We start from the raw sequence: 56,154 nt of genomic DNA, 5'->3' as shown, positions 1-56,154 counted from the left end.
GTCACGGCGAGTCCGTCTTTTACGCCCTGAATGAGGTGTTTGGCGTCCGTGAATTTTGCGGTCGCAGCCTCAAGCTCCGTGAGTGTTGCCGCCCAAGTAGCGTGGGCCTCAATAAATTCCGCAGACTCCGCGACAACATCCAACGGTGCTTCAATTTTTTGCTGCAACAGCGCCTTCCCGGTCTGCAACAGCGCGTTCACTTCCGCGCTAATCCGCGCTCCGGCCTCCGGCGAATGACACTCATTGTCGCAATAGCCCTTCCAGAACGCTGCGTCGGTGTCCGCGTCCTTGAATGCTTGTTCGCATTTGAGCGCCGAGGTCGCTGACAGGGCGGCGTTTAACGCTTTGACCATCTCTTCGATCGCCATCTTGTGGCCGGCATAGGCTTCGCTAAAATATCCCCTGTATGCGTCGATCAGCTCGTTTTCTGACAATGTCCCTGCGCAGAACGGGCAGCTCTCCCCGGTCGCGTGCTTCAGCCCTTCGGCGAGCCAGGCCTCCCCGTCGTCGTTGAACCCATGCGCGGCAATCTGCCTCTTGACTCGGCCCGCCGCGTCGGTGGCGATACCGTCGACGCCCTTCGCAAGCAGCGCGGTAAACCCGTCGGGCAGCGCTGGCAGTTCCGGCAAGTGCAAGAATTTGCGGGAAGTGATCGCGTCCGAGTCGTTAATCGCCCTCAGCGTCCGTCTGGCGTCCTCGATTTTTGCTCAATCGCGGGATCGGCGGCAAGCTTGATAAAGTCCTCCAGCTTCATGCCTTTCGGCACATGCTGATCAAGCACCTTCTTTCGTTCGCGATTTCGGTCTGTTTCGCGGTGACGTCGACGTCGAGCCGTCCACCTCCTCTGCGAACGCCACGCCATGCGGCCCGACATCGATGCGGTAGAAATTGCGGCGGTGCTCGACCTCTACTTGGTCGCCCCCATTCACGTTTTCATCGACGAACTGCTGATCGAAAATGTGAATGTCCGGCGATGATCCGGTCCAGACGCCGTTTGAAAAACGCGCAGGTCCTGTGTCTAGTAACAGTCCCACTGTGGGATCGGTGGCCGCCTGGACCGTCTTGCGGCGCATGATCAGCTTCGGGTCGTTGCGCTGCAGCGACCGCAGGATTGCGCAAAGGGTCGTTTTGCCGCGGCCGTTGCCCCCGTAGATCAGCGCGAAACGCTCGTAATGCCCTCCGCCGATGCGGGCCGCCTTGAAGCGGCAGACGTTCTTGATTTCCGTTAATTTCCTTAAAAACACGCCTTCACCTTGCGCCCGGAGTAGAGAAGTTGAAATCCTTGTATTCCCCGGCAGAGAAAATACTGAGTCGAAAGCCGGTGCGTCAGCCGTGTTTGGCAATCCTGTGAAAGCAATCTGTTGCGGCCGCGACTTGGCTCTAGCTCAGGCTCAGGCTTCGCGTGCAAAGCCTCGCTTTCCGTCACCCAGTCGAAACGCTTGCGCGACGCGGACGCTTTCCCGAGCTACCGGTCTGCTCGGGTGGTCGGGCTGTACCTGGATCCACTGACACGCAATGAGGGCGGTCGCAGTAAACCGGAGTGAGACGTCGGGTGATTTGTATCCCTTCACGTCGCCAGCACATGGATGCAGCCGCAAATCTTCTAACTGGCGTGAACCGACTCAGATCTTTGACGGTATCCTTCGCCGCCCGGGTTGATCCATGGATCGCAAAAGCCGACAACCTCTGTAGCCTCAAACGGAAAAGGCTCATGAGGATAGCCAGAAAAAAGCAAAAGAGCTTGTCTTTCCAAGCTATGCGGGATCAAGCTCTTTCGGAATCGCCAAAGGCTGTTCATAAAGGACATACTTGGAGGAACTATGCGAGATCCGGTTTATCTAGATGGCTTCGCCACCATGCCGTTGGCGCCGGAGGCTCAGCAGGCGATGATAGAGGTTTGGCGACAGCCGGCGAATGCCGGTTCGCCACATCGTTTGGGCGATAGGGCCGCCAGACTTATCGATGACGCGCGTGCGTCGGTTGCAGCACTACTAGGTGCAAGTTCGCCGGAGATAGTCTTCACTTCCGGCGCGACCGAAGCAAACAACCTCGCCATTCTCGGGGTTTCGCGGTGGGCCCTGTCGGGTAAAAGTAAACGCCGCCGCATCATCGTTTCATCGGTCGAACACAAGGCAGTCCTGGCGCCGGCCGAGAGTCTAAGCGAGTGTGGATTCGATGTCATTCTTGCCCCGGTCGACGGTAACGGCGTGCTCGATTGCGACGCCCTCCAAGCCTTGGCGACCGACGAAACGCTGTTGATCTCTGTAATGCTGGCCAACAACGAGACTGGCGCGTTGCAACCCATCGAGCGCGTATCACAGATTGCCCACGCTGTCGGAGCACTTGTTCACTGCGATGCCGCGCAGGCAGTCGGGAAAATCAGTGTCGACGTTCTCGATCTCGACGTCGACTACCTCAGCCTCTCAGCCCATAAGCTCTATGGACCGGGCGGTGTCGGTGCACTCTACGTCGCAGCCTCCGCCCCACGTCCACATCCACTTGTCTTCGGGGGCGGTCAGCAGAACGCGCTTCGCCCCGGTACCGAGCCCGTCGCCATCATCGCTGGATTTGGAGCCGCCGCCGAGCTGGCGCGCTCTCGCTTGTCCTCGGACGCTGCTCACGCCGCCGACCTTATGTCTGGCTTCGAGAACCGCCTGTGGAATGCAGGGTTGGACGTCGTTCGAACCACCGGCAATCGGCCGGTTTTGCCGGGATCGATGAGTGTTCACCTTTCCGGTGTTGACGCTGATGAGCTTGTTTTGTCCGTATCATCAGATGTTTCAATATCAACCGGATCAGCCTGCAATTCGGGACAAGTACTTCCGTCACATGTCTTACTATCTATGGGTTTAACACAAAGTATTTCAAGAGAAATATTTCGAATAATGCTCAATCGTTACAATAAATCAGCCGACATTATATATGCGGCGGATAAAATTGTCGATGCCGCCCGCCGCCTCAAAGATCGGACTGGACGGCTTCGCCAGTGATGATATAACTCTCGCTATGAGAGAATCTCTTTTTGATGGTGATACCCGCGGGCAATTCGCAGGGCATGAAACGTTTCCACTGAGATTGCTGTGGCTTAAAAAAGCCTATGATGCGGTCGAAGGAGGTGCGTCGTTGGGAACATTTCAGGAACAATCGGCTATCGCACGTTTTGGTGTCGGTCGCAATATGGCTGTGTCCATGCGCTATTGGGCCATGGCCTCGGGCATGATAGAAGAGGCCGACAAGCAATTGCAGCCGACCGAACTCGGGGCGCTTGTTCTTTCCGACAGCGGTCTTGATCCCTACATTGAGCGGGCGGCTACCGTGTGGCTTGTGCATTGGGCGGTTGCCAGCAATTCTCGTTTTACAACAACCGCTTACTACGCCTTCAATGGCCTTGCGGCGATCGAATTCGATCCATCGACGCTGATCGATGAACTCATGTCCGTTGTCGAGGCAAGGGGTTGGCGCGCGACCCGCGGGACGCTAAAGCGCGACGTTGAGGTTTTTCTGCGAAGCTATGTTCGACGCGAAGACAACGCCGAAGACGCCGCGGAATCGCTGTTGTCTGAACTTGGACTGGTCCGCGAGGCGAGGCTCGGCGGATGGCATGAGTTTGTGCGAGGCCCCAAACCCAGTTTGCCCGATGGCGTTTTTGCCTATGCATTGGCGGATTTCTGGCGGCGGTCAGGCGCACCGACAGCGATGACAGCCGAGCAGGTGTGTTACACGCCAGGGTCTCCCGGAAGGGTCTTCAAGCTTGACGAGGACAGCGTGGTGACGCGGTTGATGGGTCTTGAGGCGGCCACCGGCGGGGCCTGGATTTGGACGGATACGGCAGGACTCCGTCAGATTCAGCGCGTCGGTGACATCGACCCGATCGAATGCATCCGCAATTCCTACCCTCGTTCCGTAACGATCGCAGCATGACCAATCTCGCGAAAACAGTACAGATCAATCGGCGGTTTGCACGCTCGGCGCGTCTCGATGCCGATTTGAACGGCACGCCGCCGCTTGTCGGCTATGTCCTGCAGGCCAGTGTGGAAAAAGCGCTGACCACGCTCGCGATGAGCCAGATCGATGCCAAGCAAGGGGCGTTCACCTGGACCGGTCCCTACGGCGGTGGAAAATCGAGCGCCGCCTTGCTCGTGGCAAACCTCGTTGCCGGCGTCGAAGAAAACCGTAAGATCGCCCGCAAGATTGCCGGCAAAACCCTTACCTCACTCTACGCGCGCGCCTTCCCGGAGGATGCGGGCAGCTGGAAGATTGTTGCCGTAACGGGCGCCAGGGTGCAGCTTCGACAGGCGATTGCCGATGCCGCTGCTGTTGCCTTCGGCTGGACTGCAGATCAACGAGCCGCAGCCGGATCCTCTGATGGCGGGCTCATTCAGTCGCTCGCAGTTGTTTCGGAACAACATGGGGGCGTTCTGCTTGTCTTGGACGAGCTCGGCAAGCTTCTTGAGCACGAAGCATCGAGTGGCGGAGATGTCCATCTCCTCCAGGATCTGGCCGAACACAGTAGTCGCAGCAACGGCAAATTGGTCGTCATCGGGGTCCTGCACCAGGCCTTTGACCAATATGCAGCACGTGCCACGCGAGAATCTCGCCAGGAGTGGCTCAAGGTTCAAGGCCGTTACCAAGACCTTCCATTTCTCGCCGGCGCCGATGAGACGGTGGCACTCCTTGGCAGAGCGATTTCATGTGACAGCCGTCCTGCGACGGCGACAAGCGCCGCACTCGACGTGGCCAAAGCCGTCGGCAGGCGGAGGCCCGTGGATGAACATGTGCTCGCGACGGCGCTCGGCGCGACTTGGCCTCTTAATCCTGTGACATCGCTGCTGCTGGGACCGGTGTCCCGGCAACGGTTCGCGCAGAACGAACGAAGTGTATTCGGGTTCTTGAGTTCGGCAGAGCCGTCAGGGTTTCAGGAGCATCTCAATCGCCAAGGGGAAACTGGAACCTACGATCCGTCCAAGCTCTGGGACTATCTCGTATCGAATTTTGGAATGGCGCTCGCCAGCGGTGCGGATGGGAGTCGCTTCAGTCTCGCATTCGAGGCGATTGAACGGGTCGGCGCCAAGGGTACTGCACTCCATATCGCGCTCACCAAGGCAGCAGCCATCGTCGAATTCTTTCGCAATGGATCGGGTCTGGCCGTTGCGGACGATATTCTCATTGCTTCGGTGCCTGGTCATCCTTCTGATGACATTCAGGCGGCGATCTCCGACCTGCTCGATTGGGCCGTCCTGATCAGGCAGCCCCGCCTGAACGGATATGCGCTGTTTGCCGGGAGCGATTTCGACCTGGAAGAGGCAATCAACGGCGCCACTGCACCGCTGACAGCCGATCAACTTGCAGGTCTGGCCCAGCGTGTCGGCCTCGGCTATGCCGCGGCCAAAAGGCATTACTTCCGAACCGGAGCGCTGCGCTCGTTCGAAATCAGCCTGCAGCTGATTGCCGTCGATGACAATCCGTCGGCCGTTGCGGCGCGCATTCATGCGTCAGGGGAGCCCCGATCGAGCGGACGTCTTATCTTGTTGCTTGGTGATGGCAATTTGAATGCTGGCGAGATCGAAAAGCGGGCGCGTGCGGTCGCCAAAGAATTGGGTCGAAGCGCGGTTATCGCGGTAGGCGGTATCGGTGACGGTTTTTCCTTGCGCTCGAATGCGGCCGAACTCTTTGCTGTCGAAAAGGTCTTCCGTGAGCACCCGCAACTCGAGGGTGATCGAATTGCCCGCCGCGAGATCGCGGCCCGGCGCTCAGCCGCCGTCGATGCCGTTCACCGCGCCTTGTCCGCCGCTTTGAATGTCGCACGTTGGCATCTCGCACCCAATCCGGACGCCATTTTGCGCGAACCCGTCGCGATCGTCGCTTCGGCTCTGGCCGACCAAGCATTTGCGAGCGCGCCGATCCTCAAGAGTGAATTGCTGCAGCGCGACCGGCTTTCCTCCAACGCGATGGCGGCCCTACGCGAGCTTTGCTACGCGATGGTGCGTCGTGGCGATCAGGAAAATCTCGGTTTTACCGGCTATCCAGCGGAGATGGGGCTTTATCTCACCGTGTTGCAGCCGTTTGCAATTCATGGCGAGACCGCTCCTGGAACATTCGGTTTCCAGAAGCCGGCTGACGACGGCCAAGGCAAGACGCTTCGTGAGGCTTGGGCTGTCCTTGACGATGCTGCGGATACGACCGTCGAAAACGTCTATGCGACCTGGGCGAGGCCGCCCTTCGGAATAAAGCAGGGCGTCATGCCCGCGATCGTTCTTGCCAATCTGATTTCGAACAGAGACAGGCTCGCCGTTTATCTCGACGGCGTCTTCCAGACCGATCTTGACGATGTCTTCGTGGATCGTCTGCTCCAGAAACCGAGCGAAGTTCGCCTCAAACGGATCGACCGTTCAATCCGGCAGGCAGCATTTTTGAGCGACCTCGCCAAGCGTTTTGACCTTGATGGAACTGCCGCGCTCCCCGTGGCCCAGGCGATCTTCCGGCGCTACTCAAAGCTTTCGAACTATGCCAAGCGCACCGATACTATCAGCGCGCCGGCGCAGGCACAGCGTTCGGTCATCATGAAATCGACCGATCCTGAAGCGCTGCTGTTTGATGCATTGCCTGAGGCATTGGGGAACGATCTGTCTGCGGGCGTCGTCTATGATTGCCTTGCCGAAGCCGAAGCGAGCTATGGAAAGCTGCAAGAAACCCTGCTCGACGCTCTCGCTCGTGCGCTTGCGGTTGACAGAACGTTTTCCGGATTGCTGGACAGAGCTGCCTCGATCCGTGGTCTCACGAACGATCTCGCGTTCGAAGCCTTCGCCATGCGGGCGGCTTCGTTTGAGCAGGGTCCGCAGGATATCGATGGCCTTGCAAGCTTGCTGATCCATAAACCAGCTCACAGCTGGTCGGATCGTGATCGCGAGCAGGCGCTCCTGCAATTGGCGCGCTACGGCCGGCAGTTCCGCGAACTGGAAGCGCTAGCGGTGGTGCGTGACCGCCGATCGAGCACCGAGGCATTGGCGTTGGTCGTTGGTGTCGATCCGAAGACGCCGCCCTTGATAAGAAGTTTCGTCCTCACGGAAGCGGAAAAGCGCCAGGCGACTGCGCTCGCGGACGAATTGCTGAAATCCCTTCAGGGGGCGGACCACCACGGCCGCATTCGCTTTGCGGCGCTTGCGCGTGCGGTTGCGAGTTTGGCTGCCGATACGGATGCGGAGACGCTGTCATGATGCAGGAACGTCATATCTTGGGAATTTCGGGCGGCAGAGACAGTGCGGCCCTGGCCGTCTATATGCGCCAGAACCATCCTGATCTGCCGCTGGAATATTTCTTCACAGATACAGGTAAGGAACTTCCAGAGGTCTACACGTTCCTCGATCGGTTGGAAGGCTTTTTGGGAAAGCCTATCTTGCGCCTAAATCCCGATCGCGATTTCGATTTCTGGATGGAGGAATATGGAAATTTCCTTCCCTCTCCCCGGACGCGCTGGTGCACCCGGCAGCTCAAACTGCGGCCCTTGGAGCAATGGATCAAGCCGGAGCTCGAAGCCGGCGTTGTCATCCACTCCTATGTCGCGATCCGCGCAGATGAGCCGACACGCGAGGGCTATCAGGCGACCCATCCCAACATGCGGGTTCACCTTCCGCTGCGCGATGCTGGTATCGACCGCGCCGAAGTCATTGCCATGTTGGAACAGGCCGATGTCGGGGAACCGGACTATTACCGTTGGCGATCGCGTTCGGGCTGCACTTTTTGCTTCTTCCAGCAGAAAATCGAGTGGGTGCGGCTGGCTGAAAACCACCCAGATCGCTTTTCAGAAGCTGAGCAATACGAAAAGACGGCGATTGATGGCGGTTCGCCCTTCACATGGAGCCAAGGTGAAAGCCTCGGGGAACTGATCCGCCCGGAACGCGTAGAACAGATCAAAGCGGACTATGAACGCCGGCGGGAACGCCTGCGCAAAAATCGGCCCCGCAATCCACTCGCTGACCCTTGTGAGACCGTGGATGACATTTATGGCATCGACGAAGCAGCCGGTGGATGCGTGATCTGCCACAAGTGATCGGCGCGCCCCAAACGCAGTCCTGAACACCTGGGAATAGTGCGCTTCACGCTCCGTGCCTCCAATGGAGGCGGTGATCGACACTCATTTTCGAACAGCCCCCGGCTTGGGGCGGGTGATGAAAGACTGCGGCGCGATCTCGTATAAGTCTCCCATGAAAGTCGTCAGCCATTCGCGCACGATCCGCCAGCCGATTGCGGCCGACAACTCGGAGCCGGGCGACAGGGTCTCAATAAGCTCTATCGCAGCCGCATCCGACAAGTCGCCTTCGGTAGCCTTGAGGAGGGTTGCGACGGCGGGCATGTCTGCAAATCGCTTTCCCACCTCCCGCTCGAACTCAGCCTTGCTCAATCCTGGCGGAATACTGAGCGCAGTCAGATCTTGGTCTGCAGCCTCAAGATTATCCCTGGTCAGCCGCTCGCGATCCTGTTTCCTGTAAGCGAGGAAGAGATTGGCCGGCGCCGCAAAGCGCGGCAGCCAGAGCATTGCCATTGCGTCGACGACATCAAGCGATTGGGGCAGCTTCGACGCCGGGATCTGCTCGGCCGCTTTGCGGATCCGCTCTTGCTCCTCGGCGGTCGCGACGCGTGCCTCTTTTAAGGCGTCCAGACATCGCTGAACGCTTGGATCGTTGGCATCGACAGGCAGTAGCAATTCGAGATTGGGGTTGTCACACCATCCCAACGCCGTTGCCGTGAGATTGGCCGACCCCGCCAGGTAATTGCCGTCGCCGCGATAAAGTTTGGCGTGCAGGTTATCAAGCAGACTGAGACGAGACCGAGGTCTCGCCGCGATGAGATCAAAGACTTCAAGATCGCTGACGCCGGCCGCAATTTCCTCCGGGTGCCAGCGTGTCACGACCTCGAGCGTCACATTTTCGGTAAGAGCCGGGAGAAGCCGTTTTAAGACACCTACTTTGATGAAAGGAGCGCATAGCAGGACACTGCTTTGCGCCGCCCCCACATGCTCCAGCAGCACGTCTCCGTCCTTGCGCATCAGAGATCATCCGCTAGATCGACGGGTGCCAGAAAGTCACGCGCGATCTTGCCCCAGTTTTCGCGAACCCGCTCGTAACGGGCGCCGTTTTGCGGGTCCTCGCGTTCCATGCGGGCCCAGGCGGCAAAGAGAAGTTGGATCGCCTTCGTCGCATTCATCAACCGATCCTGCAAATCGGAACTCGACAAGGTATCGAGATCGTCATCGGTCGAGACCGTATTGAAAACCATGTCGAAGGCTGGATGGCGCCGGTTGAAGACGACTTCCGTCGCCGGCCCACGAGGCACGACGGTAAACAGCTCCGCCGAACTGCCGAGCGCCTTGTCGATGAAGACAACCTTCAGTTCGCCCGAAACGATCCTGGCGACGATTTCCTTGCTCTCTTCCGGAGCACGACCGTCTTCCGTCAGATCTTCCTTCAATTCGTCGATGTCGTTGGCGGTCGGCTGGGCTGGGCCTCCAGGCAATGGATTGGTTTCGTCCCGCTCTTTCCAACGCTTGTTGGCCTCTTCCGTCGGATCGCCTTCACCATGGCGGGTATTGTCGTCGGTCGGCGGACGGTTGCGCTTTCGGCCCTGTTCCTTGATCGTCTCGCGGATATGACCCAGGTTCTCCTTAATTGACTTGCTAAGGTGAAGCAGAACCCCTTTGGGATCGCCTTCTTCCTTAAGCCGCTCGGCAACCTCGAGCTCGCTTTCTCGACCTTCGGCAAGATCTTGCCAATCCATAGTGGACAGCTCGTTGAACACTGTTGCTGCCTGCTTATTGTTGGTGACGCCAAAAATCTCGTCGAGAGCCGCAGGAAACTCGACCTCACATCCCCACCAACGTTCGCGGGGATCGTAATGAGTGGTCCAGGAACGGTCGAGCATCAATTCCCGGTCTTCTCGCATAACGGATACGCCGATATTGTTCGCGGCATCCTTTCCATAGGCAGTGTGACCGCGGTCGGAACCGCCCGCGAGATCCTTCGTCACGGGCTTGGCAACGGAATAGCGCGTCATGACAATGAATTTTTCACCGTCCTTTTCCACGGTGATCGGAAATTCGAAAAGCAGATCGAACATCGGCTCCTTGTCAAAGGGCGCGACCATCGTCGGAGCTGCGGTCAAATACATCGGATCGTTGATCGTCGTCGATTGCCGCGTGAGCTGACCGTCTTCACCACCGACCAGCTGGATGTCGAGCTTGCCATTTCCGATAAACCGGCGATGAATGCGGCCAAGCAGCCAGCCGGTATTCTTCAGTGTCGCCTTGGCGCCCTTCCACGTCAGTTTGTCGGCGCTCAGTTTCGTCCACACGACCAGCGTACCGGTCCGGCCAAGCGAGGCAGCGCGATCACGCCACTCCTGCGGCAAGGCAGCGGCTTGCGGTGTGGGCACGGTCGATCGCTGGCGATTGCGGATCTCGTCCACATCCAAGAATGTATGCAGCGCATTGTCAGGGCCGTTCTGCCAGGACCAGACGTCAAGTCGCAAGGCCTGCGAGATCGATGCGTTCGGCAGCCCCATACCAAAGCGGCCAATGCCCGAGCGCGCGTTGAGCCGTGTTCCGTTGCCGAATTGCAACGCCTTGCGCAATGTGGCGGCGTCCATTCCATCGCCATTGTCCAGGACAGCAATCTTGTTCAGCCGTTTGCGCGTTCGCTCGACGACTTGGACCTGTTCTTCGATGCAAAAGATCTCAATGCTCTTAGCCTTGGCTTGCACAGAATTGTCGACAAGTTCGGCGAGGGCGTAGGCCGTGTTCTTATAGCCACTGTCGCGCATCGCCTGAATGGCGAGATCAGCGGGGATAAACGCGTCGTCGCTAGTTTCCTGGTTCATCGTCATTCCATACGTCCTCCCAATTGAAGAATGCTTCAGCGATATCTCCGAACCCGGGATAGGCCGGGTCGTGCACCGTTAAAATTTCACAAGTCTCATTACCGCCTGCTCGCGGACCTCTCGTCGCCCGGCCCACCATCTGGCTATAGAGCACCAGCGACTTCGTCGGTCGAGCGATGATGGCGGCGCTCGTGCGCGGCGCGTCGAACCCAGTCGTCAGGACACCGAAGTTGCAGAGAACTTGCGGCGTGGTGTCCATCATCTTGAAGTCTCTTATAGTGGATGAACGCTGGCTCTTCGGCGTCTCGCCCGAAACAACGCTTGAAACGATACCGTTGGCCGCTAGGCCCGCGGCCATATCCTTGGCGTGGGTGACGCTGGTTGCAAATAGAATAATGCGCTGATGACCGCGCCTCACCAGATCCTTCCCGGTTTCGACGATCGCCAGATTACGGGCTGTATCGCCCGCCAGTCGCTCAAGCGCTTCTTCGTCGTAGTCGTCACCGGCCGTGAGCTTGCGTGTCTCTGCAGCGGTCAGTCTGAATTCCGGACGGTATGAAATCTGATTGAATGCCGGGCGTGCCAGATAGCCATTGTCGAGGAGATAACGAACCGGGTTGGGGTCGTCCCCGACTTCGAGCACGACCTTCGAGCCTTCGAAAAAATCCGAAAGCGCCTGGTCTGCCTTGATGTTGTTCCAGGTTCTACCGGGTGTCGCGGTCAGCCCGAGGAGGGCGGCGGCATGCCCGACACCACATAAGGTCTCGATAACCCTTCGGTAGGTAGGGGCGATTGCTTGGTGAGCCTCATCCATCACCACGAAACGGACCCTGGCTGCGAAACGCAAGAAAGCTACGCTATCGCGTTGTAGCCAGGCATGCATCTTCGCCAGTCCAGCAATGACGATACCATCGTCGATGTCTTCGGCTGGTGTCGGACCATCGCCCCAGTAGCGTTGCAGCTCGCAGCTTCTGTTCCCGAGCGCCGACCATGCTAATTCGAAAGTCTCGGCCGCCTGTTCGAGCAGCTCACGGCTCGTAGCCAGCCAAACCACGATGCATGGCTCTTGCTCGTTCAAGACACGGCACACGAGATGTGTCGCGGTTCGGGTCTTTCCTGCCCCCGTCGGCATATGAACAACGGTGCGGCCCGTCGCCTTCGGGCCGAGAACACGGTCATAGGAGCGCCGTACCACTGATCTTTGATGCGCAAACAATGGGAAGGACGTGGCGATCGATTCCCGTGGAAGTGAAACAATCGGATTGGCTCTTTCTTCAGGCTGTAGGCCGAAGAAGCCACTGGCGATAGGCCAGAATTTGGAGGACGCGATTTCGGGAATGTCCGAAGACTTCGACGCGGTGGTCAGATTGTGTTGCGCCAGACGAACCCGGAGTTCAGGCAACTTCCCCTCATCGAGATTGCGAAGAAGAGACCGCCTGATTTCCGGTTCTCCAAAGAGCGCCTGGGCGCTATCAGTCAACGCCCGGATTGCTGCGGCCTCCAGCGATGACCGATCACCGCCCGCATTGGGGACGAGCGGCAACACGCGCGGCCCGACAATCATCTCGAGATCACGCCGTGTCAGGCGCGCAACGACGGCTTCGATTTGCTGACCGGGTGCGGACCCCGCAAAGCCTGGGTTCACTTGGATCTCCCCCCACTGCGTCGCGGCCAGTCCTTGTTTTCAATCAGTTCGCGAAGGAGGATAAAACTTGGGCGGAAGGAGATATGAAGCATTATGTTTTGCCAAAAAACGAATCGGATCAGACCTTTATGCAATCAATACTCCGGGTTTTAGGTTTTTACCAGCGGCCACCCTAAGTTGATGGCGGCTATTTCGGCATGTCACTGCGACTATAGTTAACTGGCGAGCGACGGCTCTACGAACTCTGGGCCACCCCGACCGCGGGAACAACATTAACCAGCAACGACATTACGGAGTTTGCTCTAAGGAGCTCTCGGTCGGCGCTTGCAACCAGGTGAGTAATCTCCCTTTAGCCGCTCGGCTGGCCCCGAGGATGAACCAATTGAAGTCGCTTTCCAGTAAGAAGATTTGATATGCTCGGTCCTCGCGGGTGAGCAACGAGCGCGGATAAAATTGTTTTGATCCTTTGACGAAATAGGGCTCCTTTACTGCTGGCACGTTCGCCCGTGAAGTCAAACTCGTCTACACGAGAGAGTGAGTTTCTGTAGGAGATTGAGCAGCATACGGGCTCTAATTGACAATGACAGTCGGATGACAAAGGAGGATTAAAGTAGTCCTTGTGATCAAAAGCCCCCAAAACTCCGTATTAGGTCGAGCATCTTCGCTACGTTCCTTAGGGTCGAGAGATTTTCTGACGTCAAGGGATCTGGATCAAAGTGCATGACGTCGTTTCTTATAGAATTGACTTCGATTAGCTCCTTGCAAAAGGTGGTGCGGTCAAGCTGAAGCCGAAGCTTCCCCCAGTTTTCATCGTTTTCCAAAATACGGATGTAGTTTCCGAATGTTAGGTCTGCTACGCTCTTGAACTCCTTTGGAAGATATTCCTCGCTGCATGCATTTTTAATATCGCTGATCGTAAGTTTTTTGGAAATTAATGCTCGTAGATGGTTTTCGATCTCTGCAAGTAGCAAAAATGGTGTGCTTGTCTCTTCAAACTGGTGAGTGATATCTGTTGACGTTACAATTCCAGCAATACGCTTATCCGCTGCGCGTATCAGAACATAGTTATGATCTAGGATGATCTTGATGCCCGCAAATAAAGATGCCGAGGCAGAAATCTCTTGCGCCTCGTCCATAAAGTGCTGTGCTTGAGTGCCGTCAGTTTTCGTGACGTTGCGCGCTCCAATAGATTCCCAGCTGATCACTCCCTTTACTTCACGATCAGTTGTCATCACAGGCAGCTGCGAGAAATTTCGCGCCAGCATCAAAGTAATGGCTTCCTGCAATGTCGCAGTCGGCTTGACGCTGATCGGAGGCCGGTTTGCAGATTCAATTTTACCGATCCGAAACGATGGATCATCGGGTGACTTACCATCGTTGATTGGTTCCGCAGCCTGTTCCGGAGTTGGAGCCGGTGTTACGCTACTGGAAGTGCTTTCTTTGTGCTTAGAGGTCAGCTCGAACGTAATGGGGGTATCAACCCAAATGTCCAGGTAATGTGGAACGGTACGAACGCCAGCAGCCTTGAGCTGAGAATTGATATATTCAACATTGGATGCCGTTCGGCGTTGCATTCCAAACCAAGAGAGGAATGTTCTTATCGTTACCGGAGTGGCTGTTTTCCCACTCTTTAGATCCTTCAAAACTCTTCGGAGTTCGTCTGCTATGTCAGCCATTCATATGCCCCCAACTTGTATTGCTGCAGTATGCCATAATTACGAATTTTCCGTTCTCTGAAGCAATTTATGTGGCAATATGGATGAGAGGGTTACTTCTCATGGCTCAATTAAGCAGGCTCTCTAAAAACTGCAGTCGTATAAGCGAAGATTGTACGCTGCGGTGACGAGTTTTCGCATGGTGGCGGGCCGTATCCGCGAGACGCGCCGTAGCCAATTCCCCGGACCAGGGGGATGTACGATCCCGATTTACGGATAGAGACATTGAAGGTGAAGGCGCGGAATTTTCAGAGAAATTCGGTCGGCCGAATAACGGGTCGTTGGTCCTAATCCCTTCAAGGCGTCGGACTCCGATTATCCGTTTGAATTTCATCAAACAGCCCAGTCGCGCCCTATTTTAACAAAGTCCTCAGTCGTGGCGTGGCAAAATCAAGAAACGTTCTGAGTTTCAGCGGCATCAGGCCCTGCGATAGGTGGACGAGGTGAACCGGCGATGCCTCTCGTTCAAAATCCTCCAGCAACGGCACCAGCAAGCCGGCATCGACTGCGTGCTTCGCTTGGTAGGCCATGACGCGCGTTATCCCGAGACCGGCGGCGGCTGCGTCAACCGCTGCTTCAGCGGTGTTGACGGAAAGGCGTGTGCGGATCGGCACCGCGATATCTTTTGCGCCGTCATGAAACGTCCAGAACCGTGTCGAAAGCACGCCTTCGAACGCGATGCAATCGTGGTGCTCGAGTTCGTCAGGATGTGACGGACGGGAGTGCCGCTTCAGATAGTCGGGATTGGCGTAGATCGTTGTGCGGATGGAGCCGAGGCGGATTGCGATCAGGTTGCTGTCGGAAAGCTGGCTGATGCGCAGAGCGACATCGATGTGTTCGTCGGCAAGACTGATTGTCCGGTCGCTCATCGTCAGGTGAATGTTGATGTCCGGAAAGGCTTTCAGGAAGCCCGTGATGACTGGAAGCACATGCAGGCGGCCGAAGACAATCGGCGCCGTCATTGTGAGGTCTCCCTTTGGCGCGGCGTATTCTCCGGTGGCACGGCGTTCGGCTTCTTCCACTCGCTCAAGAATTTCGCGCGCCGCAGCGACATAATTCTCCCCGGCCTCGGTGAGCAGAATCTTGCGGCTGGTGCGGGTCAGCAGGGGAACGCCGAGATGAGCCTCCAGCTCGGCCACCTTGCGGCTGACCGTTGGCAGTGGCGAGTGCAGCGCGCGCGACGCTGCGGAAAGGCTACCATGTTCCACCACGGACAAGAGAACTGCCATAGCATCAAGACGATCCATACTTGCCTTCCACAAAATGGGAGGATGATTACAGATTTAACGCTCTAATACAAAAATATGGATACTGCTAGGTTTCTCTCGTTGCCGGATGACTGTGTCCGGCCCTCAAGGGAGCCAGTCATGAAACTCTACCATTTTCCACTTTCGGGCCATGCGCATCGCGCTCGCCTCTTCCTTTCTCTCCTCAACGTGAACGCCGAGATCGTCGACCTCGATCTGGCGAACGGCGAGCACAAGACGCCCGAGTTCCTCAAGCTCAATCCATTCGGCCAAGTGCCGGTGCTGGAGGATGGCGACGTCGTCGTCAACGATTCCAATGCTATCCTCGTCTATGTCGCCACGAAGCTTGGTCGGAAAGACTGGCTGCCCGACGATCTTGCTTCTGTTGCGAAGATACAGAAGTGGCTTTCCGTCGCCGCCGGAGAAATTGCCTATGGGCCGTGCGCGGCGCGACTGATTACCGTGTTCGGAGCAGATTTCCGGGCCGAAGAGGTAATTGCCCGAGCCCACCGGGTTCTTGGCCTCATCAATGCCGAACTCAAAAATCACCCTTTCATCATCGGCAATACGCCGACCATCGCGGATGTCGCGCTTTACAGCTACATCGCTGGCGCGCCAGAGGGCAATGTCGATCTCACGCCTCATCCAGAGGTCCGTCACTGGCTGGCGAGGATCGAAGCTTTGCCCGGTTTCGTCGCTCTCCCGAAAACCGCAGTTGGCCTGGCTGCCTGACACGGTCTCTCGTTCGGGACACTGGTCCGGTCGCCGTCCCTCATAGGAGGTTCCAATGTCTGCTGAAACACCCTCACCATCGTCACCATGGCATGCGGGCGAACTTGAAATACAGCGGCACGCCGGTGTGATCGAGCAGATGGACCCAGTGGGGCGCAGGGTCTTGCGAACCTTCCTGCTTGACCAGCACCGGGAGTTCTATCCGCTGCTGCCGTTCATCGCCATCGGCTCTGTCGATGGCGATGGTACGCCGTGGGCGACGATCCGCAGTGGACGGCCCGGCTTTCTGCATTCGCCCGATCCCCATACGCTTGATGTCGAGGCCGCCAGCGATACCGATGATCCTGCCGAAGCCGGTATGAACGACGGCGATCCCATTGGTCTGGTCGGCGTCGATCTCATCACGCGCCGACGTAACAGGATGAACGGTACGGTCATCCGGGATAGCAACGACCGCTTTTCCGTCGCAGTCGGGCAGAGCTTCGGCAATTGTCCGCGCTACGTCCAAAATCGGCAATTCAGCTTTGTGCGTGATCCGGAAACGCCGCAACGCGCGGAAGTGCTTGTTTCAGATCGGCTCGGCATGCAGGAGCGTGGCATCGTCAAATCTGCCGACACGTTCTTCGTGGCCTCCTATGTGGATTGCGACGGAGAAGGGCGGCAGGTCGATGTCTCCCATCGCGGCGGCCGGCCCGGTTTCGTTCGTGTTGATGCCGATGGCAGCCTGACTGTGCCGGATTTCAATGGAAACCTGTTCTTCAACACACTTGGCAATTTCGTCGTCAATCCGCGAGCCGGGCTTTTGTTCCTTGACCATGAGACGGGTGATGTTCTGCAGATTGCTGGCAGCGTCGAGGTGATACTGGATTCACCCGAGATTGCTGCCTTCGAGGGCGCCGAGCGTCTCTGGCGCGTCACACCAGAAAAAGTGGTGCTGCGCAAAGACGCCTTGCCGCTGCGATGGAGCTTTCTCGAAAACGGCATGTCACCGAACAGCCTGATGACTGGGGACTGGCAGGAGGCTGCAAGCCGCTTGAAGGTCGCGACCCCGTCAAAGACGTGGAGGCGCTTTCGTGCTGAGCGAATTGTCGAGGAGAGTTCGACGATCCGTTCGCTTTACCTTAAGCCCGTCGATGATGAGGCCCCCATTCCGCACCTCGCGGGTCAGCATCTGCCGATCCGCATCAATGACGGTAAGGATACGATCCGCCGTAGCTATACGATATCCAATGGCCCGGCGGACGGCTTCTACAGGCTGAGTGTGAAGCGTGAGGGGCGGGCATCCACGCTCCTGCACACAATGAACGAGGGTGACGAGATCGAGGCGCTGGCGCCTGTGGGAGCGTTTACCATCGACGCGATGGAACGCAGCCGTTCGGCGGTCCTTCTTGCGGCTGGCATCGGCATCACACCATTGTTGTCGATGCTGCGCCATGTTGTTCAGACGGGCGACAGAACGCTCTATCGCAGGCCAGTATGGCTGTTCCGATCGTCAAGCAGCTTTGCCGAGAGGGCGTTCGACCGCGAAATCGGCGAACTGGTGGCGCGCAGCGAAGGGACCGTTCGGGATGTCAGGGTGCTCAGTGCGCCCGTTGTCGATGATGAAGGCCTCTTTGATGCAGCTGGCCGCGTCGATATGACGTTGCTGAAGGCATACCTGCCATTCGGCGACTATGACTTCTACATCTGCGGACCATCGTCCTTCATGCAGGCAATGTATGACGGGCTACGCGGATTGAATATTGGAGACAATCGTATCCATGCGGAGGCATTCGGTCCCTCTGGCCTGAAGCGCGATCGCGCTGTTGAGTTGTCCGCGGAGCCTTCGAAGCCCGCAGCTTCGGCTCCGACGCGCGTCGGCTTCACACAATCGAAAAAAGAAGTGCAATGGAAGCCGGGCGGAGGCTCCTTGCTGGAACTCGCAGAGCAAAGTGGCCTCAGCCCGGCCTATGGCTGCCGGGCCGGCAATTGCGGGGATTGCCGAACAAAGATCGTCAAGGGTCAGGTCAGTTACCTCTCCGAGCCTAGCTATGCGGTAGCGGATAGCGAGGCGCTGATCTGCTGTTCAGTGCCGGCTCAAACGGACGGGGATTTGCAGCTCGAGCTGTGAGCGGTGATCAACGCTTTGCTTGCCTATCCCAGCGATCTATCGCCGGGATGCGTTGCGTCAACTGCCGAGAAAGACTGCAAGTTCTCGCGCGACCGTGTCCGGGTCCTCGCGCTGTGGAAAATGGCCGACATTCTGAAGAACGATACGCTGGAATGGACCGGAGAATTTTTCGTGCAGAGTTTCGGATAGCTCGGGCGGGTTCACGCCGTCTTCCAGTCCCTGAAAGTAGAGTGTGGGTAGCGATAGGGATTTCGTTTCCCAGATTTTGGTTTCCAACCACTTGCTTGCGGGATCGACATCTGCCTCTCCCCATCGCGCCTGATAGCTGTGAAGGGTGACTGCGACCCAGTCTGGATTATCGAAGGATTTCGATACCGCATCGAACGTCGCCTCATCGAACCAGCCGTCAGGACCCCAGTTTTTCCACTGGATGCGAGTAAAGCCGTGTGGATTTTCTGCAATTGCCTCCGCGCCGCGTTTCGTTGCCATGAACCAATGGTACCAGTACCTCTGTGCCTGCTGGAATGATGGAGTTTTCAGTCCACCCATTCGCGGCAGCGAGGATACAAGCGCCATTCGCTCCACACGATCTGACCAGCCGACTGCCAACGCCTCCGTTACGCCAGCTCCCCAATCATGTCCAACGACGGAGAACGTGTCGATTCCCAGACCATCCATCAGAGCGATCGCGTCCATTGCCAGGATTTCGCTGTTGGCAGTTCTCAACGCATCTTCGTTAAGGAAGACACTGCCGCCAAATCCACGAAGGTATGGTGCGATCAATCGCAGATCGTGTTTGGCGAGTCTCGATGACACGTTATCCCACGTCGAAGCATCGTCAGGCCAACCGTGAAGAAGCAGGACGGGTTTGCCATGTTTTGCACCTGCTTCGATGAAGCTGATCCGCATATTTTCGGTATCGACGTGGGGCATACAAGGTCTCCTCTTTTGCCGAGCAACAACGAGACTGCAATTCTGGTTTCGATTGTTTTGCGTTTTAGAACGCGTTCTGCGTGTAAAGTCTTTGGCTGCTAGAGAATTTTGATGGCCGCAGCCAGAGCCTTTGCTTGCCGCTTTGTCTGATCTCTCGTTAGCGAGCGGCCCGTCACCACCATACGCCAGTAGAGTGCCGACGGGATCATATCCAGAGCCATCTCAATATCCACATTTGCGTTGATCTCGCCGCGCGCTATGGCGCGCTGAAGTATAGCGGAGCCTGCGGATCGACGGGCGCGCGCAAGACCGGCTAACGTCGAGACCAGTTCACCTTGACGGGCGGCTTCGGCATAAAGGTCCGGTAATATCCTGCGCACAAGCCGATGCCGAAGTGCACGCCGCATCATGAACAGGTATCCCTCCAGCTCTTCGATCAGGCTATCTCTTTCCGAGACATCGGTTAGGTCCATCCCCAGCTTAGCTATCGCCTCGGTAGCAATCGCGAGCTTCGATGGCCAGCGGCGATAGATGGCAGCCTTGCCTGCACCTGCGCGCGCCGCGACCCGCTCAAGGCTTATTCCGCCATAGCCATAGGATGCCCACTCCTCAAAAAACGCGCGAACCAATGCGTCGGTGAGGTCGGTACGCATGACCGCAGCACCGCTCGGGCTACGTTTTTCTTGGTCGATACTCTTGCGTTCCATCGATTGCACTCCATATATGGACGGAACGATAGCGTTCCATTCAATGGGAGTAAAGCATGATGATCGAGAATGTTGACCTGTTTCCGAGCCTGTCATCTCTCTTGCGAGAGGCGTTGGGCGATCTGGTATCGCCGAACGCAACATCATTTCTCGACATGTGCGCTGATACAATCGTCTTCGAATTTCCCTATGCACCAGAGGGGTTCACAGAGCGTCTCATTGGCAAGGCAGCACTTGAAGCATATCTTCCAACGGTCGGAGATTTGCTGACGATCGAGTCCATGAGTCTTGGCCGTGTTTTCATTTCTTCCAACTCCGATGCCGCCACGGTCGAATTCAGTTGCAAGGGATATTCTAACGAGACAGGCGCACGTTACGATCAGGACTACGTCTCGGTGATCGATTTAAAGGATGGCCTGATCACGCGTTACCGCGATTACTGGAACCCAATCATCCTTCTCAACGCCACGGCGTCGTCGTCATCCGCAGAGGAGGCTGGATAATGGACAACGCTCACAAGATGAATGTTCTTGTGACAGGTGGTACCGGTACAACGGGGCGGTTGGTGGTGCGAGGCCTGAAAGAGCGAGGTATTGCAACGAAAGTCGGCACGCGCAGGCCATCGACCACGGACGAGGTTCTATTTGACTGGCAGAAGCCGGAAAGTGCACGGGCGGCTTTTGCTGGCATGGATGCGGTCTATGTGGTTGCGCCAACGAATACCAGCGATCATGGCTCAGTGGTTTTGCCAGTCCTCGAAATAGCGCGGTCATGTGGAGTTCGGCGCTTTGTTCTCCTAAGCGCATCATCGCTGGAGGCGGGTGGACCGATGATGGGGCAGATCCATGCCTATCTGAAGGACAACGCTTCAGAGTGGACAGTTCTGCGTCCAACCTGGTTCCTGCAAAACTTTTCCCAGAAGCATCATCTAAATACGATCCGCCAAGAGAGCGTCATCTATTCCGCCACAGGATCGGGCAGGGTCGGCTTCATCGACGCAAGCGATATCGCCAGAGCAGCGGTTAGCGCATTGCTCGCGGACCATTCGTGGAACCGCGATTTTATTCTGACCGGTCCTGAGACGTTGTCCTATTCGGATGTTGCATCCAAGCTTACGGACGTTCTGGGAAGAGCGATCCGGCATGTGAATCTGGACGTCGATCAACTTGTCGATCGATACTGCGATGGTGGTTTGGATAGGACCTATGCTGAGACCTTGGCCTTGATGGATAAGTGGATTGAAGACGGGAATGAGGATCGCGTCACTGACAGTGTAGGCACGCTAACTGGAGAATATCCAAATTCGGCGGATGGTTTCATGCGGCAGCACAGCGGGTGCTGGACGTATCTAGTAAAAGGTCAAAAAACCGAATGATCGTTATCTGCCGCTAGTCGGCTTTGACGTAATGACTACACGCAGTTTTGGGGTTCAATCCCTTTCAAGAGCTAACGACAGCACGCTGCAATTTCTGACTTCCGGTCTCGCCCGTAAGGTCGTCACGGCTAAGGCGGACTAGGGCTGCATGCTGTTCTGCCATTTCGACGCTTTCTGCGGTAATTCTGATACCTTATGCACGCGCCATATCGATCATGTCCAACACAAGAACTCTACTGCCGCTGCGTCGTCATCCGGTTTCGGCTCCACTGAGCTGCACAAAAAGAGACACGCCAACTCGAGTATTGGTTCTGCGATTTTGATGCCAAGTAGTGGCAGCTGCCGGCTCTCCGCGACGATGCAATAGCGGAGCGCGGTTCGGAATTTGTGCGCACTGTCAGACGTGTTCAAGCCTGCGCTCCTGCACCAGTTTACTGAAGATTGGTAAAAGCTCCTCCAAAAACCTCTCCCACGCTTTGGGGGCTATGGTCGTGATCTGGGCCGCCAGCAATAAGCGATCGGTATGCTCGTTCTGCCACTCCATATGATCCGCCTACAAAAAGCTCTAGGCCGGGACGATCTTTCAGCGTGATGAGACCTCTCGTTGAGCGTATGAAACCGTTTCCTTCCAAGACGTGAAGCGCGGTTGTGACGCTTGCCCTGCGCACCCCAAGTATGTTCGCCAGACTATCGTGAGTTAAAACGATGTCGTTTCCGATAAGCCTGTCGTGACACATCAAAAGCCATCTCGCCAGACGCTTTTCTATTTTCTGGTGGGTTAGTGAACTAACGGTGGATGCTGTTTGAAGCAGGAGAATGCGGACGTAGCCCATAAAAAGTTTTCCAATGAACCTGTCGTTAGGAAACAATCGCACGAAAGATCCAGCCTCCATGACATAACCCGCTCCCAGGACTAGAACCTCCACACTCACGGGGCAACTGCTGCCGCGCACCTAAATTTCAACGCCTTCCTCGCCGCGTTCCCCATCGACAAACCGCGCTATGTCGTTCTGACGATCATCGACGCGCCGCTGACCGGGGAGAAGGGCGGCAGGCTTGCAGCGTACACGGCGGCCCCCATGGCCAAGGCAATTATTGCTCGTTCAGCGCCGCTTCTTGGCGTCCAGCCACGGTTTGGGGAAGACGATGGAGGCGACAGCCTTCTTGTGAACTACTGAAGATGATTCTCGTAGATAACGTACTCCTTGATTGACGTTTGGCTCTCGAATGGACGTGTTGTTCCGGGTGAGGAAAGCGCATTTTCGATCAGCTCGATCTGGTAGGCCTTTTTGATCGATTGCCCGGTGAAGAATATTCTGTAGATGATCGGGACAAAGATCATGTCCATAAGGCGGTCGGCCACGGGCACGACTTCTCCACGCTGAGCGCAGCGATCAATCAGACATACGAGGTTTTGATAAACGTAGCCGGCCGCCGCCTGCGCTGCGCGGACGTCGTTGATCCGTTCACGAAACAGGGCGTGACCAGGTCCCGACGAGATGTCATCGACCACTTGCTCAACCCAGATTTCGAGATCTCCGCGGAAGCTTCCAGTGTCCATGGGTATGCTGTCGGGGACTAAGCGCTCGTTGGCGACATCTTCGAGGAGTTTCGAGAGGCTTTCCCACCGCCGATAGATTGTGGATGGCGGAACTTCGGCTCGTTCAGCGATCATTGCTACCGTGATGTCTCGGCCATGATGCTCTTCGAGCAACGCCCGAACTGCGGCGTGAACAGCGATCTGTATCCGTTCGCTTCGTCCGCCAGGTCTTATGAGTGCTCGCGCCACCAGTTGCCTCCACACTTCGAAGTTCAAAGTTTAGAGCGACTAGCACGGGATGGGCGCTTTCGATACCCATGAAGGTAAGCGCTTACTGCCGCACCATGTCGGACTGGGTAGCGAGATGTACAATTATCCAAACAGATCATCGCATCGAAGCACTCAGATCTAAGACCGCTGTCGTTCCCCAGTACCAGGAGTAGACGAGAAACTAGGTTTGACCCTCTAACCCTCCACAGACCCGAAAAGATTGTTGTATATCAGATCATTAGATTAAAAGAGTTGGTAGTCGTCGGTTCGACCCCCTTCAAGAGCGCTAGTTACAGTTAGCCACCGTTGATGGGTTACGGATTAAAAAATGGTTCTGCTGGCAAATAGACTCGAAATTTCGGGATCATGACGACGCGGCGCTACCGGTCGGGCGAATTCGACTATCACGGTTATAACTCTGGCAAAGGCGACACTTCCTGCGGGGCTGCCTTATGAAGCGGCCACGGTGATCATGACGAGAACCAGCGATTGCGGGCGTGGGTCGGATTATTCCGCTGTAGCGGCTGCAGCTTAAGCAGGCTGCGCGCAAACCATCGGAAGACACTCTCGGCGCAGACACATTATGGGGCGACCACATGTCGACCGCGCAAGCAGGCGCTAGACAGCTTTGAAGACGACATCGCCCAATCGATCAAACACGTTGCACAATTGCCGAAATACCCTTGATTGGCACAAAGCGAGTAGACAACCGCTGCACACTTTTGCGCGACATGTTTTGGGTGCATTTTAACAAAGTCACTAAAGCAATAAAAACTACCTTCAATTGTAAAATCGAGTTGATTAGCGGCGCGGCCCCCCTTACAAGGTCCTAAGGGATGTATTTATATTAGAAAGTTTGATTGTGTCGCGTTACGAAAACAACGTTCTTGCGGGTGAAAGCAGATCAGATGCGGCCTTCAGGATCATCCGTTGCTCTTACGGCTTGGTATACTGGAAGGATGCGGCCGCATCATGCACGATCCATGAGACTTAAGTATCTCGTTGCGCTTTCAAGCGCTGTTATCTTTGCTGGTTTGGCCTTCCATTTCTTTACTTCCGAACCCGGCGGTCTCAGCAGCAACATTCCAGCCGGCATAGAGATCGACAGAACAGAGCAGGTTAGAGCGTATACAAGCGGCTTTGGAGGTCCCGGTGATTTCTACGTCAAGTTTGCCGTCTATGGTTTGTCAAAAGCCACGGCTGAGGAGATCAGCGAAAAGGGCGAGACGTTCTTCAAAAACTTGAAGTGTTGCTCGGAACAAACCTCAGAAAGAGTCGATGTCAGGTACCAGTCTTGGACTCAAACTCCCGGGCCACTAGAGACTTGGTATGACGATAAAAAATTTCAGCGCATTAGTGATTATCTTCTACATCGCGAAATCGACGTCGATCTTCCAAAAAAAGAGCTCGAGGAAGCACAATCATCTCTTTCGACGGATGGAAGCTTTCTGGGAAGACAGTCACACGGCTACCTTCTGATCAATCCCAATACTCGTAAAATATACTACTTTTACGCCAACTAGAGGTCGACTTGATAGTACATTCTTATACAGATTTGAGCGTGAGAAATACAATTCTTCAGTACTTATATGGGACATTCGACCCTAGCTGGGATTTCGCCGAAAGGTTTCGCGAGGACAGCAACGATGCTGGAAATTCCCTGACTGTCGGTCTTCAGGGCTTCATGCTAGATGGACCAGGGCGATACATTAAGCCAAGCAACTTTAGTATAGTTTCGGCATTTTTCGATAGCGCCAAAATAATAGAAGATGGAATCTACAGCTTAGAGCAATTACTTGGCCTCACCGGCTTCGAAGACAAAAGCGCCTATAAAAGCATCAGGCAGTATCCCATCGATATCTTGTCGTCAGATTACGACGAGCGCGCCTTTGTTTGGGGCACTACCGGGTACCGTATCAAAGATGCTGTGTTTACGGTCGAGGACGGGCATAGGACGATAGGTTCGCTCGAAATTGTTGCTGATACTGACAATTTCGACTTCGAAGGAGGCGAAGGAACAGGTGCTATCAACCCAATTTTGAAGAACCTCGTCGATCCCATGAATATCGGAATCAAATTCAACATAAACTTCGTGGGTCAGGGATCGATATTCGAGAATTACTCGAACTCCGATTACGTAGACGACTCTGCGTGGTACTCAAATCTTCTATCTTCAGAGTCGGTTTGGAAAGCTTACCTGGGAGGATTAGAGAGCCTGGGATTTGTGCGTGCGCTCAAATACGATCCACTTACCAGCTTTATAGAAGAAGGCAGAAATGTCCTCTACGGCGACCGCACGGCAGATGACACCCTGGATGCGCATTGGCCCTCGAACAATGTCGGGCCTGATCCCCTGCCAGTAGTTCTCGTAGGTGGCGTAGGGCACGATACTTTGATCGGCAGCGAATTTTCGGATTTGTTATTTGGCGGAACAGGAAATGATATCATACATACCGGGAGGCCACCTGAGGAGGACGGCCCACTTACTACTTGGGATTACACTGATACGGTCTTCGCTGGGGACGGCGACGATTTGGTATATGCCCGTGGCGGCGAAGCATTAATCTCTCTTGGCGCCGGAGACGACAAAATCGAGTTCTCTGAATATAATCGAGCTGTGGTTTGGGGCGGTTCAGGCGCGGATATATTCTCTTTTTCTAACTCGGCCAATGTGAGACTTGTAGAGATCCCGGGCCTTACAGAGGAGGTATTTTCAAGAATATCGTTTGAAAAAATACTGCCACGTTACCTAGGTGGCCGGGAAGATCCGATTACGCACATAATCATTAATCCCTCCACTGACGACAGATTTTTCCTGGATGGGAAAGAATTGGCGGACATCATCGTCACGCAGGACACGGAGGTCAAAGAGGGTTGGGATTTCACGTACGAGCACGAAGGCCAGAACCTCAGAGTTCCGAAAGAACTCACGCAAACGACAGAAGTTCATAATACCTATCAGTATGCACTTGCTGCATACAATTCAGTAAAAATAAGGGTAGCTTTCGATCACTACAGCATAGACCGGCTAGGTGTTCATTTTGAATTTCCGCAATCGTTGGACGGAGAGCAAAAAGTATTCAAAATTAACGGATTTTCCAATGGAGAAGCTGGAATAATATTGCCGGGATACCCGGCAGAGAGTCAGGATATTCGTGACGTTTATAATCGTGAATATGATCTGCTAGAGTATGATGACGTTTATGTACAAGGCAACAACGAGAATGACTGGTATCAATACACCCTAACGTTGGATCGCCCAGGTGAAAACAGTGGCGAATATGAATGGTTTGAATCGTCCTTATTTCTCGCTGCTTCTGCGCAGCCTTACACCATCCGAATCCCTACTAAGATCAGGCTCCATGCGGATCGCGAACTGCTTGAACACACCGAACGACTGGACGGGAGCCTAAAGCCGCCGGAGTTTGATGAATCTCGTAAGATTCTGCTTCCTATTGAAAGGTTCGTTATAAAAAAACGGGGAGCAACCGGCAGGCAATCCAGCTTTTGTGGGTAGCGATCCTGCAGAACGCTTCGTCGGCTCTACCTCAACACGTGCGGTTGATTACTCTGGTTCTACCGAAGCGATCTCCGTCGATCTCACAACGGGTCGTGGCACGGACGGAGACGCAACTGGTGACCGTTATATCGGTATAACAAAAGTAATCGGCATGACCTGAGACCCATCTTCCCTCCGGTTTTCAAGAGAGTCTGGGGTTTTTTGCTCTGGGGCCAAACTTTGGACCGCCGGGAACTAGAGTTTTCCGGCTCTGATCACGATGGCGTGCTGGTGGCGCCACCGGGATTATGCAGGTCAATCGGGACGTTATATCCGGTTGCCGAGTGAGTGCGTTCCTCACTGGACTCTCTGACCTTCGACGCCTTTGCAAAAGGCATCGTCGACCGCTTTCTGCAGTTGACCCCGGAGTGGTGCAGACCCCCTACGGGATACCACATCGTGTTTCCCACAAAACCCGTCTGGGACGAGTTTCTTAGAAGCGGCGAGCCGCCGGACCGCCTTGGCGGTCGACGCGCGGTCATGGTTCTCACGCGCGATGACGTTGAGAGATGGGGCCCGCTACCCCTAGAGTTTGTTTTGCCTTAGCGTAGCGGCTAAAATACGTAGAGGCCTACTTTCGACCGGAAAGCTTCACGCGGTTGACCAGACTGCCACGGCAGCCCGGCCAAAAACCGATCCCCTAACGTGTCAGGCTGACAGGCCGCTTTGCAAATGATGTAGGCACGCTGTAGCGGTTCCACTAGAAGTAATCAGGCATGGTGGTGAGACGCATTTGCTCTGCTCGCCGAAGCTGTCAAACGCGGTGGGTGAGCTTCGCTACTCGAAACAGCAACGAACCAGCGGCGTTACCCGATTATAAGACTTTCAGCGGCCTAGTGCTGTGATCCCGCAGACAGGGATTAGTTCGCCGATTCATATCGCCCAACGCATCAACGCTTCGCGGCCGGCATCGGTCAGGCCATAGATGCCTCGGTCAATCCGCTCGAACCACCCATACACATTCGAGAGTAGTATTTTACCAGCGTCGGGAGCGCTCTGTCTCAGATCGCGAACTCGTAACGGCCCTTGTGCCAAGGCTTTCGCACATCCGAGCGCTTGCTGCCGATACGCAGTCATGAGAGGTGTACGTGTGCTACCGCCAACGACAGGATCACCCAGGCGTCTCTGGTGCTCGCGCACAAGCCGCGAGCGTCGCTTGGGATTTGTCCGCGGCATCGGGGATATCGAACTGACGATGACATCGACATGGCCGCCTTCCGAGATGGCGAGCATTCCTATCCCCAGCCGTCGACAAAGATCGCGATAACGCTTGTCTGTTTCCCGCCCTTTGCCGCGGACAGACATTTTCGCTGCGATCCACACCTCGTCCGATATCGATGCTCGATCAACAGCCTGAAGGATCAATTCGAGGTTAAACGCCAGCTTCAGTTCGCAGACCACGATTACGGATGGATCATCGTCACGTATACCCATTAGGTCGCACCCCCCGATTTCCCCCTTCACCAGATATCCTGCCTTCTCTAGAAAGGCTTTCACAGGTTTATAAAGGGAGGTTTCCATGGCGGTACTCAGAAGAATCGTCTGCCGACAGTACATGGAAGACCACTCGAATTCACCAATTTACATCGGCATCGGCAATTCTTGGCCAAGTCTAACGTAACTTGAGAGGCATTCGGGGGAATTGTGCCCTTTTTCGACTGAGGGCAGACCTATCGGAGCATTTTGACCCGACCAAGTGAAATAGCGACAAACCTAAGGAGCGCAATCAAAACGGCGGCGTTTGCGGTTCGCAGTTCTGTACTGAAATGGCGCGCCCGAAGAGATTCGAACTCCTGACCCTCGGATTCGTAGACCGGGTAACGTTGCATCTACTTATCTCGGCTAAGAGGAATGCATTTAAACATTGGCTTATCTATGGTTGGCAACCGGTTCAGAGTAATTGCCTAAACCATGTGAAGTCAGCACCGATTCGCCTTCGCAAGCCGAAGAGGCGGCGCTCGGCTTAGCACGCGAGCGGTGCAGCTAGTCCAATGCGTGTTTGAATTATTCTGGCCAAATCTTGCGATGGACCGCGCCAGCGTGGCGACTACACCCAGCCTGCTTTTTTGAAACGGTAATAAAGAATGGCGCAAAGCACCAGAATGGTCCCTATTACAACGTAATATCCGTACTCGGTCTTCAGCTCAGGCATATTCTCGAAGTTCATACCGTATATGCCAGCGATTGCGGTAGGCACGGCCAGGATCGCCGCCCATGCAGCAAGCTGTCGAGTGATCGCGCCTTGCCGCTGTTGCTCGAGAAGATTTGCGGCTTCGAAGACGGATGTCACGATATCGCGCAGGCCGATCACCATGTTTTCCACGCGACGAACATGATCATGAACGTCGCTGAAGAACGGTCTCGCATTGTCGTCGACGCAGGGAAGTTCGAGGTGGGCGAGTTTGCTGGCAACTTCCGCCATTGGACCGATCACCCTCTGAAACTTGATGACCTGCCTGCGCATCCGGAAGATCCTGCGGATCTGTTCTGGTTCGAGGAAGGAGATGAGGACGTGCTTCTCGATATCCAGCACCCGGTCTTCGATCGTTTCGACGAGTGGCAGATAGCCATCGACGATGAAGTCAAGGATTCCATGAAGAACATAGTCGGGACCGTGCGAGAGGAGCTGCGGCGCTTGCTCAAGTTGTTCGCGCAGTTTCTGGTGTGATCGTGCCGATCCGTGCCGGACTGTGATGACGTGCTGTTGGCCGACAAAGATACAGGTCTCACCGTAGATTATCTTGTCGTTTTCCAGATGGGCGGTCTTGGCGACGACGAAGAGCTGATCGCCATAGATGTCGACTTTGGGGACCTGCCTTCCGTTGAGCGCATCTTCGACCGCGAGGGAATGAAGCCCGAACATCGTCTTGAGGTACGCCATTTCTTCGACCGTTGGATCGCTCAGTCCGATCCAGACGAAGTCGCCTGCGGTGGTTTCGAAAGGTTGTGAAGAGAGTGCGACCGCGTCGGCGCGCTTGCCGTTGCGGTAGAGATAGGATGCGACGACTGTCATCTGGGTCCGTTGAAGCTGCCGGGGCGGGAGTCACAATAGGTAAAGAGATCGAAGACTTGATACACGCAAAGTCGGTGGGGAGGTAGGGCTTTGAAATCCGCGGCCGAGAATTCAATCGACACACTAGGCGTTTGCCGCAGACGAGATGATTAGCTTTGCATTCGACGTTCTCGGGTCAAGCTAGTGCGGTTCGATTTTCAGCAGGGGGCCTTAAGTCGTCGAGAGCCTCTCGCTCACTCCACCCGCAGGATGCGCTCGGTATAGTTGAACCATGTTGTCGTACTACTTGATCAAAGCGCGTGGCCTCTGCAATAGTGCTTTAGGGGGCGCTTATGCAAAAACGGTACTGGCTGCTATGCGGCGTCATCTTGCTGGGGATCGTAAAACTCGGCGAGACGCCAGAGGGTGGCCGAGGTGTGGCACCTCCATCACTAACAGCCACTGTGCCATCTGCTCCCGCCAAACTCGAGCCGGATCAACCGTCAAATCCTCTGCAACTGCCGACACCCGCTGAGCGCTCGACACCCGTGCCTCCTGTGCAAGACACTGAGCGGGCTGACCCTAAGTTCGTGCGGGCAAACAGCGTTGCCTTGAGACAATCGCCGAACGCAAAAGCCAATATCCTAGACCGCCTGAATATGGGCAAGCGAGTGATGGTGTTGGCACATGAAGGCCAATGGTCGCGCGTGAGAGACCACCTTACAAAGCGAGAAGGCTGGGTTGCGAGCAGGTTTCTCAGCGACGATGAACCCGTTGCGAAACGCGAAGCACCGGAGGTCAAGGAGACCGTCGAGGTCAAGCCGAAGATTTCGCCGTCGATTATCATCCAGAGGATTATTGCGGAGTCTATTGCGGGCTATCCTGGGACGTGCGCGTGCCCGTACAGCACGGACAGGCGCGGCCGAAAATGCGGCAGCAGGAGCGCTTATGCCAAACCGGGAGGGTATTCGCCGATCTGCTTTGCCGACGATGTGACGAGATCGATGATTGAAGCCTACAACTGAACCGCATTTGCACCTGAACGCTGTCGTTTTGGTTGGCAACCAGTGGCCAAGCCCTCCATGTTGAGAAGGTGCTAATTCGCCAAGGATGGTGTCGCGCGCTTCGAACTACCCCGATTGCTTAAAGCCTGAGGCCCAATCCCTTCTTCAACGAGTGCTCGAGCTCATACGTCCTTCTCTGTTCGGCCGTATGTGCCCGCTCAACCAGCCACGCGACGTTCCTGATACGATCGACCTGTTGAAGCTGATCCTTGCCTAGCCGGAGATCCATCTTCTCCAGCTCCAGCCTGTTGCGCGTTCCGAAGCGTTTCTCCAGAGCACTTGCAATCGCTGCTGCTTCGGCCAGTGCCTGCTGACCATCTGGTGTCTTCGTCATCCGCTCGAGGAACCGCGGCTTCTGCTCGCTGTCGAGCTGATCGAACGCTTTGAGGATCGCCTCGCTCTTGGGTGTCAAACCGGGCACTTCGACGATGTCACGCTTCTCGCGTTGCCACTCTTCCGACCGGCGCGCTTCGTCCAATCGCCGCTCCCAGGTTTCTGCCGCATGTCCGACATGGCTGGAGAAACCTTTCGCTCTGCTGAGTGCCTGCTTGCGCTCTGCATTGTCGCCGAAGAGGCCGGTCTTGCCCCGCAAGGCCCCAAACTGCTCCGGTCGTTCACGGACCGCTTTGACCAGTTCGGCTTTGTCTATTTTGTCATCCAGGATGAGGCCCTTGAAGGTGAGAGCAACGGTAAAGGAATCCTGATAAACCGGGCCTGCCATCGACTGCAGATGCTCGATCTCACGTTCCAGATGTGGCATCGCATTGTGCCGCGCCACCTCGTCGATGGTGCGGTCATAATGCGTGATCGCGGGCACGAGCGGGGCAGTGATGTCTTCGACTTGCGAGCGCGTCTGTTCGAGCGGTTTCGGAAGATTGATGCCACGTTCCTGCTGATGCATTTTTGTTCCGAGTGTGGCGACCTCCAGGTCGTCTGTCTGGCTCGCTTTCGTTTGCAATCCGCGTCGCTCGGCAAACACCTGCTCATAATCGAGCGTGGTTTCCTTGACGCCGGAGCGGCCCATGCTGGCGACCATCTCCTTCATGTCCTTCAGCTCATCACGACCGGCATAGAGCGTCACTGCATCCCGATGACGGGTCATGGCGACATAGGTCAGATGCCGGTCCATGGTGGAGGATGCCATGACGAACGCGCGGTCGACGGTTGCGCCCTGGGCCTTGTGGATGGTGGTGGCGTAGCCATGATCAAAGGATTGGTAATCTTTGACCGGTAGAGCGAGATGGCGGACGTTGTTTGATCCGCCCGAAGATCCGTCGAGCCGCAAATGTAGTGCGTTCGGCTCGACGGCTTCCACCGTCCCCAACATGCCGTTCTTCACATCGAGATCACGGTTGTTTTCCAGAAGGACTATGCGATCGCCAGGGGCAAAAGCGCGCTCGCCGTTGACGGTCTGATAGACGCGCTCGCGGTTGGTTCGGCCTTCACCGTATCCTTGTTCACTGCGAGCTTGACCATCACTTTTTGCCAGCAATCCTTCCGCCTGAAGTCGCTCCCGGATACCGTCATTGATGGCCCGAACATCAATCCGCCGATGCGCCAATGCGATGCGTGAGCCCTCCGGGTTCTGCGCCCGATCGGCAACATAATCGCGGATCAGATCGGCACAGGCCTGCTCTCGATCATTGGCAAAGCGAATGCTGTTTCGCTCCGCATACTGCTGCAATCCGTCCGCCGTGCGATGCGTGGCAAAGGCGACGGACGCCTCCCGCTGCCAGTCGTGTTTCTGGCGGCGGATGTCTGTGAGTTCGACCGATCCAATACGCTCGGCAATGGCCCGGAAGGGCGAGCCTGCACCGATCGCCTGAAGCTGCTCATGGTCACCGACGAGCACCAGCTTTGCACCGCGCGTTTCGGTCTCTGCAACAAAGCGGGCCAGCTGTAGACTTCCCACCATGCCAGCTTCATCGATGACGAGAATGTCGTTGCGGCCAAGCTCAATTCGGCCACGGCTCCAGCCATACTCCCAGGAGGCAAGCGTGCGGGCCGCAATCCCCGATGAGGTGGTCAATCCTTCTGCCGCCTTGCCGGCAAGGGCCGCCCCATGAACACGATAGCCTTGTGCCTCCCAGGCCTCACGCGCCGCAGACAGCATTGTCGATTTGCCAGCTCCGGCAAAACCGATCACAGCGGCAATCTGGTTGGGGGATGTGATGTGTCGAACAGCGGTTCTTTGCTCATCCGTGAGACCCGAACCGCCGAGCATCGCATCCTGCCGGCGGAGCGCCTGATCAATCTTGTTTGCGCTGACGCGATGATTGTTTCGCTCCGCCATGCGCAGGCTGCTTGCTGCCATCGCGTGCTCGACCGTGATCATTTCCCGCGTCGAGTATTTTGCCAGTTTGCCGTTCTGCTCCGGCAAAAGCTCGAAGAGCTGAGGTGAGGCCATGACAGCGGCAAAGGCGCGCTGGAAACCGTCATTGTCGTTGATATAGCGATGAATGGTGCGGGCGATGTCATGACGGTCGAAGACGCTTCTCTCGTCGGTCAGAATGCGCAGAACCTCTTCCGGCTTTCTGCGGATGAGATCAGCGTTTTTCTTCGCTGCTTTCTCTTCGAGACGAGTCCTGGATACGTCGAGCCCACGCCGTTCCATCTGGCTGGCATGCACCCCCATATGCTCGGTTGGTGAAAGTTCCAGGCCACGATCAAGATGCGATCGATGATCGACACGGACATCGAGACCAGCCTCCAGCAGATGGCGATTTGCGTGATCGGCAAAGGCTTTGCGGATGTCGCGCATCTGCATGTGCGAGGTGGGCAGACCGTTTGCCAGCAACCATCTGTTCTCGCGCTCGATCATGGTCTTCTCGCCAAGACCGTCTGGTGTCACCTCGCGCGTCGTCATCATCACATGGGCATGGACATTGCGGATGTCGCTCTTGCCTTGCGGAACATGAATGGCGAAGTCGACGGCAGCACCGTAGCGGTCTGCCAGATCCTGGGCAAAGGCACGGGCGAGCGACAGGCGGGCGTCTGCACTCAGTTCATGCGGAAGAGCGATCTCGAACTCACGGGCAACGCGGCTATCTCTTCGGCGCTCTGCCGCTTCTGCGGCATTCCAAAGTGCAGAGCGATCCAACGCCCAGTCTGCATCGACATCGTCGGGTAGAACGATCTCGGAATGAACCACACCCTTCTTGGCAGTGAAGTCATGGGTGAGGCCATCGCGCTCGTTGGTGAGCAGGCTTGCGGTTCGGTAGGCGATTGCCGCGACGGCACTTCGCCCGCCCGATCGGCTGACCGGCTTTGCGCTGCAATGATAGATCGCCATCATTCCCCCGCGATAGACAGATCCGACAGGCAGACAGTCTCCAACTGTCCGTTGTTCTCTGGCCAAAGGGCGCAAACCACGCGCCAAAATTTGCGCAACTCGTAAGTGCGCCCTTGTGCCTTAACCGGGGGTAGCTGCGACATGGCGACTATTCAACTAGCACAAATGCCAGTGGCCAATTGGAGAGGGGTTTCCTTGAATGCCTGGCTTTGACCCATCAACAACAGGGAGAGAGGCATGCGCAAACCCATCGAACAGCGGATCAGGGAGCTGGAAGAGCAGAAGAAGGCGCTGCAATCGCGGCTGGAGAAGCAGCAGCGGGCAGAGACGACACGGCGCAGGATGCTGCTCGGATCGTTTGTTCTGGAACGGCTGGAGCAGGAGGGAGATTCCGCACATCGACAGGGAGCGATGGACGCCAAGCAGTTGCGACAATGGCTGGCTCGCGAGTTCCCGGCCTACCTGAGCCGCGATGCTGACCGGCTCTTGTTCGTCGACCTGTTATGGCCACAGAGTGAGACCAATTCGTCCGCGCCACAATCGCCTAGCACTGGACTGGATGGCGCCATCGATGAGGCTGCACTGACGCTCCTGGATGGCGCGCAACGATCTCCCAGCGAGGACGGAGGCACCGTGCAGCCATGACGGTCTGGGGCTTTGTGAAGGCGGTCGTGACTGCACCGTTTCTTGCAGCCATCTGTGCAGCGATCGGCTGGGTGAATGCAGGCACGATCATCGTCCTCGACTTCGTGGTGCATTGGGCGTTCGGCTTGGAGCAGGGACTGATCAGTCAGGTCCTGCTGGTCGTGGCAAAGCACCTGCCGCTTGTCTTCGGGGTGTTCGGGTTCGTGGGGGCCTTCGTCTCCCAGGTGCCGGTGCAATCGGTGTTCGGCACGGCACGCTGGGCCAGTGCAAAGGACATCGCATCGATGGTGGGGAAGCATCGTGCCGGTCTCATCATCGGACGCGATCCGCAAACGAAAGCTTTGCTGCGCTATGACGGTCCCTCGCATCTGATGACGATGGCGCCAACGCGAACCGGCAAAGGTGTCGGCACGATTATTCCGAACCTGCTGACACTTCAGCGTTCCGTCATCTGCATCGATCCGAAAGGAGAGAATGCCAGGATCACGGCGCGGGCAAGGGAACGCTTCGGCGCACTGCATGTACTTGACCCGTTCGGAGTGACGGATCGGCCATCCTCCTGCTTCAATCCGTTTGCGCATCTCGATGCCAATGATCTCGATATCGCGGAGCATGCTGACACGCTTGCCGATGCTCTTGTCTATGACGAACCGGGCAGTTCTGGTGACGCGCACTGGAATGAAGAAGCCAGGGCACTGATTGCCGGTCTGATCATGATGGTGGTCGCGAGCGAACCGCCGCATCGTCGTCATCCGGCAACGCTGCGCGACTATCTGACAAGAGCGCCAAAGGCATTTGCCGACCTGCTGACACGGATGCAAGAGAGCAGATGCTGTGACGGACTGATAGCACGTGCCGCCAACCGGCATCTGGGCAAGTCCGATCGCGAGGCATCGGGTGTTCTGTCATCGGCGCAGCGCCACACGCACTTCCTCGATAGCGCGCGGATGAAGCGGGTGATGGACCGATCGGACTTTTGTTTTGCCGATCTGAAGCAGAGTACGCAGTCGGTGTTCCTGGTGCTGCCAACGGACAGGCTTGGCACCTATGCACGATGGCTGCGATTGATGATCAGCCAGAGCCTGACGGAGATGGTAGGGACGCGCAACGGCGCATCACCATTCGAGAGCGTTACCCCGCCAGAAGGGGCCGCTACATCATTCTGCAAGCGGAAGAGAGCCGTTCCCGCAAACAAGTCCGTGCTGTTCCTGCTCGACGAGTTTGCAAGCCTTTAGCGGTTGGCGGCTGTCGAGCGTGCCATGGGGCTGATGGCAGGCTACGGCGTGCAGCTCTGGCCGATCCTTCAGGACATTCATCAGCTGCGTGCTCTCTATGGCAAAGGTGCAAGCACCTTCCTTGCCAATGCCGGCGTGCTGCAGGTGTTTGGTGTGAATGACATCGAGACGGCCGGGCTTGTTGCACGCTCGATCGGCAAGCGAGATGCGCATTACATGACGGCGTCGCATAGTGAAGGCAAGCAGACGAACTCGGAGCATATTGCTGCCCGCAACCTTATCAATGCCGACGAGATCATGCGATTGCCGGATGACAGGATGATCCTTCTTCGGCAGGGGCATTATCCGGCGAAGCTTCGAAAGATCCGGTACTATGAGGACAAGGAGTTCAAGGGCCTGTTCGAGCGGATCTGAGAGCGATACAGGCGCCAGAGACAGGGACCGACAAAGCGCCAGACGAAGTAACTGGCATCGAACGTTAACGCGGTTCAGCAAGCAACGAGAACGGCAGTCACTGCGACGGAAGATGGATGGCGATGATCGAGCCTGTCCTGACGGGAACGCGCTCACACATAGCGCCGAAGTGAGCGGCAGGACAGGCGCGCGTCTTGCTCTGAAGGGTGAGAGGGAAACGCCGATAACGCCATCGTCGGGAAAGACGTCCGACGGCAAACGAAAGCCGCGTGGATGACGCCAGGCGGCTTTCCGTCGGATATGACTTGCGGCAAATCAGGCTTTGCGATCGAGTTCGTCTTCGACCTTGTCGCGGCTGTTGCCAACCGACTTGATCGCACTCTTCACATCGTCTTTCGAAACCCGCTCCTTGTTGGCCTCATAGCGGACTTCATGATCCTGTCCGCCAGCCACCCTTGCGCGATCCTGGTTACGGCCTCGTGTTGTCTGCGACATTGTTCTTCTCCTTGTGTTGAGGAAGACTAACCCAGCAGGATTCAGCTGGTTCCAGACAGCGAACGACGATGCAATCGTCTTCGTGTCAGTTCGTTTGGTTGAACGGCCTGGGCATAATCTCTCTTACAAGAGGCGAAGAAGCGAAGGGGAGATTGCAGCTGCGATAGGAGACATCAAGAACAAGCGTTGGTCCCAGCCACATCTGGACCTCCAAAAGTCGACTAGCACTTTTGCCATTTGATGAATGTTGCGAAGCGTATAAGGTTCATGGATACCACCAGCGCGATGACATCGCAGCGATAATTAGAAGCCAGTCAGACCCCGTTCCCATGATGAAATCCTCCCTCGATCATATCCCGCATAGAAAGCAGCGAGAGCTCGCGCGTGCGCTGGAGATCCTGCACGAGGAGTTCGAAGATGCGCTGAACGAAGGCACGGCCGACTTCAAGAAGCGCGGACGCATTCTCAAGATCATACTGTTCGGCTCCTATGCCCGCGGCACCTTTGTCGATGAGCCGCATACGATGAAGGGCTATCGCTCGGATTTCGATTTGCTGGTGATCGTCAACAATCGCAAACTGACCGACCATGCCACCTATTGGTATAAGGCCGCTGACCGGATCATCCGTGACAGCTTTATCGAAACGCCCACACAGTTCATCGTCCACTCACTGCGCGAGGTGAACACAGAGCTGAAGAAGGGCAACTTCTTCTTTTCGGATATTCGCAAGGACGGTATCGCTCTCTATGAACTGGATGACGAGCCTTTAGCCGAGCCGAGACTACTCACTGCGGAGGAGCGATTGAATGCGGCGCAGGACCACTTCGCTCAAAGATTTTCAGAGGCAAAAGTTGTTCTGGAAACGTCTCGGTTTCAATTGGAGCAATGGCGAAAACTTGGAGGCGCTTGGTCAAATTGGTCTGCCTTCAGTTTGCATCAGACGATTGAGCAAGCTTACGCGTGTGTCTTGTTGACCCTCACAAATTACGGTCCGCCCTCGCACAACGTGAAGTTCCTTCGATCGCTAGCTGAAGAGCAGGATCTTCGACTGGTGGACGCGTTTCCTAGGGATCACCATCGGCAGAGAGCTTGGTTTAACACAATCAACGAAGCCTATGTTAAGGCTCGATATTCCAAGCATTTCGAGATCAGCGAAGAGGCTCTGGTCTGGCTCGGTGAGCGGACGGCGCATCTCCTGGCGTTGGTGAAGGTCGTTTGCGACGAGCATATCCAGAAGCTGGAGCGGGATGTCTCGCGGGCCAAGACGTAACATCAGTTTTCGATCAGGATGCTGGCTCATAAGTTCTAATGGTCTAGGCCGGCGATCCGCCGAGCGATTGCATTTCTTGCCGATGATATACGACCGATCGTGCTCAAGATCCCGTTGCGGACCGTACAGCCGGCGGGGGATCGAAGCGTAGCAAGTCTTGTCATGCGATCGGTAAGCCGGACAACAGAACGTGCAACTTTTTGTCGGGCATCAGCCCAGCCCAGAAGCTGGCTGCGATCTCCGTTCATCGCGTGGAGGAGTGGATCGGCAAGCGAAACGGCATCCTGAATGCCGGTATTCATGCCCTGGCCGCCGGCCGGACTATGGACATGCGCGGCGTCGCCGCACAGGATGATATTGCCGGAAATGACATTCTCTGCCAGCCTGTGATGAACATGGAAACGTGAGCTCCAGATGACATCGTTGATGCGGCCAGATTCACTGGGTGGACCACGTTCATAGAGCAGTCTCTGAATGAACGACATGTCGGGTTGTTCTGGTGGTTTGCTGGCGGTCGCAACAATTCGATAACGGTCATGCGGCAAAGGCGCCACCACCATCAGTCCTTGCGGGGCAAAGAAAAGATCGACTTCGGAGCGGGCAAGCGGCCAATCCATGTTGACATCGGCAAGAACAAACTCTTGCCGATACGTGCCACCGACGAATGGTATCTCGGCTTCCTCTCTGACTTTGCTGTGAAGTCCATCGCATCCGACCACCCATGAAGCATGCATGTCGATGTTTCCGTCCGGACTTTTCAGATGTGCCGCGAACCGATCTCCTTCTTGGGCGATGCTCTCAAGTTCAGTGGTCCACTGTACCTCAACGCCGAGCTCTAGCAGACGGGTGCGCAGGATGGCTTCGGTTTGATCCTGTGGCAGCATAAGCGTGAAGGGATAGCGTCCTGGAAGTTCACCGAAGTCTACGTCGAGCAGCAATCGGTCACGATCACGAACACGAAACTTCGGTACGATAATGCCCTCCTCAAGCAATTTTGCGGTGACGCCAAGTTGTTCGAGGACCTGCAGGGTCCGCGCGTGGATAACGGCGGCGCGCGATGTGTTTGCGCCTTGAGTCTGCCGGTCGATGACGATTACCCGAGCACCTCGCTGCCTAACGGCAATTGCTAGAGAGAGGCCAGTTGGCCCAGCGCCGACAATCAGGATCGGAGAAACATTGGCTGACATGATGGCTACACCTCGCTAGAAAATGTAAACACATGTTTGCATGGAAGATCTTTGATGTAAACAAGTGTTTGCATAATTCGACCACTGATGGCAGGTTAGGCTGATGAGCCAGTCGAGCGACAAACCGAAAACCCTCCGTTCTCAACCCACGAGAGATCGCATTCTCGCAACAGCGCGCGAATGCTTTTCTCAGTCTGGTTTCGAGAAAACGACGATACGGACCGTTGCGACCGGCGCTGGCGTGGCACCTGCAATGGTCATCCGCTACTATGGCAACAAAGAGGGCCTGTTCGCAGCGGCTGCCAGGATCGACCTGCAGTTGCCCGGCCTGGATGGTGTTCCGTTAGAGGGGGTGGGGGAGGTGCTGGTCCGGCATTTTCTGGATCGGTGGGAAGGCGTGCGCAGCGACGGGCAGTTGCAAGCGCTCCTGCGTGCAGCGATCAGCCACACGGGCGCACGGGAAGAGTTGAGGCAGATTTTCGAAAAGCAATTATGCGCTGCAATCGGTCGGTCCGGCGTCGATCAGGCGAGTACGAGAGCAGCACTCGTTGCATCACAGATGCTTGGTCTGGCGCTCGGGCGACATATATTGAAGCTCGAGCCACTTGCCACGATGTCGCCAGGCACGATCACCTCGCTCTTTGCGCCGACCATTCAGCACTATCTCTCGTTTGAGATCCCCGGGTAGCCCACCAACGCGAAGCATTGCGGTGAAAAGAACAGTTGTAAAGGAGGAGACCTCTGCAAGGCACACGCGGCTGGGCGGGCTGAATCAATATTGCAGACCACCGCATCGCATGATCGCAGGCGCCCGCTTATCGATAGATCTGGAGCAACTGGGAATGATCCTTGGCGGGTTCGCACGGATATCGAGGCCGTGGAAGCATTTTGGGATCAGGCTCTCATCCCAATTTACAAGATCATGACCTGGTCTGCATTCGACGCTGGAACAACATGGAATGCAGACTTAAGGGAAATCAGCCATCGGATCAGCGAGTGATCCGCGACACTATTGATCGTCTCCGGCTTAGCACTGATTCATGTTCAGTCGGCTGATCATATTGTTGTAGTCCTGCAGCAGCGAGTTGGCATCCTGCTGCTCCCGCGATTGCATCATCTGGAACTGGGAGCGTTGCTGCTTGTCCTTTTCGTAGGAGCCGTCTTCTGTCCTGCTGACGATCTGCCTTCCGGTCGAGAGGTAAGCGTTGGCTTTGGACATGATGGCCGAGCAACCCTCGTTGCTTTGCTCCCTGATTTTATTGTCATAACCGGTTGCCATAGTATTGAACTGGTCAAGCGAGGCCTTAAAGGCTTCTTTTTTGTCGCCAAGCCCTGTTCCGCTCAAGAAGCCGGAGGCGAGATCCATGCTGTCCTTGATGTGATAGACCATTCCGATCCGGAAATAGGCGAGCGTGTCTTTTTCCGTCTTGTCGAAGGCGGATTTGATGCGGGCGCGGTCCTTCGCCTCTATGGCATTGTTGTAGCTTGCCTGGGCCGTGGCCAGTTCTTCCATAGCGGCGATATAAGCAGGCTGTGTATCGCGGCCATGCGCGCCCTTGTCACTCAGATAGGTTTTGGCCTCAATGTAGTTGGCCATGTCGCGGTCAAGCGGGACCGCTTTCGCCAATGCGTCGGAATAAGCTTTCGCTGGCCCGTCGAGTTCGGCCATGTCAGGCTTCATCGCGCGTGCCTTGTCCAGGTTTTCCTTAATCCGGCCCATAGGCGACGAAGACGGGAAGAGAAGGTTGTCCTCCTTCTTCTTGCCGTCAAGCACGGGCTTTACGGTAGTTTGGTACGTTGCCAGATCCTCAGCGTAAGAGCGCTGAACCGAATTGGCGACCTCTACATACGCATTGTACTTTTGGATCTCTGCTTGCTCGCTTGCGGTTTGCTCCTCGTTCGCCTGGCCTGATTGGCTCGACGTGCTGTCATCGCAGGCCGAGAGCAGGATCAGGGATGCGGCAAGGGCTAGCGAGCGGATCAGGGGTTTGGAAAGTCGATGTGATGTCATTTCGGTCCTCATTTGCATTCTGAGAAGATCGTCAGTTTCGGCGCCAGCTCGTAGTCGATGTGCCGCCTGGCATTAGAATCTTGCTCAGGTCAAAGCGCCTGTTCAGTATCGTGGTGTAGAGGCGCTGTAACGGGTTGCTTTTGAACCGATCGCTTTTTCAAGACAAGTCTAATGAAGCCTTTCGCTCTTTTCGAGGACGGCGGGACCTCTTGCTGATGAAGGAGAAGGGACGGATCGGGTTTAGCTGGAGGACCCAGATTGCCGGGCCAGTTGGCAGCTGCGTCCGGCTTAAGGTTTTCTGTCGAGCTGACGCGAGCGTCGGAGATGATTTTGTTGCGAGTTGGATCAGCGGGTTGAAACTAACGGTTCTGGTGGCACCGTCTCCAATTCTCTCGGTGGAACATTCAAATATCTCGCCCGTTTTATCGCCAGAAATGCGCGGGGCTTCCATCGAATGAAAATCAAGGTGAATTCTGGCCGGCTTAGCCTTTGGGCCTTGCCGATAGTTGGCACGTTCGTGACGTGTGGCGCGGCCTTTGCCGCCGATGGAAAGTCACCCGGTCCCTCAGAGGCCTTGTTCCTGATCCAGATCATTGTTCTTGTGGTCGTCGGCAGATTGCTGGGTGAGGCTATGGTGCGCATTGGGCAGCCGTCGATCATGGGCCAGATCATCGGCGGGATCTTGCTGGGTCCTTCGGTATTCGGTCTTGTGTTTCCGGAAGCGCAATCGACGTTATTCCCGAACGGCGAGGCGCAAAAGGCAATGGCAGACGCCGTTGCCCAACTCGGTATTTTGTTCTTGCTCCTGCTTGCAGGTATGGAAACGGACCTCGGTCTGGCGTTGCGGCTGCGTCGTGCGGCAGCTGGAGTTTCCCTCTCCGGGATCGTGGTGCCGTTTGCACTCGGTTTTGCGTTGGGGGAGGTTATCCCTGCAGGTCTGTTGCCCGATCCCGACGCGCGATTGGTCACATCGCTCTTTCTTGGAACCGCGCTGTCGATTTCTTCGGTGAAGATTGTCGCGTCCGTCGTTCGCGAGATGGACTTCATGCGCCGTAACGTCGGTCAGTTGATTGTCGCCTCAGCGATCATCGATGATACGATCGGCTGGGTTATCATCGCTGTGACGTTCAGCCTGGCGACGAGTGGCACTGTGGATGTCGCAATTCTAGGAAAAAGCGTCATCGGCACGATCGCGTTCATGGCCTTCAGTTTCACGATCGGGCGGCGCATCGTTTTTGAGATCATTCGTTGGGTCAACGATACCTTCAAGAGTGATCTGCCCGTGTTAAGCGCAATTATCGCCATCATGGGTGGCATGGCGATCATCACCAATTTGATCGGTGTTCACACTGTCTTGGGCGCGTTTGTCGCGGGCATTCTCGTCGGTCAGTCCCCGATCTTGACACGCCAGATCGAAGGACAGTTGCGCGCCTTGACGACTGCGCTGTTCATGCCTGTCTTCTTCGGCCTGACGGGGCTCCATACTGATCTTGGCCTTTTGGCTGACCCGTCCATATTGCTTCTGGCTGTAGGACTGATCCTGATCGCCAGTCTTGGAAAATTCGGTGGTGCGTTTGTCGGTGCTAAAATGGGTGGATTTTCCAATCCAGAGGCTATCGCGCTTGGGTGCGGAATGAATGCCCGAGGATCAACTGAAGTTATTGTCGCTTCCATAGGGCTATCGGTCGGCGTGCTCGACGAGCGTCTGTTTTCCGTGATCGTTGCTATGGCAGTCGTGACAACGATGGCTATGCCACCCACTTTGCGGTGGGCATTGGCGCGGTTGCCGATGCGGGAAGATGAGGAGGATCGCCTGCGGCTTGAATCCTTCGAGGAAAAGAGCTTCCTGTCCAATTTCGAGCGTATCCTGCTTGCGGTCGACCATTCAGCCAGCAGCGATCTTGCTGCCCGCATCGCTGGACATTTCGCTGCCGTGCGCAAGATGCCAATTACCGTTCTGGATGTCGTGGACGAACCCGGCGATGACCGAGCTGACGATTTGGCGGGACGTATGCCGGACAGTCGCGCGAAAGAGGTCAGCGAGCGCGTGCAGAGCACTGCCGATGCGACCCTGCAAATAGACGACGTCAAGCAAGCTTCGGCCGATGGCGAGGTCCACGTCACGATCCGACAAAAGGACGGGGAACTGGACGACATCCTCTCCGAGACTGCGGACAAAGGCCATGACATGATGTTCGTCGGCGTTGAGCCAAGCACGGCCGAGGGCGGTGGGTACGGTGGTCGGCACACAGCGATGGTGGACGCATTCAGTGGGACGACGGCGATCGTTTCGGCTCGAGGACATCTTCCAGAAGCGGATAGTCAGTTGCGTATACTTGTACCTGTCAGCGGGACAGAGCGTTCGCTGAACGCAGCAGAGTTTGCATTTGTCATCGCAAAGGCTACCGGCGGATCGATCGCTGCAGTGTATTTCAAGGATCCTGCACAGGCAGCGTCTCTGTCGAGAGTGAGCGACACGAGTGGTGTCCAGCAATCGGCGTTCGAGCAACTTGACCAAATTGCAGAGTTCTACGGTCTGCCGTTGGAGAAGGTCACATCGCAGCAGGGATCACCGGAACTGGCCATACTCAAGCATGCTCGAAGAGGCCGCTTCAATCTGATTATTTTGGGCGTCAACAGGCGGGCAGGCGCTGATCTTTCCTATGGCACCGTCGCCGACACGCTTCTGGAAACCGCCGACCGCTCGGTTGTCTTCATCGAAATATGATGGTTCTGCCGTTACCTTGTATCGACAAAAGGCCGATCTCGAAGTCATCGCCTTTGTGGAATTTGACGTCGAGCGCCGGTTCAGTGGCTTCGCCGTTCCGGCACAAAACTCGACATACCGGCCGATTGTCCGCCCGTTTCGGGGCATTTTATTGTTGTAGTGTGGGCGCTAGTGAACCCGTTTCTTTGAAAGGGACATTGGGGTGAACGATGCCCTTGCCTTTTCCCGTGCCGTCCATACGCTCTGGTAACTCGCTAACTTGTCTTTCACATAAATGCTATTATACTAGCATTAATAGCAGATATTGGCGTTGGGTGATAATATGTTAGCATTTAAGATGATTTCCCCTGCGGACGTTGTCGAGGGGATGGCGGAGAGAATGAAGCGTCGTCGCATTGAGCATGGGTTGACGCAGCGTGAACTGGCTTCGAGATCGAATGTGTCTTATGGATCGCTGAGACTGTTTGAAGAAACCGGAAAAATTTCACTCGAGAGCGTCGTGAAAATCGCGTTTGCCCTTGAGGCGGAAGCGGAATTCGAACGCTTGTTTCCAGGTCGACCGCCGCAGGATATCAACGACGTTATTGATCGTCCTCTCAAACAGCGTGTGCGCAAGAAATGAAGTTCAAGCCGATCCAGCAGCTTAAGGTTCATCTCGATATCGAAGGTAATGAGAAGAAGGTCGGTACTCTGGCCTGGAGTGGCAGGGAACGCAGGGCTTACTTCGAGTACGCTGCGGAGTTTCTGGCAGCACCGCTTTTGGTCTCACCATTCCATATGATGGCAGCCATCGGGTTGATTGCGGCGCCTAGGGATCCGTTCGACGGGCTCCACGGGCTATTCAACGACAGCCTGCCTGACGGGTGGGGTCGTCTTTTGCTAGACCGCCGTCTCCAGCGAGCGGGCATTGACTATACAAGGCTCACGCCAGTTGAGCGTCTGTCGGCCGTAGGACGATCGGGCATGGGCGCGCTCTCATACGTTCCGGAACTGCCAGATGATGAGAAACAACAGGCAGAGAATGATCTGGACTGGTTTGCTGATCAGGTTGAACTGGTACAAACGCAGATGGACATTGCCGACATAGATCGTTTGCAGGGCGCACAAGGTGGATCCGCAGGTGCGCGTCCAAAGATTATGATCGGCTTCAACAAGGCGGAAAACACCTGTGTTCTTGACTATGGCCAACCGTTGGCTGCGGGGTTCGAAAGATGGATGGTCAAGGCACCAAGTTCCGATGATCCGCCCGAGATCGGCGCTGAAGAAAGGGCCTATGCGCTGATGGCGGTAGCTGCAGGACTGACAATGGCTGACACGCGGTTGTTGGAGACCCGGAAAGGCAGGCGGCTTTTTGCGACGCAACGTTTTGACAGGACATCTGCCGGCAGGCTTCACATGCACACGGCAAGCGGCCTGTTGAATGCCAGCCATCGCGAGGCCAGCGTGGACTATCAGCAACTTCACAAGCTGACCCATCTTGTGACCCGCGATGCTGCCGAAGTTCTCAAGATGTTTCGCAATATGGTCTTCAATGTTTACGCGAAAAATCGCGACGACCATGCCAAAAATCATGCATTTCTTATGGATGGGAAAGGCCGGTGGTCTTTGGCACCTGCATACGATCTTACGTTCTCGTCTGGGCCGGGCGGTGAGCATAGCGCTGCAGTAGCCGGAGAGGGTAGAGCTCCCGGCATGAAACACCTCTTAGCGGTCTCCAGAGGGGCTTCGATCTCCGATCATGATGCCAGGCAAGTTATAGAGCAGGTAAGAGACGCTGTAGATCGGTGGCCGCAGTTTGCCGAAGAAGTTCAACTATCCAGATCCCGCACCGCTGAACTGGACAAATTCCTGAATGGCGATCGGCTGGCTGACCGATGATTTGGTCTTGCCTGGCGGCGCTCATCGATACGGCACAATCATGCTGGAAACACGTGCTAGGATCGAAATGGCTGCAGCCATCCCGAAACTCGCCAGCAGGATAATTGTCTTATTCGTTGCGTGTTCGATCGCGATGGGTAATCGTTCTCAGCGCGACCAGGCCGGCGATGGTGCTGCCTATATGGCGCCGTTGCTTTCGATGTTGAAACGTCTCTGTCTACCATTGCCCGTTGATTTTGGATGGATTGTAAGCTCGCTACAGCACGCGCCCCAAGCGCCGACATGATTGGATCGCGAAACTCACTCAGAGGTTTCAACAGGATTCCCAAACAGATCAAGCGGTGGAGGTTCAGGCGAACTCTTTTGCGCGGACAGGCGGCCGCCAAATGAACGCGGGCTATCTGCTCGTCCAGCCCACAGCGCGAACTCGACCTTTTCTCCGGCCTTTATGTCGCGGTCTGCGATGAAATACCCACGGTGGTCAGGAGCGGTGTCGTGTCCGGCTTTTTCATTTTCGAACAAGCAAACCTCTCCCGGCCTCGGCTTGTAAGCCATTCGAGCGTCCTCACTTTGAATTTGGTCTGTAGATGAATGGTCGGGCGTCTTTGTCGTATTGATGTGGGATTTAGCACCGTTGGCACCAAGATCGATCGGTACGGCTAGGTTCCAGCTGTAGGCACCCATATGGCCGAAGTATCGTCGCCATACGCTGTAGCGCTTCCGTCCAGAAAACATGTGCCGACCCAGGCACATACGACTGCATCCAGGCAATCCTCGTAAGCTTTCAGTTCATGGCCTCGCGAGGACGGGTCGGGCAGGGGCAAAGCGGATGCCACGCCCTCTATGCGACAGTCCAGCAAGCTGACGATGCCTGCCCAGACGCTTAGGAGCTTGTGCCGACGATCTATAAGGCTCGCCCCCGGCCAGTATTTACGGGATTTCGCGTGCTTGTAAGGGAGCCTGCGGTTTGCCTTTGCCAGTTCGATCAGAGCCGGATGCGGATAGACTTCGATGAGAGCAGGAAAAGATGCTCCGGATGTCAGGAGCGGATAGCCTGCTCGTGCAAAACCCAAGGTCAGGTCGTCACTGAGCTTTCCGGGCCGGGTTTGGCTTGGCGTATGCGTACCAGCATGCCTCGATCCATAGAGTGAAGAAATCGCGTTGTCGGAAACGCGCCGTCCAGTAATGGGGTCAGTCGACAAAGGCATGTCGATAGCGACAACACCGACAGGGGTTGCGAGGAGTTCAGCCGTCTTCGAAAGGAGAGCATGTGGATCAGGCTTCGAACCGCGATGTCTACCAACTTCAAAATCCTGATCAGCAAGGAACGCTTGGTAGGACGCCGCAACCCGGACAAGTCGCCAATCAACGCCGTCACGTTCAACCAGAGCTACGCCACTTGGTTCTGTGAATGTCCATGCTGCATCAATGCCGAGAACTGCTGTCATAGAGCGTCGCTATCGCATGTTCAGACTGCTCGCGCCATCTCAGCTGCCTCGGTTGCGACGCCCTGGGCGTTATCTAGGAAGCTTAGGAGCTGATCCAGGCTGTAAGGCTTTGGCATGAAAACCCAGCCCGTCCTCATATCGTCGCTGACATCACGACCTGAAACGACAATGACCTGCGTTCGAGGAGACACGTTCGCTACCATACCAGCAAGATCAAGGCCGGTCAGATGCCCTGGCATATCGACGTCAGTGACCAGCGCGTCAAAGGAGGGATTACGTCCAACCACCGCGACAGCTTCGAGAACGTTCGCGGCCTCGGCGACAGCATACCCGTCGTCCTGGAGTGCCTCAGCCAATATCAGTCTGATCAGAAGATCGTCTTCTACGACGAGCACGGTACGCGGGGACATGTGTGGCTCCAATGGCTATCGGTGACTCAACTTGTCCACGCCCGTTTCGATCATCCCTGCTAACTAGTATTTGCGAACATATTTAATTAAATCTGAATGACCGGGCGTGCAGTTGAAAGCTCGTGGGTCCGCCATCACATGAACGTAAAGAGAACATTCATGGGACCCGTCATGACGACGTCTGGTGAAAAGCAGCTGTCGAAGACCGCAATCCGGACCTTGTCGGCGATAAACCAGTATCGCTACCAGCGGCGTTCTGGTCGTGTTTGGCTGGTTGGCGACAACCGTATATCGACTTCCACGGTTGCCAATCTTGAACAAGAAGCGTTCGTCAGAGAGGTCGCCTCGAACGGGGTTCCTCGCCTCATCCTTACCGACGAAGGCAAACGCCTTATTGCCGGTGGCGGTGAGTAACGGCTCAGGTGTTTTATCACCAAATGGGCACTCTACACCCGCCGCGGCCGTCTGCGCTGTTAAGGAGCCTCCGAGGTCTGGTGCGCTAGGCGCCTGCCGCAGTGCGGTCCACCGGGTGATCGATGCGTACTCTGTTGGGGGCTCTCACTTTAAAGGATACGCGAACGTATCAATATTAACTCCAAAGATATGTTTGGAGATCATGTGCCAATGAAGTCGGAAACCCTGGTTGAAATAGGCGGTCTTCTAAGGGCGGCGCGAAAAGGGCTGGGTCTAACGCAGGAGCAGGTCGCCGAGATGGCGGGCATATCGCGACCACGCTACCGCGAGATTGAGACCGGGAGTAGCGCTGCCCGCGCGACCACGTTGGTGAATATCGCGCGTGCGCTTGGTCTCGAACTGATGTTCATTCCGCAGTCGATGGTGCCGGCTGTCAATGCGCTGCTTCAGCCGCATGATAGCGACGAGGATCTGCCTGCGTTCGTTCCGAGTTCCGATGGTGATGCTGATGCCTGACGTGGATCTCGATCCAAGGCTCTATCTCGTCGCTTAGGGTGTTGCGGAAGGACCTGAAGGTTGATGCTATCTCGATGATCGGCGCTCGTCGTCAATCACTGACAGACGGTTTGGGAGCGACGTTCCCCATGTCCACAGTACAATATTGAGGTCAGTGTCGGTCGTGCCAGGAGCAAAACTCCTGACGACCAGGCCGTGAAAACCGGCGTTTTTTAGATCTCGAGCAAGCTGCTGCGTTAGCGCTTCACCGCGCAGGTTCATCTCGTCTCGCCAGGTCGTGTTACTCAGCGCTTGAGGAGTTATCCGGTGTTTTTCTAGGAGGTTCAGGTCTCGCGTATCGAACAACGTCTCGAAATCTGCGTCATAGGATACGAGCGTGGTTGGTTGCAGACTTCCCGCCTGATTTGCTTCTCTAAGCGCCGTCATGATGGTCAGTGACGTGTAAAGTGCAGGCATACCCTTTGGATTGAACCTGCCGCCATAAAGTTCGACACCCCGTCCAGAAAGCGGCTCACGGGCGTAGAGCGGATTGAGCGCTCGGTAGAGCTTGCCTTTGTAGTGCATTGGCACGGTCAGGCATGGATGCCTGCATCGATAGCATCGATATAGTCGAGCACTTCATCAGCCCTGCCGTTTCGCACGAGTTGCATTGCGGTGTGGCCGGAAAAGCCTGAAAGGGGTTCTGAGCGATACCAGGCATAGGCGATCAGCGCAGATCCGAACCGAGGCTCGACCTTATTGACGACCTCGACCATTTCACGCAGGCGCCTCTGGGTCTTGTCGGATCTGATCCGGTCTTTGCGCTGGACGGCGTCTCTGCCTAGTCCCGCACTACGCGCGATGTCCTCGCTTGTGGTGTGAAGAACGTCGGCGATCTTGTTGGGCGCAAACAAGCCATCATCAGCATATTGTGTCAGAGCCATACCAAAATCCCACGTATTTCCCGCTATTTATGACGCAATATAGCGTCAATTAATGCGGCATTCAACCCATGGCGAAAGCGTATGGATCGTTCAGCAGACCTTCAGATGGCAGCCTATCGGATCGATGTCATGCTCGTCAATGAGGGATAATTGGCTTGTTCTCGAAGCGAATTCTAAAGTTTCGGCGCTGGAAGTCCTCCCGAAAACAGACGAAGACAAGTTCGAGATCATGGGATGCGTCGTGTCGTCCTAGAAGACTGAACGAGGCGATGATGACACCGTTGTATCCACGGGTGATGCGAAACGCCGCGTTGCGCATGACGATCGCATCAGGATCTGCAACGTCCCCACGACGTTCATAGATGACCCAGAAGCGCGCGGCTTTCCAGGTCACTTCCAGTTGCTCTTTGACTTTGGCAAGGAACTCTTCGGCGCTCATGGAGGGCCCCCACGGCAGCGGCGTCTCGCCGGTATCGTCCGCGACACTGAAATAGCCATCATACTCAACGCCAGAATTCAGCAATTGCTCGATCCTGGAGAATGCTTTGTCTTCAGAAATTGTCGTCTTGAACAGGATCGCCATACTGGGCCGTCTCATAGATATCGGTCTATTGCGGGTAGAACATCCTTACGATGAATGCCAGTTCTTTGCGCATCAACTGAAAGAGCGGAATTTACCGAACACTGAAGGTAGACCCGCTTGATGAGGGGATTGTTGGACTTTTACCGAAGACGAGAGGGCGTCAAAACATCATTTGGTCGGACTTAGATAACGTCAGCCGCGTTGATTGAGTTCTTTAGGAGAAAGCTAGTCTTTCTGGACCGCCAGGAATTTCGTGATCGGCGGCCAATTTACATCCGGACGATCATAGCAATTTGCTGACGCTTACGCGGTTTTGCGGTCTCGCTGTTTGGGGTCATATGATAATGGAGGGTCCTGAAGGCCGCCACTACGTCGATCTGTCGACACAGGTTCATATGAGAGGTGGCATCCAAACCCTTGAAGCAGGATAGCTTATGCGCATCTTTCTTGTCCGTCACGGCGAATCCCTGGGTAATCTGGACGAGCGGGCTTACAGTCAGTTTGGCGATCACAATGTCCCGTTGACGCAGTGGGGATATCGCCAGGCCAGTGAAGCTGGATCTGTGATCGCAGTTTATCTTGCAGGACTGACCGAACCGGGGTCAAAGCCGTTGCGCATATGGTACTCACCTTTCTTGCGCACGCGGCAAAGCAAGGACGCTCTCCTTGACGCCTTGCCTGCCGAGAGCGTCGGCAAGGTCCGCGAGGATTATCTCTTGCGGGAACAGGATTTCGGGCTCTTTACGGAAATCTATGACCATGCTGAGCGCAAGCAGAAATTTCCCGACGAATTCGAAAAATGGGCGAGACTACGCAGCAACAGCGGCAAGTTCTATGCCCGGCCGCCCGATGGCGAAAGCCGTGCAGATGTGGCGCAGCGGATGCGGCTGTTTCTGCAAACAATTATGCACGAGGCGCGAAACGGCCACGATAACGTGGTGATTGTCGGCCACGGTGTTACCAATCGCGCCTTCGAGATGAGTTTCTTTCAGCATCCGGTTGACTGGTTTGAACGATCCGTCAATCCCGGTAATTCCGACGTCACGCTGATCGAGGGGACGCGCGAAACTGGGTACACCTCCAGGCTTCTCCATCAGGCAAGTGATCGTCAGCCTGGCCAGAACGATCTGCGAGAGGTGTATGGTGCGCAAGTAACGGTTAGGCCAGGACCTTAGTCGTAAAAGAGCTTCGTTGACCGCTTTTGATCGCAGATCAGCACGTCGAAGACAGACCCATGAATTCTGAAGCGGGGAAAATGTAGCTGGAGAGAAGTCCGGTCCGTCACCCTTCGGCCGGTCTGAAATGGTATGTTACTTTGATGATCTGGTGCCTGGGCCTTAACGGCCGTTTTCGACACGGACAAGTTGAAAAAGAGGCACGAAAGTAATACCATCTTTTGCGTCGGTATTACAGGGATTTGACATGGCAACAACTGTAACGGCCAAAGGGCAGGTCACCATTCCAAAAGCCGTACGCGAGCTTTTAGGCATTTCACCAGGAAGCTCGGTCGATTTTGTTCGAGCCCCCGATGGAAGGATAGTTCTTGTCAGGGCTGACAAGAAACAGCCGCTCACGCGTTTCGCCAAGCTGCGCGGCCATGCTGGTGAAGGTCTGGGTACCGACGCCATCCTGGCTCTGACCCGTGGTGACGAGTGACGCTTGTCGATACAAATGTCCTGCTTGATCTTGTGACGGACGACCCGGTTTGGGCCGACTGGTCAATTGAGCAGCTCGAACTGGCAAGCGTTTGAGGTCCGCGGTGCATCAATGATGTTGTGTACGCGGAACTATCTGTTCGATATGAGCGGATAGAAGCGCTTGATGCTTTTGTTGATCAGGCGGGGTTGAAGCTCACCCCTTTCCCTCGCGCGGCGTTATTCCTGGCAGGTAAGGCTTTTACCAGATATCGCCGCGGTGGCGGGACTCGTAACGGTGTTTTGCCTGAGTTTTTCATCGGGGCCCACGCAGCGATACAAGACCTTCCCTGCTGACGCGACATGTGGATCGTTACCAATCATATTTTCCGACTGTCACCCTGACCTCGCCTGAAGCCTAGGAATGCGCCAGTCTCGGCATTTGTAATTCCTCAGCTTCGCAAGGAAGAGACCTCTTGGCCGGAACTGCGACGCGTGCGGTGGGAGCTGATCCAGCCGCACTGGTCTGTGATCAAGCCGCCGTCGGAATATCTCAGTTGCCCCCGATCATTGCAATCTACCTTTTTCCGGCGCCTCGAGACTATCGATCTTCCGAAGCTTAGGGAAACGCGCCGCCCAGATGGCCGCGACCATAAGCGTGCCGATCCCACCGATGACGACGGAGTGCACCGCGCCGAAAACGGATGCCATGCTGCCCGCGCGGAATTCGCCCAGTTCGTTGGAAGCCCCGACGAAGACCATGTTGACGGCGTTGACACGGCCACGCACCTCATCCGGCGTCCAGAGCGCGATCAGCGTTTCACGAACATAGACCGACACCATGTCTGCTGCGCCCATGACCACCAGCGCGGTAATTGACGCCCATGGCGTAGCCGAGAGCCCGAAGATCACCGTCGCGGCACCGAAGAGGGCGACGCCTGCAAACATCATTACGCCGGCATGGTGGCGGATCGGATGGAAGGCCAGAAAGATCGCGACGATGACCGCACCAATGCCTGGTGCCGCGCGCAAGAGGCCAAGCCCCCACGGTCCAAGCGTCAGCACCTCCTTGGCAAAGATCGGCATCAGCGCGACCGCACCACCCAGAAGAACGGCGAAAAGATCGAGAGAGATCGCGCCCAGCACCACCTTTTCATGAGAGATGAACCGGAAGCCTGCGAGCATGCTTTCCAGCGTCACCGCGCGTGGTGTTGTCCGCTGCTCCGGCTTCCTGATCATGAAGGCAAGCATAGCCGAGAGCGCAAAGAGTGTGAGCGCGACTGAATAGGATACAACCGGGCTTGCGCCATAGAGCAGGCCACCGGCAACCGGGCCGAGAATGGACGCTAGTTGCCATGACGACGAGTTCCAAGCGATCGCATTAGGCAGATCGCTTTCCGGCACCAGATTCGGCGCAAGCGACTGCACAGCCGGACCCATAAACGCCCGCTCTATCCCGAACAGGATGAGAATGAGGAAGACTAGCGACGGCGTAAAGGCATGCGCCAGGGTCAGTCCCAGCAGCGCTGCCGCGCAGGCACAGGCAACGAGTAGGCAAAGCGACATGATCATGCGGCGATTATGACGGTCTGCGACCGTTCCGGTCACCAGAATGAGAAGCAGCGATGGCAGGAACTGAAAAAGCCCAATCAGGCCCAGATAGAAGGCGTTGCCCGTGACCTCATACATCTGCCAGCCGACCGATACGCTGACGATCTGCACTGCAAAGGCGGAGAGGAAGCGGGCGGAGAAAAATTGCCGGTAGGCGGGATGGCGAAATGCGCCGAAGCGGTTTTCGCTGGCAATTAGGGACATTGAGCTAATCTCTTACAACGTGGGTACGGCTTGGATGGACCATGATGTCATATACTACGTGATGACAATGCGCTTTAGCGGCTGGAGATATTCGCGAGCAAGGTGAAACCCTTTTTCGAGTTTCGGCGACACGCTTCGCTTGATCTCTATTGCCCAAGGCTTTTGGTCTGGAGGGGTGAGCAGAAAGATCGATCTCGGGACCGGCCGTAGCCGCCGTTGGCGCAAGGCTACAACGGGAGTATTTGACCTCAAGAATGGGGTCGGACATAGCACTAGGGCGACGACCACTAAGTTGCGGACGATGTGGAAGCAGCTGTCGTCCGGCAGAGATCTTCAGGATGGGCGAAAGGACGGAGAAAGGGCGTGATGAATATTGACAATATATGCTACGCTTCCGATAGTCTCAGGAGAACGAAAGGACAGTCTGATGCCATCCGGTAGCATTCACGTAAAGGTCAACGGGGCTTTGCAAGACCATATACAGCGGCAAATCGGCGACGAGGGGCTGTATGAGAACGCCAGCGAATACATCCGTGCTCTGATCCGACGAGACCTTCACACGCGAGACGAAGCGTGGGAGGCTCTTCAAAAGGAACTGGCTCCCGCCATGCGCGCGGATGATAGCGAGTTCGTGGCAGTGACCGCCGATGATGTAATCCGCCGCAACAAACGCAGCTGATCATGCCCGTGTACCGTTTTTACGCCCCTGCGGACGCAGCGCAGGATAAAATTTGGCGTGACACAGTGGAGCAATGGGGCGAAGCGCAAGCCGAGTCCTACCTGAGAGGGTTGCACGCGCACTTGCATCGTCTCTGCGACAATCGTCTTCTCTGGCGGCGTCTTCCGCAAAGGCTTGCTGTGCCATCCGACATAAAGCGTGAGGCCTATTTCAGTCGTTACGAGCGTCACTATCTGTTCTTCCGGACGCTGGATAACGGCGATCTCGGCGTTATGAGCATCCTGCACGAGAAAATGGATATGGCGGTTCGTTTGAGAGAAGATCTCTCCGCCCTCGATGCAAAAGGCAGCGATTCCGACTGAGTCAGCCAGAGGTTAAGCCTCGGCAGCAATTCATTATTTAATCTCGCCGACGCTTGGCCTCCCAGATCGAGGGTGTTTTTTACGAAATTGGCCCTTAGATGCCAAATGCAGAGGGTGCAGCGTTCCGACTAATTGGAACTCTCCAACGAACAGGACCTGATCAAGTCTTCCACGGATCGATGATATTGATTCCGGGGCCTTCGAAATCTTTGGTATTTCGCGTCGCAAGCGACAACTGATGAGCGACGGCAGTGGCTGCAATCATTCCGTCCATCGAGGCGAGCCCCCGACCGCTTCGCTTGGCGAGCGCCATGAGATCGCCCCAGGCCCGGGCGACAAATCCTCCACCGGAATGATCCTGTTTTCGAAGCGTTGGGGCAGATCATCGGTCAGCCATTTGTCGAGTGCTTCTTGCTTTCTGCCCTTTTCCATCAAAGCGATACTGCGGCAAATTTCAGCGATAGACACGATGCTGATGAACGTACGGTCTTCGTCTAGCTCGTGAAGCCATGTCAAGACATCTTCATTTGGGCTTGGTTTCGTTACTTCCGACAGAACATTTGTATCGAGAAGCAGCATCACAGCGCCGGGTCACGTGGTTCGTCATGCTGTCGTTCAAGATCCAGATCCGCGCCGCGCATAGGCGATTCCAACAGAAATTCTGCCAGTGATCCACTACGTCCGGTTTTCCTCTGCCACTCTTCTGCGGAAACGACGACCACACTTGGCTTTCCGTTGCGAGTAATCGTCTGAGGTGCCGATCGAGCGCGTTCCATAACTTCCGAAAGCTTTGCTTTCGCACCTGCGACTGTCCAGTTCATTTCACCGTGTGTTGGTACCTTCATAACTTCGACTTTAACCGTAATGACTATAGTGACTATAATAGGTGAACAGTCTTACTGCGAGCGCGTGGTACTGAAAGTTGACCTCAGCTATCCAGCGCTCGAGAAATCGCTGTTGAAGCATTGGGCTGCCGGCGTTTTTCTCCAGGACCTGGGAGTAACAAGCCCAGGGCAGCAGTTTGCATTGCCGTCGCTGATTAGGCCGCGGCCCTGAGATCGAAATTTGCATGGATCACGTCAACGATCTCGACGATCGCACCGTCTGGCAAAGCAGTTTGGAACGCTCGATAAGTACCGTCGCAATCATGTTGTCATTTACGCCATCGGTTCGGTTTGTTGTCAACGGCGGCAAAGGTGGCGAGAGAGGCTTTATGGTATATTGTACCTATATATACTAAATTAATACATATAATATCTATTTTATACTATGTAATCGGAATAATTTACTCTAAAGAAGGTTGTTGCGCGTGATTTTCGAGCGACGCGAGTTCACCAGTGGTAGGGATTGGCCACTTAAAGCGTAGATTTGCTGAGTTGGAAAAATATAAATTGATTTAAGCTGTCTTGGGGAAGGGATTTAGCGTGATTAGTTGGGGTGCATTTTTTGCGAGGAC

Annotated in this window: 49 protein-coding genes and 5 pseudogenes (1 of these 54 only partly in view); 27 read left to right on the top strand and 27 right to left on the bottom strand. The window is 55.8% G+C overall.

What is annotated here, in order from left to right; all coding sequences use genetic code 11:
- Positions 1–629, bottom strand: the 5' portion of a protein-coding gene (locus ACTJKV_RS17490) for an AAA family ATPase (RefSeq protein ID WP_440599153.1). Its footprint begins 475 nt before the window's first position; the window shows 629 of its 1,104 coding nt (coding positions 1–629); it begins with the start codon at positions 627–629; its stop codon lies off the left edge, out of view.
- Positions 630–773: 144 nt separating this feature from the next.
- Complete coding sequence (locus ACTJKV_RS17485) at positions 774–1,343, bottom strand: AAA family ATPase (RefSeq protein WP_440599152.1); 570 nt, start codon at positions 1,341–1,343, stop codon at positions 774–776.
- Positions 1,344–1,820: 477 nt separating this feature from the next.
- Between ACTJKV_RS17485 and ACTJKV_RS17480 the strand changes: the two genes are divergently transcribed.
- Genes ACTJKV_RS17480 through ACTJKV_RS17465 form a run of 4 tightly spaced genes read left to right on the top strand, consistent with a single transcriptional unit; the run spans position 1,821 to position 8,047 of the window.
- A complete protein-coding gene (locus ACTJKV_RS17480; RefSeq protein WP_440599151.1) occupies positions 1,821–2,990 on the top strand; it encodes a cysteine desulfurase family protein in 1,170 nt (389 codons plus the stop codon).
- 16 nt (positions 2,991–3,006) lie between these two features.
- Positions 3,007–3,921: a DUF4007 family protein gene (locus ACTJKV_RS17475; RefSeq protein WP_440599150.1), complete on the top strand. Its 915-nt coding sequence runs from the start codon at positions 3,007–3,009 to the stop codon at positions 3,919–3,921.
- Positions 3,918–7,214, top strand: a complete 3,297-nt coding sequence (locus ACTJKV_RS17470) for a hypothetical protein (protein ID WP_440599149.1) — start codon at positions 3,918–3,920, stop codon at positions 7,212–7,214. The genes ACTJKV_RS17475 and ACTJKV_RS17470 overlap by 4 nt, the downstream gene beginning before the upstream one ends.
- Positions 7,211–8,047: a phosphoadenosine phosphosulfate reductase family protein gene (locus ACTJKV_RS17465; protein WP_440599148.1), complete on the top strand. Its 837-nt coding sequence runs from the start codon at positions 7,211–7,213 to the stop codon at positions 8,045–8,047. Before ACTJKV_RS17470 ends, ACTJKV_RS17465 begins: the two co-directional genes overlap by 4 nt.
- An 84-nt stretch (positions 8,048–8,131) precedes the next feature.
- Here the strand turns inward: ACTJKV_RS17465 and ACTJKV_RS17460 are convergent, their stop codons facing one another.
- From ACTJKV_RS17460 to ACTJKV_RS17440, 5 genes are all read right to left on the bottom strand, one after another.
- Positions 8,132–9,043, bottom strand: coding sequence for a phospholipase D family protein (locus tag ACTJKV_RS17460; protein ID WP_440599147.1), 912 nt, complete (start codon positions 9,041–9,043; stop codon positions 8,132–8,134).
- Positions 9,043–10,869, bottom strand: coding sequence for an ATP-binding protein (locus tag ACTJKV_RS17455; RefSeq protein WP_440599146.1), 1,827 nt, complete (start codon positions 10,867–10,869; stop codon positions 9,043–9,045). Before ACTJKV_RS17455 ends, ACTJKV_RS17460 begins: the two co-directional genes overlap by 1 nt.
- Positions 10,853–12,514 (bottom strand): DEAD/DEAH box helicase, encoded by a 1,662-nt coding sequence (locus ACTJKV_RS17450; RefSeq protein ID WP_440599145.1) that lies wholly within the window; start codon positions 12,512–12,514, stop codon positions 10,853–10,855. The genes ACTJKV_RS17455 and ACTJKV_RS17450 overlap by 17 nt, the downstream gene beginning before the upstream one ends.
- Before the next feature lie 623 nt (positions 12,515–13,137).
- A complete protein-coding gene (locus tag ACTJKV_RS17445; protein WP_440599144.1) occupies positions 13,138–14,190 on the bottom strand; it encodes a CBS domain-containing protein in 1,053 nt (350 codons plus the stop codon).
- A 392-nt stretch (positions 14,191–14,582) separates the two neighbouring features.
- Positions 14,583–15,476, bottom strand: coding sequence for a LysR family transcriptional regulator (locus ACTJKV_RS17440; RefSeq protein WP_112963828.1), 894 nt, complete (start codon positions 15,474–15,476; stop codon positions 14,583–14,585).
- A 120-nt stretch (positions 15,477–15,596) separates the two neighbouring features.
- Here ACTJKV_RS17440 and ACTJKV_RS17435 point away from each other — a divergent pair, with 120 nt between their 5' ends.
- On the top strand, positions 15,597–16,208 hold the full coding sequence (locus ACTJKV_RS17435; RefSeq protein WP_112963829.1) for a glutathione S-transferase family protein: 612 nt from the start codon (positions 15,597–15,599) through the stop codon (positions 16,206–16,208).
- Positions 16,209–16,263: 55 nt separating this feature from the next.
- Positions 16,264–18,318: a 2Fe-2S iron-sulfur cluster-binding protein gene (locus ACTJKV_RS17430; protein WP_440599143.1), complete on the top strand. Its 2,055-nt coding sequence runs from the start codon at positions 16,264–16,266 to the stop codon at positions 18,316–18,318.
- Between the two features lie 57 nt (positions 18,319–18,375).
- On the opposite strand, the gene ACTJKV_RS17425 is transcribed toward ACTJKV_RS17430, so the two are convergent.
- Both ACTJKV_RS17425 and ACTJKV_RS17420 read right to left on the bottom strand, forming a co-directional pair.
- Positions 18,376–19,251 carry an alpha/beta fold hydrolase gene (locus ACTJKV_RS17425; RefSeq protein WP_113100137.1) on the bottom strand — a complete coding sequence of 292 codons (876 nt, stop codon included), beginning with the start codon at positions 19,249–19,251 and terminating at the stop codon, positions 18,376–18,378.
- Between the two features lie 98 nt (positions 19,252–19,349).
- The gene (locus tag ACTJKV_RS17420; RefSeq protein ID WP_112963832.1) at positions 19,350–19,958 is read right to left on the bottom strand and encodes a TetR-like C-terminal domain-containing protein; all 609 of its coding nucleotides are present in this window, start codon (positions 19,956–19,958) and stop codon (positions 19,350–19,352) included.
- A 56-nt stretch (positions 19,959–20,014) separates the two neighbouring features.
- On the opposite strand from ACTJKV_RS17420, the gene ACTJKV_RS17415 reads away from it, so the two are divergent.
- Together ACTJKV_RS17415 and ACTJKV_RS17410 are read left to right on the top strand one after the other, a co-directional pair.
- Positions 20,015–20,461 carry a nuclear transport factor 2 family protein gene (locus tag ACTJKV_RS17415; protein ID WP_284759938.1) on the top strand — a complete coding sequence of 149 codons (447 nt, stop codon included), beginning with the start codon at positions 20,015–20,017 and terminating at the stop codon, positions 20,459–20,461.
- The gene (locus ACTJKV_RS17410) at positions 20,461–21,333 is read left to right on the top strand and encodes an NAD(P)H-binding protein (protein WP_284759939.1); all 873 of its coding nucleotides are present in this window, start codon (positions 20,461–20,463) and stop codon (positions 21,331–21,333) included. Before ACTJKV_RS17415 ends, ACTJKV_RS17410 begins: the two co-directional genes overlap by 1 nt.
- A 397-nt stretch (positions 21,334–21,730) precedes the next feature.
- On the opposite strand, the gene ACTJKV_RS17405 is transcribed toward ACTJKV_RS17410, so the two are convergent.
- Positions 21,731–21,877, bottom strand: coding sequence for a hypothetical protein (locus tag ACTJKV_RS17405; protein ID WP_284760085.1), 147 nt, complete (start codon positions 21,875–21,877; stop codon positions 21,731–21,733).
- Between the two features lie 31 nt (positions 21,878–21,908).
- A pseudogene (locus ACTJKV_RS17400) lies at positions 21,909–22,166 on the bottom strand (Crp/Fnr family transcriptional regulator); the annotation flags it as partial.
- 111 nt (positions 22,167–22,277) lie between these two features.
- On the opposite strand from ACTJKV_RS17400, the pseudogene ACTJKV_RS17395 reads away from it, so the two are divergent.
- A pseudogene (locus tag ACTJKV_RS17395) lies at positions 22,278–22,511 on the top strand (penicillin-binding protein 2); the annotation flags it as partial.
- On the opposite strand, the gene ACTJKV_RS17390 reads toward ACTJKV_RS17395, so the two are convergent.
- Complete coding sequence (locus ACTJKV_RS17390) at positions 22,505–23,122, bottom strand: TetR/AcrR family transcriptional regulator C-terminal ligand-binding domain-containing protein (RefSeq protein WP_440599142.1); 618 nt, start codon at positions 23,120–23,122, stop codon at positions 22,505–22,507. The pseudogene ACTJKV_RS17395 and the gene ACTJKV_RS17390 sit on opposite strands and share 7 nt — an antisense overlap.
- A 1,004-nt stretch (positions 23,123–24,126) precedes the next feature.
- Between ACTJKV_RS17390 and ACTJKV_RS17385 the strand changes: the two genes are divergently transcribed.
- A complete protein-coding gene (locus ACTJKV_RS17385; protein ID WP_440599141.1) occupies positions 24,127–24,666 on the top strand; it encodes a hypothetical protein in 540 nt (179 codons plus the stop codon).
- A gap of 8 nt (positions 24,667–24,674) precedes the next feature.
- Positions 24,675–26,660, top strand: coding sequence for a calcium-binding protein (locus ACTJKV_RS17380; protein WP_440599140.1), 1,986 nt, complete (start codon positions 24,675–24,677; stop codon positions 26,658–26,660).
- Positions 26,661–27,575: 915 nt separating this feature from the next.
- Here ACTJKV_RS17380 and ACTJKV_RS17375 read toward each other — a convergent pair.
- Both ACTJKV_RS17375 and ACTJKV_RS17370 read right to left on the bottom strand, forming a co-directional pair.
- Positions 27,576–28,223, bottom strand: a complete 648-nt coding sequence (locus ACTJKV_RS17375) for a DUF2161 domain-containing phosphodiesterase (protein WP_440599139.1) — start codon at positions 28,221–28,223, stop codon at positions 27,576–27,578.
- A 526-nt stretch (positions 28,224–28,749) separates the two neighbouring features.
- Complete coding sequence (locus ACTJKV_RS17370; RefSeq protein WP_112520254.1) at positions 28,750–29,715, bottom strand: magnesium and cobalt transport protein CorA; 966 nt, start codon at positions 29,713–29,715, stop codon at positions 28,750–28,752.
- A 332-nt stretch (positions 29,716–30,047) separates the two neighbouring features.
- Between ACTJKV_RS17370 and ACTJKV_RS17365 the strand changes: the two genes are divergently transcribed.
- On the top strand, positions 30,048–30,719 hold the full coding sequence (locus ACTJKV_RS17365) for an SH3 domain-containing protein (RefSeq protein ID WP_112520253.1): 672 nt from the start codon (positions 30,048–30,050) through the stop codon (positions 30,717–30,719).
- A gap of 118 nt (positions 30,720–30,837) precedes the next feature.
- Here ACTJKV_RS17365 and traA read toward each other — a convergent pair whose 3' ends face one another.
- Complete coding sequence (traA, locus tag ACTJKV_RS17360) at positions 30,838–34,050, bottom strand: Ti-type conjugative transfer relaxase TraA (protein WP_440599138.1); 3,213 nt, start codon at positions 34,048–34,050, stop codon at positions 30,838–30,840.
- 237 nt (positions 34,051–34,287) lie between these two features.
- Here traA and ACTJKV_RS17355 point away from each other — a divergent pair, with 237 nt between their 5' ends.
- Both ACTJKV_RS17355 and ACTJKV_RS17350 read left to right on the top strand, forming a co-directional pair.
- On the top strand, positions 34,288–34,695 hold the full coding sequence (locus tag ACTJKV_RS17355) for a mobilization protein (RefSeq protein WP_440599137.1): 408 nt from the start codon (positions 34,288–34,290) through the stop codon (positions 34,693–34,695).
- A pseudogene (locus ACTJKV_RS17350) lies at positions 34,692–36,344 on the top strand (type IV secretory system conjugative DNA transfer family protein). The gene ACTJKV_RS17355 and the pseudogene ACTJKV_RS17350 overlap by 4 nt, the downstream one beginning before the upstream one ends.
- A gap of 315 nt (positions 36,345–36,659) precedes the next feature.
- On the opposite strand, the gene ACTJKV_RS17345 reads toward ACTJKV_RS17350, so the two are convergent.
- A complete protein-coding gene (locus ACTJKV_RS17345) occupies positions 36,660–36,839 on the bottom strand; it encodes a DUF3606 domain-containing protein (protein WP_111846500.1) in 180 nt (59 codons plus the stop codon).
- A gap of 329 nt (positions 36,840–37,168) precedes the next feature.
- Here ACTJKV_RS17345 and ACTJKV_RS17340 point away from each other — a divergent pair, with 329 nt between their 5' ends.
- Positions 37,169–38,110 (top strand): nucleotidyltransferase and HEPN domain-containing protein, encoded by a 942-nt coding sequence (locus ACTJKV_RS17340; protein ID WP_144623236.1) that lies wholly within the window; start codon positions 37,169–37,171, stop codon positions 38,108–38,110.
- A 35-nt stretch (positions 38,111–38,145) separates the two neighbouring features.
- Here the strand turns inward: ACTJKV_RS17340 and ACTJKV_RS17335 are convergent, their stop codons facing one another.
- A complete protein-coding gene (locus ACTJKV_RS17335; RefSeq protein WP_112520250.1) occupies positions 38,146–39,297 on the bottom strand; it encodes an FAD-dependent oxidoreductase in 1,152 nt (383 codons plus the stop codon).
- A gap of 103 nt (positions 39,298–39,400) precedes the next feature.
- Between ACTJKV_RS17335 and ACTJKV_RS17330 the strand changes: the two genes are divergently transcribed.
- Positions 39,401–39,985: a TetR/AcrR family transcriptional regulator gene (locus tag ACTJKV_RS17330; protein ID WP_440599136.1), complete on the top strand. Its 585-nt coding sequence runs from the start codon at positions 39,401–39,403 to the stop codon at positions 39,983–39,985.
- A 339-nt stretch (positions 39,986–40,324) separates the two neighbouring features.
- Here ACTJKV_RS17330 and ACTJKV_RS17325 read toward each other — a convergent pair whose 3' ends face one another.
- Positions 40,325–41,308: a YiiG family protein gene (locus ACTJKV_RS17325; protein ID WP_112520494.1), complete on the bottom strand. Its 984-nt coding sequence runs from the start codon at positions 41,306–41,308 to the stop codon at positions 40,325–40,327.
- A 454-nt stretch (positions 41,309–41,762) separates the two neighbouring features.
- Here ACTJKV_RS17325 and ACTJKV_RS17320 point away from each other — a divergent pair, with 454 nt between their 5' ends.
- The 4 genes from ACTJKV_RS17320 to ACTJKV_RS17305 all read left to right on the top strand — a co-directional run bounded on the left by ACTJKV_RS17320 (position 41,763) and on the right by ACTJKV_RS17305 (position 46,200).
- Positions 41,763–44,036, top strand: a complete 2,274-nt coding sequence (locus ACTJKV_RS17320) for a cation:proton antiporter domain-containing protein (protein WP_144623234.1) — start codon at positions 41,763–41,765, stop codon at positions 44,034–44,036.
- Between the two features lie 310 nt (positions 44,037–44,346).
- On the top strand, positions 44,347–44,658 hold the full coding sequence (locus ACTJKV_RS17315; protein ID WP_438372030.1) for a helix-turn-helix domain-containing protein: 312 nt from the start codon (positions 44,347–44,349) through the stop codon (positions 44,656–44,658).
- Positions 44,655–45,914, top strand: coding sequence for a type II toxin-antitoxin system HipA family toxin (locus tag ACTJKV_RS17310; protein ID WP_144623233.1), 1,260 nt, complete (start codon positions 44,655–44,657; stop codon positions 45,912–45,914). The genes ACTJKV_RS17315 and ACTJKV_RS17310 overlap by 4 nt, the downstream gene beginning before the upstream one ends.
- Entirely contained in the window at positions 45,889–46,200 is a 312-nt protein-coding gene (locus ACTJKV_RS17305; RefSeq protein ID WP_112520247.1) for a hypothetical protein, read from the top strand. The genes ACTJKV_RS17310 and ACTJKV_RS17305 overlap by 26 nt, the downstream gene beginning before the upstream one ends.
- 14 nt (positions 46,201–46,214) lie before the next feature.
- On the opposite strand, the gene ACTJKV_RS17300 is transcribed toward ACTJKV_RS17305, so the two are convergent.
- From ACTJKV_RS17300 to ACTJKV_RS17290, 3 genes are all read right to left on the bottom strand, one after another.
- On the bottom strand, positions 46,215–46,598 hold the full coding sequence (locus tag ACTJKV_RS17300; protein WP_186330314.1) for a hypothetical protein: 384 nt from the start codon (positions 46,596–46,598) through the stop codon (positions 46,215–46,217).
- Positions 46,574–47,122, bottom strand: a complete 549-nt coding sequence (locus ACTJKV_RS17295; protein WP_440599330.1) for a DUF429 domain-containing protein — start codon at positions 47,120–47,122, stop codon at positions 46,574–46,576. The genes ACTJKV_RS17300 and ACTJKV_RS17295 overlap by 25 nt, the downstream gene beginning before the upstream one ends.
- A 260-nt stretch (positions 47,123–47,382) precedes the next feature.
- Positions 47,383–47,772 (bottom strand): response regulator, encoded by a 390-nt coding sequence (locus ACTJKV_RS17290; protein ID WP_112520244.1) that lies wholly within the window; start codon positions 47,770–47,772, stop codon positions 47,383–47,385.
- Between the two features lie 159 nt (positions 47,773–47,931).
- Here ACTJKV_RS17290 and ACTJKV_RS17285 point away from each other — a divergent pair, with 159 nt between their 5' ends.
- Both ACTJKV_RS17285 and ACTJKV_RS17280 read left to right on the top strand, forming a co-directional pair.
- Positions 47,932–48,186: a hypothetical protein gene (locus tag ACTJKV_RS17285; RefSeq protein WP_162693004.1), complete on the top strand. Its 255-nt coding sequence runs from the start codon at positions 47,932–47,934 to the stop codon at positions 48,184–48,186.
- 210 nt (positions 48,187–48,396) lie between these two features.
- Positions 48,397–48,702 carry a helix-turn-helix domain-containing protein gene (locus ACTJKV_RS17280; RefSeq protein WP_144623231.1) on the top strand — a complete coding sequence of 102 codons (306 nt, stop codon included), beginning with the start codon at positions 48,397–48,399 and terminating at the stop codon, positions 48,700–48,702.
- 66 nt (positions 48,703–48,768) lie between these two features.
- On the opposite strand, the gene ACTJKV_RS17275 is transcribed toward ACTJKV_RS17280, so the two are convergent.
- The 3 genes from ACTJKV_RS17275 to ACTJKV_RS17265 all read right to left on the bottom strand — a co-directional run bounded on the left by ACTJKV_RS17275 (position 48,769) and on the right by ACTJKV_RS17265 (position 50,208).
- Positions 48,769–49,266, bottom strand: coding sequence for an RES family NAD+ phosphorylase (locus tag ACTJKV_RS17275; RefSeq protein WP_112520241.1), 498 nt, complete (start codon positions 49,264–49,266; stop codon positions 48,769–48,771).
- Between the two features lie 8 nt (positions 49,267–49,274).
- Complete coding sequence (locus tag ACTJKV_RS17270; RefSeq protein ID WP_112520240.1) at positions 49,275–49,625, bottom strand: MbcA/ParS/Xre antitoxin family protein; 351 nt, start codon at positions 49,623–49,625, stop codon at positions 49,275–49,277.
- A gap of 136 nt (positions 49,626–49,761) precedes the next feature.
- Positions 49,762–50,208 (bottom strand): hypothetical protein, encoded by a 447-nt coding sequence (locus ACTJKV_RS17265; RefSeq protein ID WP_112520239.1) that lies wholly within the window; start codon positions 50,206–50,208, stop codon positions 49,762–49,764.
- A 434-nt stretch (positions 50,209–50,642) separates the two neighbouring features.
- Here ACTJKV_RS17265 and ACTJKV_RS17260 point away from each other — a divergent pair, with 434 nt between their 5' ends.
- The 3 genes and pseudogenes from ACTJKV_RS17260 (at position 50,643) to ACTJKV_RS17250 (ending at position 52,264) form a co-directional block, all read left to right on the top strand.
- Positions 50,643–51,383, top strand: coding sequence for a phosphoglycerate mutase family protein (locus ACTJKV_RS17260; protein ID WP_112520238.1), 741 nt, complete (start codon positions 50,643–50,645; stop codon positions 51,381–51,383).
- 247 nt (positions 51,384–51,630) lie between these two features.
- Positions 51,631–51,864 carry an AbrB/MazE/SpoVT family DNA-binding domain-containing protein gene (locus tag ACTJKV_RS17255; protein WP_112520236.1) on the top strand — a complete coding sequence of 78 codons (234 nt, stop codon included), beginning with the start codon at positions 51,631–51,633 and terminating at the stop codon, positions 51,862–51,864.
- Positions 51,861–52,264 (top strand): annotated as a pseudogene (locus tag ACTJKV_RS17250) (type II toxin-antitoxin system VapC family toxin). Before ACTJKV_RS17255 ends, ACTJKV_RS17250 begins: the two are co-directional and overlap by 4 nt.
- Before the next feature lie 145 nt (positions 52,265–52,409).
- On the opposite strand, the gene ACTJKV_RS17245 reads toward ACTJKV_RS17250, so the two are convergent.
- A complete protein-coding gene (locus ACTJKV_RS17245; protein ID WP_112520235.1) occupies positions 52,410–53,657 on the bottom strand; it encodes an MFS transporter in 1,248 nt (415 codons plus the stop codon).
- A gap of 427 nt (positions 53,658–54,084) precedes the next feature.
- Between ACTJKV_RS17245 and ACTJKV_RS17240 the strand changes: the two genes are divergently transcribed.
- On the top strand, positions 54,085–54,336 hold the full coding sequence (locus ACTJKV_RS17240; protein ID WP_112520234.1) for a ribbon-helix-helix domain-containing protein: 252 nt from the start codon (positions 54,085–54,087) through the stop codon (positions 54,334–54,336).
- 2 nt (positions 54,337–54,338) lie between these two features.
- Entirely contained in the window at positions 54,339–54,698 is a 360-nt protein-coding gene (locus ACTJKV_RS17235) for a type II toxin-antitoxin system RelE/ParE family toxin (protein WP_112520233.1), read from the top strand.
- Between the two features lie 160 nt (positions 54,699–54,858).
- Here the strand turns inward: ACTJKV_RS17235 and ACTJKV_RS17230 are convergent.
- Positions 54,859–55,280 (bottom strand): annotated as a pseudogene (locus ACTJKV_RS17230) (type II toxin-antitoxin system VapC family toxin).
- A complete protein-coding gene (locus ACTJKV_RS17225) occupies positions 55,277–55,543 on the bottom strand; it encodes a type II toxin-antitoxin system Phd/YefM family antitoxin (protein ID WP_112520232.1) in 267 nt (88 codons plus the stop codon). The pseudogene ACTJKV_RS17230 and the gene ACTJKV_RS17225 overlap by 4 nt, the downstream one beginning before the upstream one ends.
- Between the last annotated feature and the right edge of the window lie 611 nt (positions 55,544–56,154).

Source organism: Agrobacterium sp. 22117 (assembly GCF_052045735.1).
GTDB lineage: Bacteria > Pseudomonadota > Alphaproteobacteria > Rhizobiales > Rhizobiaceae > Agrobacterium > Agrobacterium cavarae.
Note: the sequence above shows the minus strand (reverse complement) of the source record. Positions and strands in the feature narration are given on the sequence as shown.

Excerpts from the sequence above, each read along its gene's own strand:
- ACTJKV_RS17370 (WP_112520254.1), bottom strand. The coding sequence starts at position 29,715 with ATGACAGTCGTCGCATCCTATCTCTACCGCAACGGCAAGCGCGCCGAC.
- ACTJKV_RS17305 (WP_112520247.1), top strand. The coding sequence starts at position 45,889 with ATGGCGATCGGCTGGCTGACCGATGATTTGGTCTTGCCTGGCGGCGCT.
- ACTJKV_RS17365 (WP_112520253.1), top strand. The coding sequence starts at position 30,048 with ATGCAAAAACGGTACTGGCTGCTATGCGGCGTCATCTTGCTGGGGATC.
- ACTJKV_RS17235 (WP_112520233.1), top strand. The coding sequence starts at position 54,339 with ATGCCCGTGTACCGTTTTTACGCCCCTGCGGACGCAGCGCAGGATAAA.
- ACTJKV_RS17440 (WP_112963828.1), bottom strand. The coding sequence starts at position 15,476 with ATGGATCGTCTTGATGCTATGGCAGTTCTCTTGTCCGTGGTGGAACAT.
- ACTJKV_RS17415 (WP_284759938.1), top strand. The coding sequence starts at position 20,015 with ATGATGATCGAGAATGTTGACCTGTTTCCGAGCCTGTCATCTCTCTTG.
- ACTJKV_RS17420 (WP_112963832.1), bottom strand. The coding sequence starts at position 19,958 with ATGGAACGCAAGAGTATCGACCAAGAAAAACGTAGCCCGAGCGGTGCT.
- ACTJKV_RS17465 (WP_440599148.1), top strand. The coding sequence starts at position 7,211 with ATGATGCAGGAACGTCATATCTTGGGAATTTCGGGCGGCAGAGACAGT.
- ACTJKV_RS17455 (WP_440599146.1), bottom strand. The coding sequence starts at position 10,869 with ATGAACCAGGAAACTAGCGACGACGCGTTTATCCCCGCTGATCTCGCC.
- ACTJKV_RS17325 (WP_112520494.1), bottom strand. The coding sequence starts at position 41,308 with ATGACATCACATCGACTTTCCAAACCCCTGATCCGCTCGCTAGCCCTT.
- ACTJKV_RS17480 (WP_440599151.1), top strand. The coding sequence starts at position 1,821 with ATGCGAGATCCGGTTTATCTAGATGGCTTCGCCACCATGCCGTTGGCG.
- ACTJKV_RS17320 (WP_144623234.1), top strand. The coding sequence starts at position 41,763 with ATGAAAATCAAGGTGAATTCTGGCCGGCTTAGCCTTTGGGCCTTGCCG.
- traA (WP_440599138.1), bottom strand. The coding sequence starts at position 34,050 with ATGGCGATCTATCATTGCAGCGCAAAGCCGGTCAGCCGATCGGGCGGG.
- ACTJKV_RS17265 (WP_112520239.1), bottom strand. The coding sequence starts at position 50,208 with ATGGCGATCCTGTTCAAGACGACAATTTCTGAAGACAAAGCATTCTCC.
- ACTJKV_RS17355 (WP_440599137.1), top strand. The coding sequence starts at position 34,288 with ATGCGCAAACCCATCGAACAGCGGATCAGGGAGCTGGAAGAGCAGAAG.
- ACTJKV_RS17475 (WP_440599150.1), top strand. The coding sequence starts at position 3,007 with ATGAGAGAATCTCTTTTTGATGGTGATACCCGCGGGCAATTCGCAGGG.
- ACTJKV_RS17225 (WP_112520232.1), bottom strand. The coding sequence starts at position 55,543 with ATGAAGGTACCAACACACGGTGAAATGAACTGGACAGTCGCAGGTGCG.
- ACTJKV_RS17275 (WP_112520241.1), bottom strand. The coding sequence starts at position 49,266 with ATGCACTACAAAGGCAAGCTCTACCGAGCGCTCAATCCGCTCTACGCC.
- ACTJKV_RS17295 (WP_440599330.1), bottom strand. The coding sequence starts at position 47,122 with ATGCCTTTGTCGACTGACCCCATTACTGGACGGCGCGTTTCCGACAAC.
- ACTJKV_RS17345 (WP_111846500.1), bottom strand. The coding sequence starts at position 36,839 with ATGTCGCAGACAACACGAGGCCGTAACCAGGATCGCGCAAGGGTGGCT.
- ACTJKV_RS17385 (WP_440599141.1), top strand. The coding sequence starts at position 24,127 with ATGAGACTTAAGTATCTCGTTGCGCTTTCAAGCGCTGTTATCTTTGCT.
- ACTJKV_RS17375 (WP_440599139.1), bottom strand. The coding sequence starts at position 28,223 with ATGGAAACCTCCCTTTATAAACCTGTGAAAGCCTTTCTAGAGAAGGCA.
- ACTJKV_RS17240 (WP_112520234.1), top strand. The coding sequence starts at position 54,085 with ATGCCATCCGGTAGCATTCACGTAAAGGTCAACGGGGCTTTGCAAGAC.
- ACTJKV_RS17335 (WP_112520250.1), bottom strand. The coding sequence starts at position 39,297 with ATGTCAGCCAATGTTTCTCCGATCCTGATTGTCGGCGCTGGGCCAACT.
- ACTJKV_RS17285 (WP_162693004.1), top strand. The coding sequence starts at position 47,932 with ATGGGACCCGTCATGACGACGTCTGGTGAAAAGCAGCTGTCGAAGACC.
- ACTJKV_RS17245 (WP_112520235.1), bottom strand. The coding sequence starts at position 53,657 with ATGTCCCTAATTGCCAGCGAAAACCGCTTCGGCGCATTTCGCCATCCC.
- ACTJKV_RS17410 (WP_284759939.1), top strand. The coding sequence starts at position 20,461 with ATGGACAACGCTCACAAGATGAATGTTCTTGTGACAGGTGGTACCGGT.
- ACTJKV_RS17470 (WP_440599149.1), top strand. The coding sequence starts at position 3,918 with ATGACCAATCTCGCGAAAACAGTACAGATCAATCGGCGGTTTGCACGC.
- ACTJKV_RS17310 (WP_144623233.1), top strand. The coding sequence starts at position 44,655 with ATGAAGTTCAAGCCGATCCAGCAGCTTAAGGTTCATCTCGATATCGAA.
- ACTJKV_RS17425 (WP_113100137.1), bottom strand. The coding sequence starts at position 19,251 with ATGCCCCACGTCGATACCGAAAATATGCGGATCAGCTTCATCGAAGCA.
- ACTJKV_RS17270 (WP_112520240.1), bottom strand. The coding sequence starts at position 49,625 with ATGGCTCTGACACAATATGCTGATGATGGCTTGTTTGCGCCCAACAAG.
- ACTJKV_RS17280 (WP_144623231.1), top strand. The coding sequence starts at position 48,397 with ATGAAGTCGGAAACCCTGGTTGAAATAGGCGGTCTTCTAAGGGCGGCG.
- ACTJKV_RS17260 (WP_112520238.1), top strand. The coding sequence starts at position 50,643 with ATGCGCATCTTTCTTGTCCGTCACGGCGAATCCCTGGGTAATCTGGAC.
- ACTJKV_RS17300 (WP_186330314.1), bottom strand. The coding sequence starts at position 46,598 with ATGGGTGCCTACAGCTGGAACCTAGCCGTACCGATCGATCTTGGTGCC.
- ACTJKV_RS17290 (WP_112520244.1), bottom strand. The coding sequence starts at position 47,772 with ATGTCCCCGCGTACCGTGCTCGTCGTAGAAGACGATCTTCTGATCAGA.
- ACTJKV_RS17445 (WP_440599144.1), bottom strand. The coding sequence starts at position 14,190 with ATGGCTGACATAGCAGACGAACTCCGAAGAGTTTTGAAGGATCTAAAG.
- ACTJKV_RS17460 (WP_440599147.1), bottom strand. The coding sequence starts at position 9,043 with ATGCGCAAGGACGGAGACGTGCTGCTGGAGCATGTGGGGGCGGCGCAA.
- ACTJKV_RS17435 (WP_112963829.1), top strand. The coding sequence starts at position 15,597 with ATGAAACTCTACCATTTTCCACTTTCGGGCCATGCGCATCGCGCTCGC.
- ACTJKV_RS17330 (WP_440599136.1), top strand. The coding sequence starts at position 39,401 with ATGAGCCAGTCGAGCGACAAACCGAAAACCCTCCGTTCTCAACCCACG.
- ACTJKV_RS17430 (WP_440599143.1), top strand. The coding sequence starts at position 16,264 with ATGTCTGCTGAAACACCCTCACCATCGTCACCATGGCATGCGGGCGAA.
- ACTJKV_RS17340 (WP_144623236.1), top strand. The coding sequence starts at position 37,169 with ATGATGAAATCCTCCCTCGATCATATCCCGCATAGAAAGCAGCGAGAG.
- ACTJKV_RS17405 (WP_284760085.1), bottom strand. The coding sequence starts at position 21,877 with ATGGAGTGGCAGAACGAGCATACCGATCGCTTATTGCTGGCGGCCCAG.
- ACTJKV_RS17255 (WP_112520236.1), top strand. The coding sequence starts at position 51,631 with ATGGCAACAACTGTAACGGCCAAAGGGCAGGTCACCATTCCAAAAGCC.